The sequence below is a fragment of the Micromonospora globosa genome, assembly GCF_000717585.1.
Lineage (GTDB): Bacteria > Actinomycetota > Actinomycetes > Mycobacteriales > Micromonosporaceae > Micromonospora > Micromonospora aurantiaca.
On sequence record NZ_JNZR01000026.1, the window covers coordinates 1 to 56,438 of the forward strand.

Here is a 56,438-nt window from a genome sequence, read left to right on the forward strand (position 1 = left end):
CCACACAACCGCCCATGATCGACGGTGGCTGCACCCGTTCACACACCACACCAAGCCCCAGCTCAGCCAAGGTCAACATCCCCGGCTGGAGTACTAGCGAGCGCCCGCGCAGTCGAACTCCAGCCGCCGTTGGGCTGTCTGAAGTAGGACTCCTGGCGATCACCACCGGGGAAGTAAGTAGCGTGCTGAGCGAACCAGGAAAGAAAGTCGGCCGCAGTTCCAGTGCGCACTGAAGTGGCATTCGTAACGATGTCAACTGGACCGTACAACAGGTTTCCGGGGCTGTGCAGTTTGTCATTGAGCTGACGAAGTAATGTTGATTTCCCGCTGTTGTTTCCGCCAACAATGGCGGTGACGCCGGGTGCTGGCAAATCATAGGACTTATTGTGAAACAGTTGAATTGACTTTGCCCAAACTTTCACCCTGGCTGGGTCTCCGGGGCTAATCCCCAGCTCGCTTGACCAGTTGGGCACGGGCAGTGGCTCATCAATATGCACAAGGGCAACATACCTCGAAGTGCAGCATCCGTCGATTGCCGGAGGTGCCATAAAAATGCCCCCGAGTGCCCGCGAGAGACTGCCGAATTGGCCTCGTTAGGAACAAGGCGGCCCGCGAACTGGGCCGCGCCCGCTAGCCCGGGCCTGCTGGCGACCTGCGGGCCGGCATCGGCCGGGCCACGCTGAGGGACGACCGGGGGCATGAAGGGTTGAGATAGGACGATCGCCGGGAATCTGCAGGTTAGTGGCGGGCATGCGCGACGGTTGCTCTCCGACCTCGGACAACGCTTACCAGACCCTCTGCCGTAAGTAGGGCGACAGCGCGGTGCGCTGTACCGACAGAGATGCCGTGTGCGGCCGCCAGCTTGGGAACCGCGGGGAGCTGGTCGCCGGGCCGGAGTTGACCAGTGGTGATCTGCTGACGCAGATTAGCGGCGACCGACTGGTACGGGCTGCTGGGCGTAGCCCGTTGCGTCGGTGTGAGCGGCCGTGGTGGCATTCGGGCGGCCAGCTTTCCGGCAGCACGCTGGTCCGACTCGGACAGCCAGGCGGCGTAGACCCTTAGCGTGGTCGTGCCGCCCCCGCCATGCCCCAGCCGTCCGGCGACCGTCCGCACGTCAACGCCCGCGTTGATCAGCTCAGTTGCTGAGTAATGGCGGAGCGCGTGGATGTGGCTGTCGATACCCAGTCTGCCGGCGAGCCGGCCGTACCGCTGGGTGATGGTGTCGGGGCGGTAGCCGCGGCTGTTGTCCGGCTCGGGGGGAGAAGACGTAGTCGGCAGGGTCGGCGTCTGCGTCGAGCTGCGCCAGGCGGTCGACGTACCGGCCGTGCAGCTCGCGTAGCACTTCAATCGTCTCCGGGTCGAGCGCCACCCGCCGCTGCTGGTGCGTCTTGGTGTCCTTCTCCTGTAGCTGGCCATGCTCATCCAGGTAGGCACTGCGCCGCAGCGTCAGTACACCGGCGGCTAGGTCGAGATGGTGCCGGCGCAGCGCGGCCAACTCGCCGCGACGGGCGCCGGTCGTCATGGCGAGCCAGACCAGCGCGCCCCAGTCTGGATCGCGCCACGCCTCGGTGATGATGCGGGCCGCATCGGCGGGATTCGGCGGCTGCGGGTCGGGGTGCGGCGGCGCGGGTGGCTCGGCCTGCCCGGCGGGGTTGACGGCGATCCAACGCCACCGGACTGCCTGGCTGAGAGCACCACTGAGGATCCAGTGGATTTGCCGCACCGACGAAGCGCTGAGCGGCTTGCAGACGTGCGGCCGGCACTTCGCGGTGCAAGTGTGCTCGCCCTCCACACGGTGCTTCACGAACGCCTTCCCGCCGCACCAGTCGCGGCAACGGCGCAGGCTCGCGTAGAACGACTCCAACGTCTCGGCGTCGAGCCGACCGACCGGCAGCTTGCCGAGCACGGGCCGTACGTGCTTGTTGAGCTTGTTGACGTAGCCCATACGGGTGGTGGCCTCGATGTCGGCCACCTCTAGCCACCGGTCTAGAAGTTGGTCGAGCGTGGCGCGGGTTCGCGGGTTGCGCCGCTCGTCCACCTGGGCCAGCAGCCGGGTACGCGCCTTCTCGGCTTCCTTGGCGGCAGTGCGGCCGGCGGGGATGACCTCGGTCAGGTAGTGCCGCTTACCGCTGATCGGGTCAACGCCGGCATAGACCTTCACGCGTAGTGACCCGCTGGGGAGCGTTTCGATCTCGCCGCGTTGGCGCTTGGTGCGTCCGTTCGAGGCTGCCACGGGACCACCGTTAGCGCGCTCGCACCACGAATGGCCCCACGCGAGCGGGTCAGAAGGGGAAATTGCCTGTGCGCCCGGCAGGATTCGAACCTGCGGCCTTGGGATTAGAAGTCCCCTGCTCTATCCGCTGAGCTACGGGCGCGCGCCGACTGTCGTCGCGCCAAGAGGGTACCGCCGGTCCCGGCGTGCCCGGGGGTACGGGTCGGCGCGTCCGTTCCGCCCCTCAGCGTCCCATGCCGGGGCCCGGACCGGCACCACAGTTGCGGCGGGTCCGGCGCGGGCGGGCGGGACGCGATCCGTACCCTCGTCGGATGCTGCTCGACCAGGAAACCGAGAACGAGATCGTCTTCGAGCTGTGCCAGCTCCTCGGGCGGGCCATCCTGCCCCTCACCGGCTCGGATGCGCCGGGCGCTCCGGCGGGCGTGCTCGGCACCGCCTTCTTCTACAGCGAGCTGGTCGGCGCCACCGACGACGGCGAGATCGCGCACGAGTGGCTGCTCACCGCCGACGCGCTGACCGACCGCGCGTACGGCGAGATCGGGTTGCGGCCGAGCGTCACCGACCCGGCCGAGGGCGCGGACGAGCCGATCGACCTGCCCGGTTTCGCCGACCACTGGCTGCACCTGCCGGAACTGGGGCTCGCCGCGATGCCGACCGGCGGACTGCACGGCTGGGCCGACGACCGGGGCTGGCGCTGGCGTACCCAGCATGTCACCGAGGCGGTGGCCGCGCCGGCCGACTCGGTCGCCCGGATCGGCGCGGCGCCCGCGTCGGCGTTCGTGCTGGCCCTGGGCGTCGGCGACGGCGGGTCGCGGCCGTTGGAGGCGGTGGTCGAGCGGGTCGCCCGGGACGGCGGCGAGGTGCGGGTCACGACGGAGCTGCCCGCGGGCTACGTGGGCGCGCCGGTGTTCGCGGTCGAGGCCGGGCCGGACGGCGGGCCCGCGCTGCGTTGTCTCGGCGTGGTGCTGCCGCCGCAGGCCGGTGGCCATCCGATCGCCACGTTCGACCGGATCCGCGCCGCGCTCACGGCGGTCGTCGCCGACTGAACCGGCCGTCCGGCGGCGGGACGGCCGACCGAGCCGGGCGTCCCGCCGGCGGGGGCGGACCGGCCTCAGCCCTCGGCGGTCGCGTCGGCCGGCCGGCGCGGTGACGGCGGCGTCGTGGGCTCCGGCTCGGTCGGCCCGGCGCGGAGGAATCCCTCCGCCCACCGTCCGACCTCCGCGAAGACCTTCTCGCGTACGCCGGGACTGGACAGCGTGAGGTCGTGCAGCCCGCCGTCGAAGCGGGCGAGCGTGACGTGCCGGCCGAGGCGGGGCGCCCAGCGCACCATGTGCTCGACGTCGAGCACGGCGTCGGCGCCGGTCGCGCTGTCGTGCCACTTCGTGCCCCGGAAGCTGCGCGTCGAGCAGGCGAGCAGCACCGGCACCGGGATGTCCAGCCCGGCCCGCAGGCGGCGCTGACCGGCGCGGATCGCGTTGATCCAGCCGGCCCGCACCGGGAACCCGGCGAGCGGCTTCCAGGCCAGGTCGTACCGCCACTCGCCCCGGTGGTCGGCGTGCAGGCTCTCGCCGTACACGGTGCCCAGGCCGAACGGCAGCACACGCTGCGGCGCCCTGCGGCCCAGGCGGGAGACGGCGGCCGCGAGGGGTCGACGGACCATCCAGGGCGCGTTGATGTCGAAGAAGGGGCTGTTGAGCACGATGCCGTCGACCAGGCCGGCGTCGCGGCGGTCGTGCGCCCACAGCGAGATGATCAGGCCGCCGGTCGAGTGGCCCATGGCGAGCAGGGTGTCGTGGCCCTCCTCGGCGCGGATGATCTCCGCGGCGGCGTCCAGCTCGGGGAAGTAGTCGCTCAGGTCGCGGCAGAAGTTCGGGGTCTGGTGCGGGAGCAGGCTGCGGCCGTACTTGCGCAGGTCGAGCGCGTAGAAGTCCCAGCCGCGCTCGGCGAAGAAGTCGGCCACGTGGGTCTGGAAGAAGTAGTCGACGAAGCCGTGCACGTAGAGCACGGCGCGGCCGGTCGGGCGGTCGGCGCGCCGCCGCACCAGGGTCGCGACCACCGGCCCCTCGTCGTCGGTGCCCAGCTCGATCGTCCGCCGCTCGTAGGGGGCGCCCAGCACGTCCGGTTCCACGACCGCGACGGTACGCCGCCTTGCTACCCGGCGGTAGGGGTGCTGGGTTGTAAGGAGGGGGCCCTTGTTAACGCATCCGGTAGAGGAAGGGCCCCTTGTTAACAAACGGCACGGCCCGCCCGCCGGCACCGTGCGGGCGGGCCGTGCCGGACTTCAGGCGGTCTCGGCGTCCTCGCGCTCGGCGTCCTGCAACGGGGTGCCCTCGGGCTGGTCGACGGCGCGCAGGTGCTTGTTGTGGCGCGGCTCCTGCCGGGTCTTCGCGTCGTTGAGCTTGCGGCGCAGGTCGTCCCGGACGTCGTTGAGCGCGGCGTGCAGATCCTCCTCGGTCGAGGTGGTGACGATCTTCTGCCGCCCGGCGACCCAGCACTCCAGGGTCACCTTCTGGCCCCGGGCCTCGCGGTCCTTGACGGACACCTCCAGCTCGGTGGCGTCGGCGTGGAAGCCGGCGAGCCGGGCGTCCAGGGTCGCGAACTGCTCGGCGATCCAGTTGCGGTCGCCCTGGGAGAACCCGGCGCCGACCCGCAGGCACTCGGCCACGGTCGCGGGGTTCGCCACGGCGCTCATCGCGCTGCCTCGCGGACGTCTCGGAGAAGCATGGGAGCTCCCTTTCTCTCGGTTGATCAAGTACTTACCCAACCGGCGGGATTCCGGAACGCCTGCTTGCCGGTTCCTTTCGATCATGCGTCGCCGCAGGTCAGGCACGTAGGGCCGGTCGGCCTAGCAGATCGGGACCTTGATCAGGTGGTTGTCCACAGGGCGGCCCGTCGTCCACAGGTCCGGGCCGGCGGGTGGCCCGGGCCGGGCGACCGGCCGACGCTCACCGGGACAAGTCGATCCCTGGGAGGGGCGATGTTCGATACGTACGTGACGATCGTCGGCAACGTGCTGACCGCGCCGGAGTGGCGCCGGACCACGCAGAGCGGAACGCTGGTGGCCAACTTCAAGGTCGCCTCGACCGCCCGCCGGCTCGACCGCGACAGCGGCCGCTGGGTCGACGGCAACAGCCTTCGGGTGCGCGTCAACTGCTGGCGCCGCCTCGCCGAGGGGGTGGCCGCCTCGGTGGCGGTCGGTGATCCGGTGATCGTCGCCGGGCGCCTCTACACCCGGGACTGGACCGACGAGGCGGGCACCCACCGCACGCTCTACGAGCTGGAGGCGGTCGCCGTCGGGCACGACCTGTCCCGGGGCCGCGCCCGCTTCCTGCGCAACCAGCCCCGCGCGGCCACCAGCACGGTCGAGGACACGGAGGCCGAGCAGCGGGTGCACGGCGAGGCGACCGAGCCGGTGCCTGATGCCCAGGCGCCGACGACGTTCGACGACCGGCCCTTCGACGACGACTTCCCGCCGTCGGAGTACGGGGGCAGCCGGGTCGGGCTGGTCGGCACCGTCGAGCGGGTGGGCGAGCCCGACCCGTTCGACACCCGGCCCGGTGCACGGGCCACCGACTACGACCGCGGGCCGGGCGGTCCGGAGGAGGACGAGCTGGGCGACACGGAGGACGACGGGCCGGTCACGTCCGAGGACGACGAGCTGGGCGAGGTCCCGCCCTCGGAGGTCGACGGATCGGGTGCTTCCGGGCCGGGTGGCTCCGGGCCGGGTGAGGGCGAGCCGGGCGGCGCGAGCCCGGGCGGGACCGATGGCACCGGCGGGACCGCGTCGGGGCGCCGTGGCCGGCGGCGTACCCCGGTGCCCGCCTGACCCTTCGTCCGACGGGGGCGCGGGGTGGTGACGTCGGCGTCACCACCCCGCGGTACGACTAGGCTGGCCGGCCGGAGGTGGTGACGGGTGCGGCAGGCGACCGCCATGGCGAACGCGACCGGGTTGGTGGCGGGCTACGCGCTCGACGCCCTGCTCGGCGACCCCCGCCGGTGGCATCCGGTGGCCGGCTTCGGCACGGCGGCCGGCGCGCTGGAACGGCGGGTCTACCGCCCCGACCGGACGGCCGGCACCGCCTTCACGGCGCTCGCCGTCGGCGCGCCGGTCCTGCTCGGCGCCGCCGCCGCGCTGGCGACCCGCCGCCATCCGGTGGCCCGGGCCGCGCTGGTGGCCGCCGGCACCTGGACGGTGCTGGGCGGGCGCACGCTGCGGCACGAGTCCCGGGTGATGGCACGGGCACTGGGCCGGGCCGACCTGCCCGCCGCCCGGTCCCGCCTGGGCAACCTCTGCGGACGCGACCCGTCGGCCCTCGACGAGCCCGAACTCGCCCGCGCCACGGTCGAGTCGGTCGCCGAGAACACCTCGGACGCCGTGGTCGCCCCGCTGGTCTGGGGCGCGGTCGCGGGCCTGCCCGGCCTGCTCGGCTACCGGGCGGCGAACACGCTCGACGCGATGGTCGGCCACCGCTCGCCCCGGTACGCCCGCTTCGGCACCCCGGCGGCCCGGCTGGACGACGCGCTGAACCTCGTGCCGTCCCGGCTCACCGGGCTGCTCACGGTGGCCGTCGCGCCAGTGGCACACGGGGACCGCGCCGCCGCCTGGCACGTGTGGCGACGGGACCGGGCCGACCACCCGAGCCCGAACGCCGGTCAGTGCGAGGCGGCCATGGCGGGCGCGCTCGGCGTCCGGCTCGGCGGGCGCAACGTCTACTTCGGCCGCGCCGAGACCCGGCCCTTCCTCGGTGACGGGCCCCGCCCCGAGGCGCGGCACCTGAAGCGGGCCGCCCGGATCTCGGGCGCGGTGGGTGTGGCCGCGCTCGGCCTGGCCGCGCTCTACCCGGTGACAGTCGGTCGCCTGGTCGGCGCTGCCGGCCGGGCCGCCCTGGACGCCGTCACCCGAGCGGCCCGTGGCTCAGGCCGGGGGAGCGGGCGGTGAGCGGCGGGCTGCTGGTCGCCGGCACCACCTCCGACGCCGGCAAGAGCGTGCTCACCGCCGGCATCTGCCGCTGGCTGCGCCGCCGGGGCGTCCGGGTCGCCCCGTTCAAGGCGCAGAACATGTCGAACAACTCCGCCGTGGTGGTCGGCCCGGACGGTCGCGGCGGCGAACTGGGCCGGGCCCAGGCGATGCAGGCCGCCGCCTGCGGGCTGGACGCCGACCTGCGCTTCAACCCGGTGCTGCTCAAGCCGGGCAGCGACCACGCCAGCCAGGTGGTGCTGCTCGGCGAAGCCGTCGACACGGTCACCGCCGGCAACTACCACGAGGTACGGTCCCGGCTCGCCACCACGGCGTACGCGGCGCTGGCCGAGCTGCGATCCGAGTACGACGTGGTGATCTGCGAGGGCGCGGGCAGCCCTGCCGAGATCAACCTGCGCGACGGCGACTACGTCAACATGGGGCTGGCGCGGCAGGCCGGGCTGCCCACGATCGTGGTCGGCGACATCGACAGGGGCGGCGTGTTCGCCTCGATGTTCGGCACCGTCGCCCTGCTCGACGCGGCCGACCAGGCGCTGCTGGCCGGGTTCGTGGTGAACAAGTTCCGGGGTGACCGCGGCCTGCTCCAGCCGGGGCTGGACATGCTGCGCCGGGTCACCGGCCGCCCGACGTACGGGGTGGTGCCCTGGGCCCTGGACCTGTGGCTCGACGCGGAGGACTCGCTCGCGTACGGGCGGGTGCTCGGCCGGCCGCCCGCGCCCCGGGGCACCGACTGGCTCGACGTCGCAGTGGTCCGGCTGCCCCGGATCAGCAACGCCACCGACGTGGAGGCGCTGGCGACCGAGCCGGGTGTGCGGGTACGCCTCACCGTCGAGCCGGCCGAACTCGCCGCCGCCGATCTGGTGGTGCTCCCCGGCACCAAGTCGACAGTCGCCGACCTGGCCTGGCTGCGGGAGACCGGCCTGGCCGACGCGGTCCGGGCGCACGCCGCCGCCGGACGGCCGCTGCTCGGCATCTGCGGCGGCTTCCAGATGCTGGGCCGGGCGATCCACGATGCGGTGGAGAGCCGCCGGGGCACCGTACCCGGCCTCGGGCTGCTGCCCGTCGAGATCACCTTCGAGCCCCGCAAGACGGTCCGCCGGGCCGAGGGCACCGCCGCCGGCGACGTGCCGGTCCACGGGTACGAGATCCACCACGGCCGGGTCACGGCCGCCGACCCGGGCCTCGCGCCGCTGCTGCGCTACGCCGACGGCACCGGCGAGGGCGCGCGCCTCGGCACCGTGTACGGCACGCACTGGCACGGCGCCTTCTCCTCGGACGCGTTCCGCCGCCGGTTCCTGACCGAGGTTGCGGAGGCGGCCGGACGGACCGGGTTCAAGGTCGCGCCGGACACGTCCTTCGCGGCGGCCCGGGAACGGACGCTGGACCTGCTGGGCGACCTGGTGGAGGAGCACCTCGACACCGACGCGCTGTGGCGGCTGATCGAGTCCGGCCCACCGCCGGGACTGCCGTTCGTGCCACCCGGTGCGCCACCGGCTCAGTAGCGCACGTCGGCCGGGCGGTCGGACATCGGCAGTCCGGCCTCCCGCCAGCCCTGCACGCCGCCGATCATGTCGGTGGCCTGCCGCAGTCCCAGCGTCTGGAGGCTGGCGGCGGCCAGGCTGGAGCTGTACCCCTCCCGGCACACCACGACGATCTCGCGGTCGTACCCGGTGGCCTCGGGTATGCGCCACGCGCTGGCCGGGTCGAGTCGCCACTCCAGCACCGTGCGGTCGATGACGATCGCGCCGGGCAGCTCACCCTCCTCGCGGCGCTGCGCCTCGGTACGCGTGTCGATCAGCAGCGCGCCGCCACGGACCGCCTCGACGGTCTCGTGCGGGGTGAGCCGGCGGAGACCGGCGCGGGCCTGTTCCAGGAGGGCGTCGACGCCCGGACACATCACGTCATGGAGCACCCCCCGATGATGCCCAGCGCGCCGCGCCGCCGCTCGGCGAAACGGTCCGCCCGGGTCGCAGTTTCCAGCGGACGGGGGAACGTTAGCGTCGGTCGGGTGAACGTTGCCCTGATCGAGGCGTACGCCGGGTTGGCCCGTCGGGTGCTGGCCGGGCCGGCGCGGTTGGGGCGTACCCGGCTGGTCGCCGTCGACGGGCCCAGCGGCGCGGGCAAGAGCCGGTTCGCGACGCGCCTCGCGGACGCCCTGGCGGCGGGGGCGGGCGGCGTCCGCCCGCCGCTCGTGCACACCGACGACCTGCTCGACGGCTGGGACGACCAGCTCACGTTCTGGACCCGGCTGGAGGAGCAGGTCCTCGGCCCGCTGCGGGCCGGCCGGGCGGGCGGTTACCGCCGCTACAGCTGGGTGCGCCGTTGTTTCCTGGACCGGGTGGTGCCGGTGCCGGCCGGTCCGGTGCTGATCGTCGAGGGGGTGAGCGCCGCCCGCGCCGCGGTACGCCCCGAGCTGACGCTGTCGGTGCTGGTCACCGCGCCGGCCGACCTGCGGTTGCGCCGGGCGCTGGCCCGCGACGGCGAGCAGATCCTGCCGGAGCTGCGCCGCTGGCACGCGGGGGAGCGGTCGCACTTCGCCGCCGACGGCACCGAGGCCGCTGTGGACCTGGTCGTCGACGGCGCCCCGGACCTGCCGCACGACGCGGACCGCTACTACGTGCGCGTGGGGCGGCGATCGGGCTCGGGCGACGTGGCGGGGTAAGGCCAGCATACGATTCCGGTCATGACCACTCCGATCCTCTCCGAGTCCGAGGTGCGGGCCGCCGTCGAGCGGGAACTCCCCGGCGTCCGTGCCGACCTCGAGCGACTCGTCCGCATCCCGGGCATCGCCTTCGAGGGCTTCGACCACTCGCACGTGGAGCGTTCCGCCGAGGCGGTGGCGGAGCTGCTGCGCGGCTGCGGCCTCGACACGCGGATCGTCCGGTCCGGCGGCCAGCCCGCGGTGATCGGCACGAAGGCGGCCCCGGCCGGCGCGCCCACAGTGCTCATGTACGCGCACCACGACGTGCAGCCGGTCGGCGACCTGTCGCTGTGGGAGTCGGACCCGTTCGAGCCGGTGGAGCGCGACGGCCGCCTCTACGGCCGGGGCGCCGCCGACGACAAGGCGGGCATCATGGCGCACGTCGCCGCGCTGCGCGCGTTCGGCGACCGGCTGCCGGTCGGCGTGGTGCTGTTCATCGAGGGCGAGGAGGAGTACGGCTCGGACTCGCTGGAGCGGCTGCTCGCCGAGCACCGTGACGACCTGGCCTCGGACGTCATCGTGATCGCCGACTCCACCAACTGGGACGTCGGCGTGCCGGCGCTGACCACCTCGCTGCGCGGCATCGTGAACTGCTTCGTGGAGGTGCGCACGCTCGACCACGCGGTGCACAGCGGCATGTTCGGCGGCGCCGTGCCGGACGCGCTCACCGCGCTGGTGAAGCTGCTCGGCACGCTGCACGACGAGGCGGGTGACGTAGCGGTGGACGGGCTGGCCGCCCGCGAGGGCGCCAGCGTCGACTACCCGGAGGACCGGTTCCGCGCCGAGGCCGGCCTGGTCGACGGCGCGCGGCTGTTCGGCACCGGCCGGATCACCGACCGGCTCTGGACGAAGCCGGCGCTGGCGATTCTGGGCGTGGACGCGCCGTCCACCGGCGAGGCCCCGAACGCGCTGGTGCCGTCCGCGAAGGCGAAGCTGAGCGTACGGCTGGCGCCGGGCGACGACCCGAAGAAGGCGTACGCGGCGCTGACCGCGCACCTGGAGCGGCACGCGCCGTGGGGCGCTCAGGTGTCGGTGACGTTCGAGCACGACGGCGCGCCCTGCGTCATCGACGCCTCCGGGCCGATGTTCGACGCGGCCCGGTCGGCGTTCCGGACGGCCTGGGACGGCACCGACCCGGTCGACATCGGGGTGGGCGGGTCGATCCCGTTCATCGCCACGTTCCAGGAGATGTTCCCGCGGGCCGCGATCCTGGTGACCGGTGTGGAGGACCCGCACGCGCGGGCGCACGGGCCGAACGAGAGCCTGCACCTGGGCGAGTTCGCGCGGGTGTGCCTGGCCGAGGCGCTGCTGCTGGCCCGGGTGGCCGAGGCCGGAAACCGCGCCTGAGGTGTCGAAACCGTAACTTCGGGGCGGATGTCGGAGTTTGTGGTGTGTCGGCGGGCGGGGTGTTATAGCCTTTCGAACATGCGTACGAACGACGAGATGGAGCGGCTCCAGGCCGCCGTCCGTGCTCTGGGGGACGTCGACGTCTCCGCGTGGTCCGAGGACACGCTCAACGAACAGATCGGCGAGCTCTCCGCCGCCCTGGTCACGCTCGACGCGCTGCTCACCCGGGTCGCCGAGGGCGTGCGCGGGCGCGGCCTGCGCATCGAGGAACCGGTCTCGGCCTGACCGTCGGCCCGTCGGCCCGGCGCACCCGTGCGGTGTGCCGGGCCGCCGGATCCACCCCGATGTCACACGCGACTGGCAGGATGTGGGCGTGCGTTTCGCGGAGCTGGCGGCCACCTCGGCCGCGGTCGGGGCCACCAGCGGCCGACGGGCCAAGGTGGAGCTGCTGGCCGCCGCGCTGCGCGGGCTGGAGCCGGGCGAGATCCCGGCTGGTGCCGGCTATCTCGCCGGTGAGCTGCGCCAGCGTCAGACCGGTGTCGGCTGGGCGGGCCTGCGTGACCTGCCCCCGCCGGCCGCCGAGCCGACGCTCACCGTCGCCGCCGTCGACGCGGCGATCGAGGAGATCTCCCGCGTCGCCGGGGCCGGTTCGCAGGCCCGGCGCCGGGAACTGGTCGGCCGTCTCTTCGCCGCCGCCACCGCCGACGAGCAGCGCCTGCTGACCGGCCTGTTCCGGGGCGAGCTGCGCCAGGGCGCGCAGGCCGGGCTGCTGGCTGACGCGGTCGCGCGCGCCGCCGACGTCCCGGTCACGGCCGTCCGGCGGGCCCTGCTGCTCGCCGGTGACCTGCGGGCGGTGGCGGTCGCGGCGCTCACCGGCGGCGCCGCCGCGCTGGCCGGGTTCGGGCTCCAGGTGGGCCGGCCGCTCGCGCCGATGCTGGCGCAGAGCGCGCCCTCGGTCGACGAGGCGCTCACCGCCACCGGCGTGCCGGCGATGGTCGACGTGAAGCTCGACGGCATCCGCATCCAGGTGCACCGCTCCGGCCCGGACATCGCGGTCTTCACCCGCAGCCTGGACGAGATCACCGGCCGGCTGCCCCAGGTGGTGGCCGCCGTCCGCGCGCTGCCCGCCCGCGAGCTGGTGCTCGACGGCGAGGCGATCGGGCTGGACGCCGCCGGCCGGCCGCTGCCGTTCCAGGAGACGTCCAGCCGGGCAGCCCGGCGCACCACGCCCAGCACCACCGGGCAGGCGCCGGTCGCGCCCGCCGTGCTGGCCGCCGCCGAGCGCACCGGCGAACCGGTGCTCACGCCGTACTTCTTCGACCTGCTGCACCTCGACGGCACCGACCTGATCGACGCGCCCGGACGGGAGCGGTGGGCGGCCCTGGCCGGCGCGGTCGACGCCTCGCTGCTCGTCGACCGAATCGAGGTGGACGACGTGGAGCAGGCGGCCACGGCGTTCGCCGCGGCTGTCGACGCCGGCCAGGAGGGCGTGGTGGTCAAGGACCCGGCCGCGCCCTACGACGCCGGCCGGCGCGGCTCGGCCTGGGTCAAGGTCAAGCCGCGGCACACGCTCGACCTGGTGGTCCTCGCGGTCGAGTGGGGCAGCGGCCGGCGGGAGGGCTGGCTGTCCAACCTGCACCTCGGCGCCCGCGATCCGCGCACCGGCGAGTTCGTCATGCTCGGCAAGACGTTCAAGGGGCTCACCGACGAGCTGCTGCGCTGGCAGACCGAACGGTTCCTGTCGCTCGCCGTGGAGAAGGGCGACTGGGTGGTGCGGGTCCGGCCGGAGCAGGTGGTCGAGATCGCGTTCGACGGGGTGCAGACGAGCAGCCGGTACCCGGGCGGCATGGCGTTGCGCTTCGCCCGCGTGCTGCGCTACCGCGACGACAAGACCGCCGCCGAGGCGGACACCATCGACGCGGTCCGCGCCATCCACGCCGGCCGGGTCACCGGCTGACGGCTCAGCCGGCCGACAACGACCGGGCGTAGTTGACCTGGTTGTTGAGCTGCTGCACCTGGAACTGGTCGGTCACCGGGATCCGCGCGACGTACTGGTGCCCGCCGCTGTTCACCGTCACCTGCACGGTGCCGTAGTGCCGCGTTTCCTTGACCAGCAGGAAGAGGAGGCTGAACACGGTCAGGCAGAAGAAGCCGAGGATCGCGGCGACGATGGCCCACTGGGCGATCTTCTCCTCCTTCTGCCAGTAGTCGGTCACGTACCAGGAGGCGCCGGCGAGCGGCAGGACACCGGCCGGGGTGCGGATGACAGGCGGCGTCACCATGATCTCGGCGATCTGCACGGCTACCGCCGACTGCGTGGGCGGCACCGGCCCGGGCGGTGGATACGCCCCGGGTGCGGGCCCGTAGTACGGCGCGACCACCCCGGCCGGCGGTACGGGCGGCGCCGAGAACTGCGCGGGCGGCGCCGAGAACTGCGGCGCGGCCGGGAACTGCGCGGTGGCCGGCGGCGCGGAGAGCGGCGCCGGTGGGGCCGAGAACGGCGGCGCGGAGTAAGGCGGGGCCACCGGCGGGGCGGGGAACTGCGCGGTGGGGGCGGGAGTGACGGGTGCCTCCGGCGCGGCGATCACCGGGAACTGCTCGGTGGGCGGCGCGACCGCAGGCGGCATGGCCGACCACGGGTCGTACGCGGGTGGCTCGGCGGCCGGGGGCGTCGTGGCGTCAGAGGTCACCGCGACCCCCACGATTGACGATCATCCGCGGACCCTACAACGTCCCCGCCCCCAGGTGTGCCCACCGGGAGGGCGACGTACTCAGGCGGAGGTGGGGGCGGCGGGCTCGGCGGCGCGGTCCACCGGCTCACCCGGGGTGTCCAGCCCGGCCCGGCGGCGGGCCTCCCGGCGCGCCACCCAGCCGTAGCCGAACAGGCTCATCACCGCGAAGATCCACCACTGCCACACGTAGCCGAAGTTCTGCCAGTTGTTGGTGTGCCCGATCTGGACCGCCTGGAAGGCCGGGTCGGCGGCCGGCGTCTGGCCGTCGAGCAGCACGTAGCCGCCGGTCACCGGGTAGGGGAGTTGCTCGGCCAGGCGGGGGATGTCGATGCGCCGGGCCTCCAGCTTGCCGTCGCGCCGGCTGACCGCGCCGCCGCCGCTCTCGCTGCCGACCACCCGGCCGGTCACGGTCACCTCGCCGGCCGGCGCCGCCGGCACCTCCGGCTGGACTGTCGCGCCGGCGCCCGGCACGGGCGGGATCCAGCCCCGGTCGACGAGCACCGCGGTGCCGTCGGCCAGCACCAGCGGGGTGAGCACCTCGAAGCCGACGGTCCGGTCGACGGTACGGCCGCGGATCAGGACGGTGTTCGCGCTGTCGTACCGGCCGGTGGCGGTGACCCGGCTCCAGGTGAGCTCCTCGGACGGCGCGGGACCGACGTCGCCGCCGCTGGGCGCGGGGAGCGCGTCGCGCAGCGGCGCGGGCGTCATGGTGGCCCCGGCGTCGATGCGCTCGTTGACGGCCGTGCGCCCCCGGTAGCGGTCCAGCTGCCAGTTGCCCAGGAACACCATCACCGTGGCGGCGACGAGCGTGAGCGCGAGGTAGCCGAGCCAGCGCGGGGTCAGCAGGAACCGGTACACGTTGGCCAAGGCTACCCGTATGAGCGATGCCACTCGCCGCTGCCAGGCAGAAACAGCGGTGTGCGCGGCTCTCGCGCGCCGGGTCGGACGGGTATGGTCACGCGGGCGGAAACCACCCACATCAGGAGTCGATGATGACCGACGTGCCGCGCGTCGTGCTGAGTGCGCCCTCCTCGGGGCACGGCACCGGCGCCGTCTCCCTCGGCCTGCTCGCGGCGTTCACCGACCGGGGGATCCCGGTGGCCGGGTTCAAGGTCGGGCCGGACCAGGTGGACGCGGCGTATCTGGGGCTCGCCGCCGGGCGCGCCGGGCGCACGCTGGACCCGAGACTCGTCGGCCCGGAGCGGATCGCCCCCCTTTTCGCGTACGGCGCGGCCGGCGCCGGGTTCGCGCTGGTGCAGGGCACGATGGGCCTCTACGACTCGGTCGGCGGACGACCGGAGAGCGAGTCCACGGCAGCAGTCGCCACCGCGCTGCGCAGCCCGGTGGTGCTCGTGGTGGACGTGGCCGCGATGGGCCAGTCGGTGGCCGCGCTGGTGCACGGCTTCCGGGCGTACGACGACGAGCTGTGGCTGGGCGGCGTGATCCTCAACCGGGTGGCCTCGCCCCGGCACGAGGCGCTGTTGCGCGAGGCGCTCGACGACGTGGGCGTGCCGGTCTACGGGGCGTTGCGCCGGCACGAGCTGCCCCCGGTGCTGCCCGCCCGCCGGTACGGCACCGGTCCCGTGGTGCGTGCCGACGCGGACGCCGAACGCGGCGTACGCCGGCTCGGTGAGGCGGTGGCCGCCACCGTCGACCTCGACCGGCTGCTGGCGCTGGCCCGCTCCGCCCCCGCGCTCACCGTGGAGCCGTGGTCGCCGGAGCCGGCCGACGCGCCGCAGCCGTCGGGGGAGCGGCCGGTGGTGGCGCTCGCCGGCGGACCGGCCGGCGCCTACAGCCACCCCGAGACCGCCGAGCTGCTGCGCGCCGCGGGCGCCGAGGTGGTCACGCTCGACCCGCTGCGCGACGAGGCGCTGCCCGCCGGGGCGCGCGCGCTCGTCGTCGGCGGCGGGCTGCCCGAGACGTACGCGGAGCAGCTCTCCGCCAACCGCCGCCTCTGCATCGCGGTGGCCGAGCTGGCTCGTTCGGGCCGCCCGGTGATCGCCGAGGGGGCCGGCCTGCTCTGGCTGGCCCGGGAGCTGGACGGCCTGCCCATGTGCGGGGTGCTCGACGCGGTCGGCACGATCAGGGACGGCCTGGTGGTCGGCTACCGCACGGCCACCGCTGTCACCGACAGCGTGGTGGCCGCGGCCGGCACGACGGTGACCGGGCACAAGCAGCACGCCGCAGTGCTCACTCCGCGGGCCGGTGACCGTCCGGCCTGGCGCTGGGAGGGTGGCAACCCGGAGGGCTTCGTCCGGCAGGCGGTGCACGCCTCGCAGCTCGTGCCGCACTGGGCCGCGCATCCGGACATCGCGGCCCGGCTGGTGGCCGCCGCGCTGGCGCCGGTGGGGGCGCCGGCGTGATCGGGCAGGTGGCGGTACGCCGGTTCCCGGCGCTCACCGTCTCGACCCCGCGCATCGAGGTGCGGCACCTCGTCGTCGCCGACGCGGAGGCGGTGGACGAGGTGTTCGCCGACCGGCAGACGCAGCGCTGGCTGCCGCTGGCCGAGGCGTCCGGGCAGATCGACGGGCGGGCGTGGTGCACCGAGCTGGCCCGGCAGCGGCGTGACAGCGGCGACGGCGACCACTGGGCGGTGGTCCGCCGGGAGGACCAGCGGGTGGTCGGCTCGCTCTGGGCCCGCCGTACCGACTGGGGCGCCCGGCTCACCGAGCTGTCGTACGCGATCGCGCCGCACGCCCGGGGTTACGGCCTGGCGGTAGAGGCGGTGGACGCGGTGGCCATCGCGTTGATCCTGGAGCACGGGTTCCAGCGGGTGGAGCTGCGGGTGGCGGCCGGCAACGTGGCGTCTCGGCGGGTCGCCGAGAAGGCCGGCTTCAGCTACGAGGGTCTGCTGCGCAACGCCGGTATCGTCCGCGGCGCCCGGGTCGACCTGGAGCTGTGGTCCTTCGTCGCCGCCGACCTCCGCTGACCGCTCCCGCCCCACAACGTCGATCAAGGAGTTCGCGTCGGCGGATCGGCCGATCCGGAACGCAAACTCCTTGATCAACTACCCGGGCGCACCCCCGGGCGGATCAGGTGGGTCAGCCGACCATCTGGTCGGAGGGTGGGGTGAACTGGCGGGTGGGCTGGCCCTTCAGGGAGTCCCGCAGGGTCTGCGCCACCGCGTTCACCGGGATCTGCGACTGGCCGTCACCCACCGCGTTGAACGGATTGTCCGGGTCGGCGATGAAGCTCGCCGCCGCCAGCTCCGGCGTGTAGCCGACGAACCACGCCGACCGGGTGCTGTCCGTCGTACCCGTCTTGCCGGCGACCGGGCGGCCCACGGTGCCCCGCACGCTGTCGGCTGTCGACCAGCCGCCGCAGCTCCCCTTGGCCGGGGTGTCGCCGGTCGGGCAGCGCGCCGCGTCCGTGGCGGCGCGGGCCGCGTCGGCGTTCACCACCTGCCGGCACCGCGGCTTGGCGACCTCCCGCTGCACCCCGCCCGCCGTCGTGTACGTGGCCGGCGTGCCGTCCCGGTTCATGATCGCGTTGACCGGGATGGCCTCGCAGTAGCGCCCGTCGGCGGCGATGGCGGCGTACGCGTTCGCCATCTCCAGCGGGGTGGCGTCGGAGACGCCGAGCGTGAACGCGCCCCACTTCTTCGCCTTGCCCGGCGACGCCTGTTCCTTGTCCACGTCGGTACGCCAGCGCAGCCCCAGTTGCTCGGCCAGGCGCACCCCGGCGTCCGCGCCGATCTTCTCCTCCAGTTGGACGAAGTACGTGTTCACCGACTTGCCGAACCCGGACCACATGGTCTGCCGGCCGGTCATCGCGCCGCTGGCGTTGGACGGGGCCCACCCGTCGTAGACGGCCGACTTGTACGTGTGCGGCGAGTCGTACGCGGTGGACAGCGGCATCCCGGCGTTCAGCGCGGCGAGCATCGGGAACATCTTGAACGTCGAACCGGCCTGGTAGCCCGGTAGCGTCCCGCCGCCGAGCAGCGGCGCCACGGTGTTCGGGTAGTTCGCCTTGACCTTCGGGCCGGCCTCCGGGTTCGAGCTGTTCGGGTTCTCGGCCAGGTCGAGCGAGTAGTTCCGGTTCACCGCCATCGCCTTGATCCGTCCGGTGCCGGGTTCGGCGACCACGATGCCGTTGGCGAACGGGCTGCCGGTGTTGTCCTTGGCGCCGACGTTCTTCTCCGCCGCCGCCTGGGTCTTCGGGTCGACGGCGAGCACGATCCGGTAGCCGCCGCGGCGCAGCTTGTCCATCCGTTCCAGCCGGTTCTCGCCGAACGCGGGCTGCGAGCTCCACCAGTTCTTCAGGTAGTCGCAGTAGAAGCCCCAGCTGCGGTGGCCGCCGTCGATGGCGGCGCAGTCGTTCGGCGGGGTGGTCAGCTTCAGCTTGATCGGCTGGCCCTTGGCCGCGGCGGCGGCATCGGGCGACAGGTAGCCGAGGCGGGCCATGTTGTCCAGCACGTAGTTGCGTCGCCCGGTGGCGTCCTTCTGGTCCGAGGTGATCGGGTCGTACTCCGACGGCGACTTCACCAGCCCGGCCAGCGTGGCCGCCTCGACCGGGGTGAGCGTGGCCGGGGTCTTGGAGAAGAAGATCTGCGAGGCGGCGTAGATCCCGTACGCGCGGTGACCGAAGTAGGCCGAGTTGAGGTAGCGCTCCAGGATCTGCTCCTTGCTCAGGTGCTTCTCGATGTCCAGCGCCATGCGCATCTCCTTGACCTTGCGCAGGCTGGTCTGCTGGGTCGCCTCCTGGACCTCCTTGGGCGTGGTCGCGCTGTCCCGCAGCGCCATCCGCACGTACTGCATGGTGATCGTCGAGGCGCCCTGGGAGACGCCCCCGGATCGGGCGTTGGACACGAAAGCACGCGCCACGCCCTTCGGGTCGACGCCGTGGTGCTGGTAGAAGCGGTTGTCCTCGGCGGCGACGATCGCCTGCTGGATGTTCGGCGACATGTTCTCGATCTTGGTGTACTGCCGGTACTCCTCGTAGAACATCGTCAGCACGGTCTTGCCGTCCGGCGCGTAGACGTACGAGGTCTCGGCCGGCAGCGCGGTCTTGAGGATGCTCGTCTTCTGTTCGATCGCGTGCGCGGTGGCCTTGGCCCCGATGCCGGTGACGGCGACCAGTGGATACAGGGCGGCGGCGACCACGATGCCGGCGATCAGCCCGGCGCGGAGAAGGGGAACGAGACGGCCAGCGGAAGCAAGGGGACGACTGCTCACGGGGTCAAGCTATGACATTTCCGATTCGAAAATGAGAAGAACTCATAAACCGGCGGACCGTGACGCGACCCACGCCGGGATGCGCTGTCCCGGGCGGCGGCTACCCGGCAGGATCGCGGACATGCCCGCAGCACCGACCGGGAGCGCCGCCGCGCTCGACGAGCCCGACCTGGGCCACCACGGGGACGCCGAGGCCACTCCCGGCCTGGTGGACCTGGCGGTGAACGTGCGCCGCGCCCCGATGCCGGACTGGCTGGCCGACCCGATCACCGCCGCGCTGGGCGACCTGGCCGCGTATCCGGACCCGGCACCGGCCCGCGCCGCCGTCGCTCACCGGCACGGGCGACCCCCGGAGGAGGTACTCCTCACCGCCGGCGCCGCCGAGGGTTTCGTCCTGATCGCCCGCGCGCTGTCCGGCGTCCGCCACCCCGTTGTGGTGCACCCGCAGTTCACCGAGCCGGAGGCCGCGCTGCGGGCCGCCGGGCACCGGGTCGACCGGGTGCTGCTCGACCCGGCCGACGGCTTCCGCCTGGACCCGGCCCGCGTCCCCGGCGACGCCGACCTCGTCATGATCGGCAACCCCACGAACCCGACCTCGGTCCTGCACCCGGCGGACACCATCGCCGCGGTGGCCCGTCCCGGCCGGGTGCTCGTGGTCGACGAGGCCTTCGCCGACACCACAGCCGCGCCCGGCGTCGACGGCGAGCCCGAGTCGCTCGCCGCCCGCCGCGACCTCCCCGGCCTCGTGGTGGTCCGCAGCCTCACCAAGACCTGGGGCCTGGCCGGGCTGCGGATCGGCTACCTGCTCGGCGACGCCGCGCTGCTGGCCCGGTTCGCCGCCGCGCAGCCGCTCTGGGCGGTCTCCACCCCGGCGCTCGCCGCCGCCACCGCCTGCGCCGCGCCGGCCGCCGTCGCCGCCGAACGCGCCATCGCCGCCGAACTCGCCGCCGACCGCGACCACCTGGTGGCCCGCCTGTCCGGCCTGCCGGGGGTACGCGTGGCGGGCCGCCCGGCTGCCGCCTTCGTCCTGATCCACGTGGCCGGCGCCGCCGACGTACGCGAGCGGCTGCGCGCCCACGGCTGGGCGGTACGCCGGGGCGACACGTTCCCCGGGCTCGGCCCGGACTGGCTCCGGATCGCCGTACGCGACCGGCGCACCACCGACGCGTTCATCGAGACGCTGGCACGGATCCTGGAGGCATGATGCTGGAGTCCACAGTCGCGGCGATCCGGCCGCTGGACGAGGCCGCCATGGCGGCGGCCCGCGAGTTGCAGGGGCGGCTGACCAAGCCCGCCGGCTCGCTCGGCGCCCTGGAGCCGCTCTCGGTACGCCTCGCCGGGCTGGCCGGCGCCTGCCCACCGCCACTGCCCGAACCGGCCGCGGTGGCGATCTTCGCCGGTGACCACGGCGTGCACGCCCAGGGCGTGACCCCGTGGCCGCAGGAGGTCACCGCCCAGATGATCGCGAACTTCCTGGCCGGCGGCGCGGTGGTCAACGCGTTCGCCCGCCAGGCCGGCGCCTCGGTCACAGTGGTGGACGTCGGCGTGGCCACCCCGATCCCCGGTGCCGACGAGCCCGGTGACCCGGCCGGGCCGCGCCTGGTGGCCGCGAACGTACGGCCCGGTACCCGCGACATGACGGTCACCGCGGCGCTGACCCGGGACGAGGCCCGCGCGGCCGTCGAGACCGGCATCCAGGTCGCCGGCGAGCTGATCGACGCCGGGGCGGGCATCCTGCTCACCGGCGACATGGGCATCGGCAACACCACCCCGTCCGCCACGCTCATCGCCGCGTTCTCCGGCGTGGACGCCGAGGCGGCCACCGGCCGGGGCACCGGGGTCGACGACGAGACGTACGCCCGCAAGGTGGCTGTGGTGCGGGCCGCGCTGGCCCGGCACGAGCCCGGCCCGGCCGACCCGCTGGGCGTGCTGGCGACCGTCGGCGGGCTGGAGCACGCCGCGCTGACCGGCCTGATCCTCGGCGCCGCCGCGCGCCGGGTGCCGGTGCTGCTCGACGGCGTGATCGCGGTGAGCGCCGCGCTCGCCGCCGCCGCGTTCGCGCCGGACGCCGTGGGCGCCATGGTCGCCGGGCACCGCAGCGCCGAGCCGGGCGCCACGGCGGCGCTGCGGCACCTCGGCCTGGAACCGCTGATCGACCTGGGGCTGCGGCTCGGCGAGGGCACCGGAGCGCTGCTCGCCCTGCCGGTGGTCACCGGCGCGGTCCGGGTGCTGCACGAGGTGGCGACGTTCGACTCCGCCGGGGTGGCGGAGAAGTGACCGGGCCGACGCCGCCGAGCCCGTACCCGCTGGGGTTGCGGCTGGGCGGGCGGCGCGTGGTCGTCGTCGGCGGGGGAGCGGTCGCGACCCGGCGGGTGCCCGCGCTGCTCGACGCCGGCGCGGACGTGCTGCTGGTGTCGCCCGAGCTGACCCCGGCGCTGCGCGCGCACGTCGACGCCGGGCGGCTGCACTGGGAGCCGCGCCGGTTCGTCCCCGGCGACCTGGACGGTGCGTGGCTGGTCCAGGTGGCGGTCGACGACCGGGCCGCCGCCGCTGCGGTCAGTGCCGCCGCGGCCGAGCGGCGGATCTTCTGCGTACGCGCCGACGACCGGACGGCGGCGAGCGCGTGGACCCCGGCGGTGACCCGGCACGGACCGGTCACAGTGGCGGTCCTCGGCGGCGGCGACCCCCGCCGAGCGATGGCGACCCGCGACGCCATCCGCGCCCTGCTCGGAAGGAAGGGCCCCCTTTTAACGCCTGCGGTAGAGGAAGGGCCCCCTCTTAACACCGGAGGGCGCGTCGCACTCGTCGGATCCGGACCGGGCGACCCGGAACTGATCACCGTGAAGGGGTGGCGGCTGCTCACCGAGGCCGAGGTCGTCGTCGCCGACCGGCTCGTGCCCGGCCTGCTCCTGGACGAGTTGCGCCCGGACGTCGAACTGGTCGACGCCTCCAAGATCCCGTACGGGCCGTCCCGTGCCCAGGAGGAGATCAACCGGATCCTGGTGGACCGGGCGCGGGCCGGCAAGGTGGTGGTACGGCTCAAGGGCGGCGACCCGTACGTCTTCGGCCGTGGCGGCGAGGAGTTGCTGGCCTGCGCCGAGGCGGGCGTGCCGGTGACTGTGGTGCCCGGCGTGACGAGCGCGATCGCTGTGCCGGAGGTGGCCGGGGTGCCGGTGACCCACCGGGGCGTGGCGCACGAGTTCACAGTGGTCTCCGGGCACCTCGCGCCCGACGCGCCCGCGTCGCTGGTGCGCTGGGACGCCCTGGCCGGGCTGCGGGGCACGCTCGTGATCCTGATGGGCCTGAAGAACCTCGCCGCGATCGGTGCCACCCTGATCGCGCACGGCAAGCCGGCTGACACTCCCGCCGCGGTGATCCAGGAGGGCACCACAGCCGCCCAGCGGATGCTGCGCTCCACGCTGGGCAGGGTCGCCGCCGACGTCGAGGCCGCCGCGCTGCGCCCACCCGCGATCGTGGTGCTCGGCGACGTGGTCCACGCCCTGACCCCGCCCGCCGCCCCCTGATAGCGCCGATCTTGCACTTGGTGCCCGCCCGGTGCCCGTTATGGCCCCTTCGCCGGGGCAGCAAGTGCAAGATCGCCGGGCTGGGGGCGGGGCTGGGGCTGGGGCTGGGGTGGGACGGGGACGGCGGCGGGGACCTTGGGTCCTCGCCGCCGTCTGGTGCTTTGGTCAGGTCACTGCTTGAGCATGTTGTCCAGCAGCAGGGCGCAGCGGATCAGGCCGAGGTGGCTGTACGCCTGCGGGTGGTTGCCCAGCCCGCGCTCGGCCAGCGGGTCGTACTGCTCCGGCAGCAGCCCGGTCGGCCCGGCCGTGTCGACCATCTGGGTGAACAGCTCCTCGGCATCGCTGCGGCGGCCGGTGCGCAGGTACGCCTCGATCAGCCACGACGTGCAGATGTGGAAGCCGCCCTCCCGGCCGGGCAGGCCGTCGTCCCAGTGGTACCGGTAGACGACCGGACCGCTGCGCAACTCCGCCTCGATCTTGAGCACGGTGGAGAGGAAACGCGGGTCGTCGCCGGCGAGCAGCCCGGAGATGCCGATCCACAGTGACGAGGCGTCCATCTCCTCGTACCCGTAGGCGACGCTGTACGCCTCGGCCTCCGGGTGCCAGCCGTGCTCCAGCACGTTTGAGGCGATCCGGTCGCGCAGCTCGACCCACTCGGGCCGGTCCTCGCCGCCGTGGCGGCGTACGACGTGCAGCGCGCGGTCCACCGTCATCCAGAGCATGACCTTGGAGAAGACGTGGTGCCGCGGGGGGAGGCGGGCCTCCCAGATGCCGTGGTCGGGCTCGTGCCAGCGGCGGCGTACCGCCTCGACCATGTTCTCCAGCACCCGCCACTCGTCGTCGCGGATCGAGCCCCGGGCGTCGGCCACCGCCGCGATCAGGTCCGCGACCGGGCCGAAGACGTCGAGCTGGAGCTGGTGGTTGGCGAGGTTGCCGACGCGTACCGGCCGGGAGCCGGCGTAGCCGGGCAGCGTGTCGATGACCGCCTCGGCGCCCAGTTCGAAGCCGTCCACCGTGTAGAGCGGGTGCAGCCGCTCCGGGTGCCCGCCGGTGCGCTCGACCACGCCGTCGATCCAGCGCAGCAGCCCTTCGGCCTCCTCGGTCGAGCCGAGGTCGACCAGCGCGCGGGCGGTCATCGCGGCGTCCCGCAGCCAGCAGTAGCGGTAGTCCCAGTTGCGGACACCGCCCAGTTCCTCCGGCAGCGACGTGGTGGCCGCGGCGAGGATCGAGCCGGTCGGTTCGTGGCAGAGACCGCGCAGCGTCAGCGCGCTGCGGGCGACCAGGTCCCGGGCAGTCGCGGGCAGCCGCAGCGAGGCCACCCAGTCCTTCCAGGGCTGCTCCGCGGCGGCCTGCCGCTCGTGCAGCGGCAGCCGGTGCGGCTCCAGGCTCTGCGTGCCGAAGCGCAGCTCCAGCACCACCTGGCCACCGGCGGCGGACAGGTCGACCACCGCCTTCGCGGTCTCGTAGCCGGCGTCGTTGGTGACCTCCCACTCGACGCCGGGGGAGTGCAGCGCGACCGGCTCGTTGGAGCCGAGCACCAGCAGGCCGTCGTCGAGCGGCTGGAGCTGCACCGCCACCTGACCGAACTCGGGGCGCGGCGCGAACTCGACCCGGGCCCGCCCGGTGCCGCTGAGCACCCGGACCAGTGTCGAGTCGCCGCTGACCACTGCGGGGTCGTCCGGCGTGGTCTCCCGTACCGGCAGGTCGAGCCAGTCGGTCACGGTCAGGCCGGACCAGCGGGTCTCGACCGTCATCGTGTTGCTGCGGTAGCGCTGGCCCAGCGGGATGCCGCCCCGCTCCGGGCCGACCGTGAAATGCCCGGCCGGGCTGCCGCCGACCAGGTCGGCGAAGATCGCCGCCGAGTCCGGCTTCGGGTGGCACAGCCAGGTGATCTTGGCTTCCGGTGTGACGAGCGCGACGGTACGGCCGTTGGCGAGCATCGAGTGCCGCTCGATCGGCACCGCCCGCTCGCCGAACAGCCAGTGCCGCCGCGTCTCCAGCAGCAGCCCGAGCGCCCGGGCCGCCTCGATCGGCTCGGCCACCCGGTAGTCGGCCCGGGTCTCCCCGGGACCGATCTTGATGCCGACGTCCGGCCCGGTCAGGTTGCCGAAGGCGTTCTCGTCGGTGACGTCGTCGCCGATGAACAGCACCGCGCTCGCGGCGAGCTGGGTGCGGAGCTGGTCGACGGCGGTGCCCTTGTTGGTGACGACCACCGACAGCTCGATGACCTCCTTGCCCTGGGTGACTGTCACGCCCTCCCAGGTCGCGGGGCCGTTGCGGACCGCCTCGACGGCCCGGGCGGCGACGTGCGGGTCGACACCGCGGGTGTGCACTGCGACGCTGGCCGGCTTGCGTTCCAGGCGGATGCCCGGGTGCTCGGCGGCGATCTCGCGCAGCGCCTCGCGGAGCCGGTGCCGGACCGCGATCAGCTCGGGGGTGAGCCGCTCGACGAAGCCGATGTCGAACTCCGAGCCGTGGCTGCCGACGAGGTGCACCTCGCTGGGCAGCCGCGAGAGCGTGGCCAGGTCGCGCAGCGCCCGGCCGGAGACGACGGCGACGCTCGTCTGCGGCAGCGCGGCGAGCGCGCGTACGGCCGCCACCGACTCGGGCAGCGGCACTGCCTTGCTGGGGTCCTCGACGATCGGCGCCAGCGTGCCGTCGTAGTCGCAGGCGACCAGGAGTTGCGGAACCCGGGCGATACGGCCGATGGCGGCACGCAGTTCGGGATCCAGCACGCCGCCGTGGGCGGCGGCGGGGGCGGGCGAGGTCACGCAGCCTCCGTATCGGGGACGCCGAGCTCGCTGAGGAACGACTTGGCCCAGTGGCCCACGTCGTGGCTGCGCAGATGGCGCTGCATGACGCGCATCCGGCGGCGGGCTTCGGGCTTTTCGACATGCACGGCCCGCAGCAACGCGTCCTTCACCGCGTCCGGGTCGTGCGGATTACACAGGAACGCCTGGCGCAGCTCTGTCGCGGCGCCGGCGAACTCACTGAGCACGAGCGCGCCGCCCTGGTCGGCGCGCGATGCGACGTACTCCTTGGCCACCAGATTCATTCCGTCTCGCAGCGGGGTCACCATCATCACGTCGGCCGCGACGTACATCGCGGCCAGTTCGGAGCGACTGTACGACTGATGCAGATAATGCACTGCAGGCACGCCGACCCGGCCGAATTCACCATTGATCCGGCCAACCTCGCGTTCCACCTTCACCCGAAGTGCCTGGTAGTGCTCCACGCGCTCGCGGCTGGGCGTGGCGACCTGCACCATAACCGCGTCCGGAACTGTCAACTTTCCGTCAGCGAGGAGTTCTCGGAAGGCCTTCAGCCGGAGTTCGATGCCCTTGGTGTAGTCGAGCCGGTCGACGCCCAGGATGATCGTCTTCGGGTTGCCCAGCTCCTCGCGGATCTGCTTGGCCCGGGCCTGGATCGCGGGGTCCTCGGCCAGCCGCTCCATCTCCTTGGTGTCGATCGAGATGGGGAACGCGCCGGCCTTCACCTGCCTGCCGTCGACCTGGATCATCTGGCCCTCGTAGCGCAGGCCGAGCAGGTGCCGGGCCAGCCGGACGAAGTTCTGCGCCGCCAGGCGCTGCTGGAAGCCGACCAGGTCCGCGCCGAGCAGTCCACGCAGGATCTCGGTGCGGAACGGCATCTGCATGAACAGCTCGATCGGCGGGAACGGGATGTGCAGGAAGAAGCCGATCCGCAGGTCCGGCCGCAGCTCGCGGAGCATCGCCGGCACGAGCTGGAGCTGGTAGTCCTGGACCCAGACCGTCGCGCCCTCGGCCGCCACGTCCGCCGCGGCCTCCGCGAACCGGGCGTTGACCAGCCGGTACGCCTCGCGCCAGCGCCGCTTGTAGGCGGGCGTCTCCACCGCGTCGTGGTAGAGCGGCCAGATCGTCGCGTTCGACTGGCCCTCGTAGTAGCGCTCCAGCTCCTCGGCGCTCAACGGCACCGGGTGCAGCCGGATGCCCTCCAGGTCGAACGGCTCGGGCGCGGCGCCGGTGCCGCCGGCCCACCCCACCCAGGTGCCCTGGTGCTCGGCCAGCACCGGGTGCAGCGCGGTCACCAGCCCGCCGGGGCTGCGCCGCCACTGCCGCCCCTCGGGTGTGCTCACCTCGTCGACCGGCAGACGGTTGGCCACTACGACAAAGGAGCTACGGACGGTCACGATCGGCCACCTCCGGGTACTGACGGGTCCACCGCGATGAGCGTACTGAGCGTAGCTGCGGCGTCTGATCCCCCGTGCCGGAGTTACCTACCCGTCCCAGAACCGCCGAACCCAACGCGTGATCTTGTCGACACCCGGGCCCGTAGTTCGGCTCTTCCCGGTCGTACCGGAGACGTCCATGAGTGCTACCGGTGTCGGCGACGAGGCTCGCCGCCGTACCCCTGGGGTGGGGTGATGTGGGCGTGGCGGTCCGTACCTGTCAGGATTGACGGCGGCGTGCGTGCGGCCGGCTCCCGGCCGGCGGCGGCAGGCGGAGATCGACGCCCGCGCCCCGCACCCGACAAGCCCGCGATCGCAACCGACGGAGGTAGCCCGCACCGTGGCCCAGTTCATCTACGTCCTGGACAAGGCGCGCAAGGCGCACGGCGACAAGGTCGTGCTCGACAACGTGACGCTGAACTTCCTGCCGGGTGTCAAGATCGGGGTGGTCGGTCCGAACGGCGCCGGTAAGTCCAGCCTCCTCAAGATCATGGCAGGGCTGGACCGGCCGAGCAACGGCGAGGCCCGGCTCATGCCCGGCTACTCCGTCGGCATGCTCGCGCAGGAGCCGCCGCTCAACGAGGAGAAGACGGTCCTCGGCAACGTCGAGGAGGCGGTCGCCGAGACCAAGGCCAAGCTGGAGCGGTTCAACGCCATCGCCGAGCAGATGGCCACCGACTACTCCGACGAGCTGATGGAGGAGATGGGCAAGCTCCAGGAGGAGCTGGACGCCGCCGACGCGTGGGACATCGACTCCAAGCTCGAACTGGCAATGGACGCGCTGCGCTGCCCGCCGCCGGACGCCGACGTCACCCAGCTCTCCGGTGGTGAGCGCCGCCGGGTGGCGCTGTGCAAGCTGCTGCTGGAGGCGCCGGACCTGCTGCTGCTCGACGAGCCCACCAACCACCTGGACGCGGAGAGCGTGCAGTGGCTGGAGCAGCACCTGGCGAAGTACGCCGGCACCGTCCTGGCGATCACCCACGACCGGTACTTCCTGGACAACGTGGCCAACTGGATCCTGGAGCTGGACCGCGGCCGGGCCTACCCGTACGAGGGCAACTACTCCACCTACCTGGAGAAGAAGGCCGCCCGGCTCTCCGTCGAGGGACGCCGCGACGCCAAGATGAAGAAGCGGCTGTCCGAGGAACTGGAGTGGGTCCGCTCGAACGCCAAGGCGCGGCAGACCAAGTCCAAGGCCCGCCTGGACCGCTACGACGAGATGGCCGCCGAGGCGGAGAAGACCCGGAAGCTGGACTTCGAGGAGATCCAGATCCCGCCGGGCCCGCGTCTGGGCAACACGGTCATCGAGGCGCAGAACCTCACCAAGGCGTTCGGTGACCGGGTGCTGATCGACGACCTGTCGTTCTCGCTGCCCCGCAACGGCATCGTCGGCATCATCGGCCCGAACGGCGTCGGCAAGACCACGCTGTTCAAGACCATCGTCGGGCTGGAGCAGCCGACCGGCGGCTCGGTCCGGGTCGGCGAGACCGTCTCGCTGTCGTACGTCGACCAGAACCGGCAGGGCCTGGACGGCGACAAGACCGTCTGGGAGGTCGTCTCCGACGGGCTGGACCACCTCATGGTGGGCAAGGTCGAGATGCCGTCCCGGGCGTACATCGCCGCGTTCGGCTTCAAGGGGCCGGACCAGCAGAAGCCGACCAAGGTGCTCTCCGGCGGCGAGCGCAACCGGCTCAACCTGGCGCTGACGCTCAAGATCGGCGGCAACGTGATCCTGCTCGACGAGCCGACGAACGACCTGGACGTGGAGACGCTGTCCAGCCTGGAGAACGCGCTGCTGGAGTTCCCCGGCTGCGCCGTGGTCATCTCCCACGACCGGATGTTCCTGGACCGGGTCGCCACGCACATCCTGGCCTGGGAGGGCGACGACCAGAACCCGGCCAAGTGGTTCTGGTTCGAGGGCAACTTCGAGGCGTACGAGAAGAACAAGGTCGACCGGCTCGGCGCCGAGGCGGCCCGTCCGCACCGGGTGACCTACCGCAAGCTCACCCGCGACTGACCGGGGCCGACCCTTGTCTGACCGATTCGTCTACCACTGCGCGCTGCGCTGGTCCGACCTGGACGCGTACGGCCACGTCAACAACGCCCGCTTCCTCACGCTCTACGAGGAGGCCCGGGTGGCGATGATGTTCGCCGGCGGCCGGGCGTGGGGAGTGGGCTCGTTCGCCGACGGTGTGGTCATCCGCCGGCACGAGGTCGACTACCTGCGCCCGGTCGACTACGCGCTCGGCCGGGCCAGCGCGGAGGCCGCCCCGACGGTACGGATCGAGCTGTGGGTGGACCAGATCAGGGCCGCCTCCTTCTCGGTCGCGTACGAGCTGTACGACGGCGACACGCTGGCCGGCACCGCCCGGTCGCTGCTGGTGCCGTTCGACCTGACGGCGCAGCGCCCGCGCCGGATCTCGCCGGAGGAGCGGGCGTTCCTGCTCCGCTACGCGCCGGGGCTGAGCGGATGACCGGGCACGGGTTGACCGGGACGGCCGACGCCGGGGCCTTCCTGGCCCGGCTGGTCCGGTTCGACCCGGCCACGCTGGTCCGGCTGCGGCCGGTGCCCGGGGCGGGCCGTACCGCCCTCTGGGCGCGTCTGCCGTGGGGGGTGCTCGTGGTCCGAACCGTGCCCGGCACCGCTCCCGGGGACGTCACGGTCGCCGCGGGGGAGCTGCTGGCCGAACTCTCCGCCGGGGGCGCCGCGCTTCCGGTACGCCGGGACGACGGCTGGCGGTGGCAGCTCCCACCGGCCGCGAGCCGGGCGGTGGAGGCGCTGCCCGGCGCCGAACTGCTCCGGATCGCGGAGGCGGCGGCCGGGACGCTGCGCGAGGCGGCCACGCACGGCGTGGCGGGCCGCGCGGTCGGGCAGCGGGTGCTGCGGGACGCGCTGCTGGACCACGTCGCCGTGGTGGTGACCCCGGACGAGGCACCTCGCACACCCGTCGAGGTGTCGCAGCGGCTGGTGCAGGCCCTGGTCCGGATGGGTTTCCTCGGCGCGGGCGCGGACGACGTTCAGGTGCGTACGGCTGGTCGATGGGTCGGACTCGTCGGACCGTTCGGGGCGGCCTGGTCGCGTACCGTCGCCGATCTTGCACTCAGGCCGACGGTAGGTCATCCGAACGGATGACCCCGCTTCGTCCTTCCGGTTTGGGGCGGTCGTTGGGGGGATGCCTCACGCCGTCTGTCCGGGTACCGTCCATCCTCGGATCCAACGCACCGTAGGCGTCCGGATCCGCTGGGGAGTGAGGTGCGCGAGCGATGCCGTGGTGGTCATGGCGCCCTGGTCCCGCCGCTGGCGGGGAGCCGGAGACTCGAAGCGGGACCACAGTGGATGACACCATCCGGGTCGGCCCACCGACCCCTCGCCAGCCGGGGGACGACGTGGCGCCACCTGAGCGGCCGGTCCTCGCGGACATGCCGGCCACCGTCGCGCCGGTCACCCTGAGCCGGGTCTGCGACGCGCTCGACCTGCTCGACGTCCGCTATCTGGCCGACGGCGACGGCAACCTGCTGGCCATGTGGGAGCGGCACGCCGTGCTCGTCGCGCTGGAGGGCCCGGACGACGAGATCCTGGTGATGCGGGCCCGCCCGCACGCGACGGTCCCGCCGGACTGGGCCGACCGGGCCTACCGCGTCGTGAACGAGTGGAACCACACCCGGCGCTTCTGCAAGGCGTACATCGGCGACCCGACCGAGCGCGGTCAGCTTCCGATCTACGCCGAGTTGCAGGTCCCGCTCGGCGCCGGCGCCCACGACGCGCTGCTCGTCGAGATGCTCGACTGCGGCGCCGCGGTCGCCGTGACGTTCGTCGACTGGCTGCACGACGAGGGCGCCCTGCTCTGAGCCGGGCTCAGCCCGCGGCCGGGTCCTCCATCACGTTCACCATGAAGTAGGCGGCCCGCTCCAGGTAGTCCCAGAGCGCGGCGGCGAGCTGCGGCGGCAGGTCGAGCGTGTCCACCGCCCGGCGCATGTGGTGCAGCCAGGCGTCCCGCTCGGCCGCGCCGATCCGGAACGGGGCGTGCCGCATCCGCAGCCGCGGGTGGCCGCGCTGCTCGGAGTAGGTGTGCGGTCCGCCCCAGTACTGGATGAGGAACAGGGTCAGCCGGTCCGCCGCCGGGCCCAGGTCCTCCTCCGGGTACATCGGCCGCAGCAGCGGGTCGTCGGCCACACCGGCGTAGAACTCGTCCACCAGCTTGCGGAAGGCCGGTTCACCGCCGATCGCCTCGAAGAGGGTCATCGACTCGCCTGGGGAAGTCACGCTTCCATCCTGCCAGGTGCGGCCCGGCACCCGCGCCCGCCCGCCGGGCGGCGCGGATCACGTCACCGCGTGCCGGTGTCGCCCGTGCTCGCGGTTCCGGTCACCGGACGCGGGGCCGGGCGCGTGCGCGTGCGCCGGCCCGCCACCGGCCGCCGACTCGGCGCGGGCGGCCGCGACGGCCTCGTGGATCACCTGTGGCCGGGGCCAGGCGAGCGCCGCCACCGTCATGATCAGCACACCGGCGGCGCTCCAGACGCCGACCACCGACGGGACCGAGAACCGCTCCGCGAGCGCGCCCGTGACCAGCACCGCGGCACCCTGGATGATCTGCGTGCCGCTGGCCATGACGCCGAACGCCCGGGCCCGGAAGCCGTCCGGCAGCGCCTGCACGAACAGGCCGTTGGCGACCGGGACGAGCCCGGCGACGGCGAAACCGCACCCCCCGGCCAGCAGCGCCACCACCGTCGGCGGCGGGTTGAACAACGCGGGTACGAGTGTCGCCGGCGCGATGATCATCAACGGTCGCATCAGCGTCAGCCGCCGCTCCGGGCCGACGAGCCGGCTGATGGTCAGCCCGCCGAGGATGTAGCCGACCGGGACGGCGGCCATGATCAGCCCCTGCGCGGTGCCGGCGTCCATCCGGCCGTCGGTCCGGTCGGCGGCCCAGCCCGCTGCCAGTCCCTCGGGGACGATCGAGAAGAGCATCGCGCTGAACACCAGCACCGCGATGGCGCGCAGCACCGGCCGCTCGAAGACGATCCGGAAGCCCTGGACGGTCTCCCGCAGCAGGTGGCTGCGGTGCACCTCGGCCATCGCCGGTGGCCGCTCGCGGACGCCGAAGCGGACCAGCGCGGCCGAGACGGCGAAGGTCACGGCGTTGACGAGCAGCGCGGTGTTCGGGTTGAGCGCCGCCACCGTGGCGCCGATCAGGTAACCGACGACCTGGGCTGCCTGGCCGGCGCTGGTGAACGCGGCCAGGCCCACGACCAGCCGGTCGCCGGTCAGGAGGTGCGGCATCAGCGCCGACCGCGCCGCCTGGCTCGGCGGGTTCGCGAGCGTGGCCAGGAAGATCAGCGCGAAGATCGACCAGGTCGGCATCCAGGGCATCGCGACCAGCGCCATCAGCGCCATCCGGAGGAGGTCGCAGACGACCATGACCCGGCGGTAGTTGTGCCGCTCGGCGAGCGCGGAGAGCAGCGGGCCGCCGACCAGCCAGGGAAGGTAGCTGGCGGCGAACGCGGCGGCGGAGAGCGCGACCGAATCGGTCTCGCGCAGCACGAGCACTGTGACCGCGGCGCGGGCCAGGTAGTCGCCCACCCAGGAGAGGGTGTTGGCGGCGAAGATGGCGCGGAACTCCGACTGACCGAAGACGTCCCGGAAGGTGGCCGGGGCCTCCCGGGCGGGTCGCGCGTCGGACACCGTCGCCTCCATCGTTCCTGGTCGACCACTTGTGATGGCCCGACCGGGAACCGTCGTCAGATCAACCGATCAGCGAGGACACGAGCACGCCCCCCGGTGGAGCGTGTGCACCGGATTCTGCCCGATCGTCTGACAACTGGCTAGGGCGAACGGATTGATCGTCGCATCTCCGACTGAACGAACGGACGATACCCGAGGGGCCGCGCGGTGCGGAACCCCGGAAATCGTCCGGCTCGTCCGGCGACTCAGGTGGGTCCGCCGGTGCCCGTACCCTCGGCGGCGGGCGGCGCCGGTGGCTGGACCGGCAGGCCCGGGAACAGTCGTGCGGCCGCGATCTGCGCGACGATGCCGGAGTTCTCCAGCGCCTCCGCGAGGCGGCGGCGCAGCTCGCGGCCGACCGCGAACTGCCCGTCCGCGGTGGTCTTGACGACGGTACGGATCACCGCGCCGTCGACTGTCATCTGCTCGACGCCGAGGACCTCCGGCTCCTCCACGATGCTCGGCGCCAGCTCCGGGTCCAGCGCCACCGACGCCGCCGCGGTGCGCAGCACGGCGGTGGCCTCCTCGGTGCCGGCGAACCCGATCGGCAGGTCGACCACGACGAGCGCCCAGCCCTGGCTCTTGTTGCCGACGCGGACGATCTCGCCGTTGCGGATGTACCAGAGCACGCCGCGGCCGTCCCGGACCGTGGTGACCCGCAGCCCCACCGCCTCGACCACGCCTGTGGCCTCGCCCAGGTCGACCGTGTCGCCGACGCCGTACTGGTCCTCGATCAGCATGAACAGGCCGGCGATCAGGTCCTTGACCAGGCTCTGCGCGCCGAAGCCGAGCGCCACGCCGGCGATGCCCGCGCTCGCCAGCAGCGGGGCCAGGTCGAAGCTGAACTCCTTGAGCACCATCAGCAGCGCGATGCCGAAGACGAACGCGGTGACCATGCTGCGCAGCACCGACCCGATCGCCTCGGCCCGCTGCCGCCGCCGCTCCGGCACGAACTGGTCCGGGTCGAGCGAGGCGCTGGGGATCCGCTCGCGCAGCGGGCGGAGCATGGTCGGCACCGCGCCGTCGGTGGTGGTCCGCACCAGCCGGTTGATGGTCCGGTGCAGCGCCCACCGGGCGGCCACCGCGAGCAGCAGGATCAGCGCCACCCGCAGCGGCTTGAACAGGATCCAGTAGCTGCTCTCGGCGAACCAGGCGGAGTTCGTCACTCGGTACACCCACTCGCATGAGCTGCTGCCCTGGCAGTCCGGCTTCCGGTCGGAGACGGCGGCCAGCACGGCGGAGATCAGGTCGGAGACGTTCACTCTGCTTTCGTACCGCACGCCTGGCGGGCGGCGGACACCGCCACCTCGGCGAAGTGTCGCTACCCGGGGGGTAGCCCCGGATTAGTACGTGCAATCCGGGGCGCGATCAGGGACTATTGGCGCAACGGACGTCGGTGATCCGGCCGGCGTCGGAGCCGTCCCGCGCTGTCCGCGGGGCGGTTCCGACGCAGACGAGGCGGGAGCGACTGGACCGGGAGGGTGAGCGCGATGCCTGACATACGACCCACGGCGGGCTCCGGTGCACTCGTTCTCAACGCCACCTACGAGCCCCTGTGCGTCGTGTCGGTGCGTCGTGCCGCGATCCTCGTCCTCTCCGCCAAGGCGGTCTGCGTCGCCGACGGCGAGGGCATCCTGCACAGCGCGCGCAACGCGTTACCGGTGCCCTCGGTGGTGCGCCTGACCCGCTACGTCCGGGTGCCGTACCGCACCCACGTCGGGTTGTCCCGGCGGGCCGTGTTCGCCCGCGACGGATGGCGGTGCGCCTACTGCCGGGGGCCGGCCGAGACCATCGACCACGTCTTCCCGCGAAGCCGGGGCGGCCGGCACGCCTGGGAGAACGTGGTCGCCGCGTGCGCGCGGTGCAACCACACCAAAGGCGACAAGACGCCCGCCGAGCTGGGCTGGCGGCTGCACCACCTGCCGGCCGCGCCCAAAGGAGCCGCCTGGCGGGTGCTCGGGCACCGCGCCCCCGACCCGCGCTGGGCGGACTGGCTCGACCTGCGCGAACCCGAGCCCGAGGCGGCCTGACCGGCCCGCTCAGCGCGCCTTGACCAGCGCGGCGTAGACGACCAGGTTGTCCGCGTACCCGGTCTCGCCGCCCACCCAGCGCCCGCCGCACGTGATCAGCCGCAGGTTGGGCCGGCTGAAGTCGCCGTAGACGTCCTCCACCGGCAGCTTCTCCTTGCCGTACCGCTCGATCGAGGTCACCTCGAACACCGCCACCGACCGGTCCTCGCGGGTCACCTCGATCCGGTCGCCGTCGTCCAGCTCCTTCAGTCCGTGGAAGACGGCCGGACCGGTGGTGGTGTCGACGTGCCCGACGAGCACGGCCGGTCCGTACTGGCCGGGGGTGGGGCCCTGGTCGTACCAGCCGACCTCGCCTGCGCGCTCCACGTCCGGCACCGCGATGCTGCCGTCCGGCGCGATGCCGACCCGGTGCACCGGCGCGCGCAGGTTCAGCTTGCCGATGCTCAGGTCCGTCGGCGGGCTGGCCGGCAGCACCGGGAACTTCTTCGGCGGCGGGCGCAGGCCGGCGACGATCCGGTCCGGCAGCACGCTGACCCCGGTCACCCGTTCCACGCCGAGCATGGCCACGATCAGCGCCATCACGCTCGCCACCACGAGCACCGGGACGCCGGGGCTGCGGCTCGGGGCGTACCGGCGGGTGGTGGTCCGTCCGGCGCGGGCCTCGACCGGCCGGGACTGCGGGTCGGCGGTGGCGACGCTGGCCGAGAACGCGTGCCCGGCGACGTGGGCGAACCGGCGCGCGGCCCGGGACGTCAGCCGCAGCGCGGCCCGGAGCCGGCCGGCGCGCTCCGGCGACCGGCGACCGGGACGGGCGGCGGCGCGGCGGGTGCGGTCCGCCGCCGGGGCGGTACGGTCCCGGCGGCGCGATGAGCGGGCCATTGCGGCACCTCTCGTCAGCCGCGGCCGCCGGGCTTGCGGCGGGCGCTCACACCGGCCACCACTGCCACCGCGACCAGGCCGCCGACCAGCAGCAGCGAGCCCGTGCCCCGGCTACCCGCGGTGCCACCGCCGCCGGTCGCCGGCCCCTTGCTCGGCTGCGCCATGTTGAGCACTGTGAGCATCGTCGAGGCGGTGTTGCCGTTGGAGCAGTCCAGGTTCACCGGGTAGTCGCCGGGCGCCTTGTTGCCGGGCACGGTGACCGAGCCGGTGAGGAAGCCGTTGTCGGACCGCAGCGTCACCCGCCCGAAGGCGTCCGAGGTGACCTGCGCCTGGCGGTTGTTGCTGTTGTCGCAGCCGGCCCGCAGGTTGACCCGGGAACCGGCCTGGACGCTGTTCGGCGTCACCTCGATGAACACGCTCTCCCCGGCCCGGGCCGGCGGCGCGGTGGTCAGGACGAACGCCGCGACCAGGCCGAGCAGGCCCAACAGGGACGACAACGCACGATGTGACACGAGCCCTCGCATGGTTCCCCCCTCCCGGCGCGACGATGCGCCGGACCACTGACGGGCAGCGGCGCCTGCTTTCCCGGAGGGCGGGGGTAGCTAACGGGGCGCCTTGACCACGGGGTGCCAGGCCAGCGGGGTGGACAGCACCATCGTGCTGGACGGCTGCCCGTACGGCGCGAGACGGTCGATGACCTCCTCGAACTCGCCCATGTTCGTGGCGGCGACCTTGAGCATGCTGCACGCGTCCCCGGTGATCCGGTGGATCTCCATGATCTCCGGCCAGCCCGCGACGTCGGGGTCGTTGAGGATGCAGCGTGCGCCGTAGCAGGACATCCGGATCAGCGCGAGCACTGTGCGTCCGGCCCGGGTGAGGTCGACGTGGGCGTGGTAGCCGGTGATCACACCGGCTTCCTCCAGCCGCCGTACCCGCTCGGCCACAGCGGGCGGCGACAGGTGGACCCGGCGGGACAACTCGCTGTACGAGAGCCGGGCGTCGGCCTGGAGCTCGCGCAGCAGCGCCCAGTCCATGTCGTCCACGCGCGGACCTTCCTTCCGTAAAGACAGCGACGCGAGATGGTTTCGGTTCGCGAAGTGAGACCACCATACCGCCGTTGAACAGGCATTCCATTCGGCCGTCCACCAGCGGGATCATGACTTCTACCCCGCGCACGGACGGAGAATGACTGTGGAACAGACGACGGCGGTGCGCCCGGTAACCCCCCAGGAACGGGCGGCTCGGGCGGCGCGCAACGGCGGCGAGCCGACGCTGGAGTTCGCCGACCGCGTGCCGTACGACGCGTACGTACGGGCCAGCACACTGCACCGGCTCCAGGAGCCGCTCAGCGACGACCCGGGCGAGATGTCCTTCCTGATGGTCAGCCAGATCATGGAGCTGTACTTCGGCCTGACCTGCCACGAGCTGCGGCACGCCAAGCGCGAGCTGCGCGAGGACCGGATCTGGGAGGCCCTGCCCCCGCTGCGCCGCGCCGCCCTGCACCTGGAGGGCCTCAACGCCGCCTGGCACGGCCTGCGCTGGATGAGCCCGGCCGACTTCAACCGCTTCCGCGACCGGCTCGGCGAGGGCTCCGGCTTCCAGTCCGCCATGTACCGGCAGCTGGAGTTCCTGCTCGGCCTGCGCGACCGGGCGCTGATCCGCCCGTTCCGCCGACAGACCGAGGTGTACGACGAGCTGACCGCCGCGCTCGCCACGCCGAGCCTCTGGGACGAGGTGGTGGCGCTGCTGGCCCGCAAGGGCTTCGACGTGCCGGCCGAGCTGCTGTCGCGGGACGTGAACGCCGAGCACGAGGCGCACCCGGCGATCGAGGCGGCCTGGGTCCGGATCTACGGCGACAACGGCCCGGACAACCACCTGCGCCTGCTCGGCGACGCGCTGACCGAGATCGCCGAGGAGTTCGGCGACTGGCGCTGGAACCACGTCAAGGCCGTCCAGCGCACGATGGGCGCCAAGGTCGGCAGCGGTGGTTCCGCCGGACTGGCATGGTTGCAGCGCAGCATGGCCCGGGTGGTCTTCCCGGAGCTGTGGTCGGCCCGCACCGCGATGTGACGAGAGAGAACAGCATGCACACCCCCGAGAACGAAGCCCTCCGCCGCGACGCCGCCGACCCCGGCCACCGGCACCTGTTCCACATCCCACCCGCCGACGGCGGGCGCTACCCCGACACGGCGTACCTGGCGGGCAACTCGCTCGGCCTCCAGCCCCGGGCCACCCGGGACGAACTCCTCGCCGACCTGGACGCCTGGGGTCGCCTCGGCGTCGAGGGGCACCTGGAGTCGGAGCGCCCCTGGCTGCCGTACCACGAGCTGCTGACCGCACCGGCCGCCCGCCTGGTCGGCGCGCTGCCCGCGGAGACCGTGGTGATGAACTCCCTCACGGTGAACCTGCACCTGCTGATGGTCAGCTTCTACCGGCCGGCCGGCGAGCGCACCCGCATCGTCATCGAGGACAGCGCGTTCCCCTCGGACAGCTACGCCGTGCGCAGCCAGGCCCGTTTCCACGGCCTGGACCCGGACACCACTGTGGTACGCCTCAAGCCGCGCCCCGGCTCGGACACGCTCGGCACCGAGGACGTGCTGGACTTCCTGGCCCGCGAGGGCCACACGGTGGCGCTGCTGATGCTCGGCGGCGTGAACTACCTGACCGGCGAGCTGATGGACATCCCGGCCATCACCGCTGCCGGCCGGGCCGCGGGCGCGGTGGTCGGCTGGGACCTGGCGCACGCCGCCGGCAACGTGCCGCTGGCGCTGCACGACTGGGACGTGGACTTCGCCGCCTGGTGCTCGTACAAGTACCTCAACTCCGGCCCTGGCGCGCTGGGCGGCGTCTTCGTCCACGAGCGGCACCTCGGCGACCCGTCGATCCCGCGGTTCGAGGGCTGGTGGAGCACCGAGGCGGCCACCCGGTTCGAGATGACCCCGGTGTCCCGGCCGCCCGCCACAGTGGAGGCGTGGCAGATCTCCAACCCGCCGATCTTCGCGATGGGCCCGGTGCGTACCTCGCTGGAGCTGTTCGACTCCGTCGGCATGCCCGCGCTGCGCGAGCGCAGCCTGCGGCTCACCGCCTGGCTGGAGCAGCTGCTCGACGAGGTGACGCCGGGCCGCCCGCTGACAGTGGTCACCCCGCGCGACCCGGCCCGCCGTGGTTGTCAGCTCTCGGTGCGGATCGGGGTGGGCAGCGCGAACGAGCTGACCAAGCGGCTGCGGCACGAGCACGGCGTGGTCGCCGACGCCCGGGAGCCGGACATCGTCCGGTTCGCGCCGGTGCCGCTGTACTCCTCGTACCACGACTGCTGGCGGGTCGCCGAGGCGCTGGCGGCAACGTTCGAGAAGGAGGGCTCGTGAGCGAGCGCGACGAGATCGCCGTGGTCGGCGCCGGGCTGGCCGGCTGTCTGCTGGCCTGCCACCTGGCCCGGCGCGGCTACCCGGTGGCCCTCTACGAGCGGCGGCCCGACCCGCGTACCGGCACCGCCGAGCGGGGCCGGTCGATCAACCTGGCGCTGTCCGAGCGTGGCCTGGACGCGCTGCGCCGCATCGGCCTGGAGGACGAGGTCATGGCGGACGCGCTGCCGATGCGCGGCCGCATGATCCACCCGGTCGAGGGCGAGCCGGAGTTCCAGTCCTACAGCGGCTCCGGGGACCGGGCGATCAACTCGATCAGCCGGGGCGCGCTGAACAACGCGCTGCTCGACGCCGCCGCCGCGCTGCCGAACGTGCGCGTCGCGTTCGACCACCGGCTGGTCGGGCTCGACCCGCTCGGCGGCGAGATGACGTTCGAGACCCCGCAGGGCAAGGTCACCGCCACCGCCTCGGTCGTCCTCGGCGCCGACGGCGCCGGCTCCGCGGTGCGTGGGCAACTGCTCGCGTACGGCGGCCTGACCGAGAGCCTGGACTTCCTCGACTACGGCTACAAGGAGCTGACCATCCCGCCGCTGGGCGGGGAGTTCGCGCTCGACCCGGGCGCGCTGCACATCTGGCCGCGCGGCACCTCGATGATGATCGCGCTGCCGAACCCGGACCGCTCCTTCACCTGCACGCTGTTCTGGCCCACCCACGGCACCCGCAGCTTCGCCTCGCTGAGCAGCCCGGCGGCGATCGAGCAGTTCTTCGCCACCCACTACCCGGACCTGGTCCCGCTCGCGCCGAACCTGGTCGACGACTACCAGCACAACCCGGTCGGTGTGCTCGGCACCGTGCGCTGCACGCCGTGGCAGGTGGCAGGCAGGGTCGGCCTGATCGGCGACGCCGCGCACGCCATCGTGCCGTTCTACGGCCAGGGCGCGAACTGCGCGTTCGAGGACGTGGTCGAGCTGGACCGCTGCCTCGACGAGTGCGACGACGAGTGGGCCGCCGCGCTGCCGCTGTTCCAGCACCGCCGCCAGGACAACGCCGAGGCGATCGCCCGGATGGCGCTGGCGAACTTCGTGGAGATGCGGGACAAGGTCGCCTCGCCGGTGTTCCGGACCCGCAAGCAGGTCGAGCACGCGCTGGAGCGCGCGCTGCCCGGCCGCTACGTCTCCCAGTACGAGCTGGTCTCGTTCTCCACCACCCCGTACGCGCAGGTGCGCCGCCGGGTGCGCGCGCAGTACGCGGTGGTCGGCGCGGTAGCGGCCGGCGCGGTCGCGCTGCTGGCCGGCGGTGTCCGCGCGGCGCTGGGGAGGCGGCGATGACGCTCTGGGATCCCCGCCTGATGACCGGCCACGCGCCGGACGGTCCCGGCCTGCTGCGCAACTTCGTCGGCGGCGAGTTCGTCGACGTCGGCAGCCGGTTCACCAAGCGCAGCCCGGTCACCGGCGAGCCGGTGTTCGAGGTGGTCGAGGCGTCCCAGTCGACAGTGGACGACGCGGTCGCCGCGGCCCGGTCGGCGCTGCGCGGCCCGTGGGGCCGGATGGGGGAGCGGGAACGCGCCGAGGTGCTGCGCCGGGTCGCCGACGAGCTGGAGCGGCGCTTCGACGACCTGGTCGCCGCCGAGGTCGCCGACACCGGCAAGGCCATCTCGCAGGCCCGTACGCTCGACATCCCGCGCGGCGCTGCGAACTTCCGGGCGTTCGCCGAGATCGTGGCCACCGCGCCCACCGAGTCGTTCACCACTGTGACCCCGACCGGGGGCCGGGCGCTGAACTACGCGGTCCGCAAGCCGGTCGGCGTGGTCGCGGTGATCGTGCCGTGGAACCTGCCGCTGCTGCTGCTCACCTGGAAGGTCGCCCCGGCCCTGGCCTGCGGCAACGCCGTGGTGGTCAAGCCCAGCGAGGAGACCCCCGCGTCGGCCACGCTGCTGGCCGAGGTGATGGCCGCGGCGGGCGTGCCCGACGGCGTGTTCAACCTGGTGCACGGCTTCGGCCCCGGCTCGGCCGGCGAGCACCTGACCCGGCACCCGGGCGTGGACGCGATCACGTTCACCGGCGAGTCGGCGACCGGCAGCGCGATCATGCGCGCCGCCGCCGACGGGGTGAAGGCGGTCAGCTTCGAGCTGGGCGGCAAGAACGCCGGCCTGGTGTTCGCCGACGCCGACCTGGACGCGGCGGTCGCCGGTTCGGTGCGGTCCAGCTTCACCAACGGCGGCCAGGTGTGCCTGTGCACCGAGCGCATCTACGTGCAACGGCCGGTGTTCGAGGAGTTCACCGCGCGGCTGGCCAAGCGCGCCGACGAACTGGCGTACGGCTGGCCGGACGACGAGGCCACGGCGAACATGCCGCTCATCTCGCACGGTCACCGGGACAAGGTGCTCGGCCACTACGCGCTGGCCCGCACCGAGGGCGCCGAGGTGCGCGCCGGTGGGGGCACGCCGCGCTTCGGCGACGGCCGCGACGGCGGGGCGTACGTGCAGCCGACTGTGCTCACCGGCCTGGGGGCGGACGCCCGCACCAACCAGGAGGAGATCTTCGGACCGGTGGTGCACGTCGCGCCGTTCGACGACGAGGACGAGGCGTACGCGCTGGCCAACGGCACCGCCTACGGCCTGGCGGCGACGGTGTGGACGCGGGACGTGGGCCGGGCGCACCGGGCCGGCGCCCGGCTCGACGCCGGCATCGTCTGGGTGAACACCTGGTTCCTGCGCGACCTGCGCACCCCGTTCGGCGGCGTGAAGGCGTCCGGCGTGGGCCGCGAGGGCGGCGTGCACTCGCTCGACTTCTACTCCGAGCTCACCAACGTCTGCGTGGACCTGTCATGAGCGCGCGCGGTGGGCAGAATGGCCGGAATCCCCAGCGACGTAAGCGAGGAGCCGCCATGACCGTGGACATCGAGGCCGCCAACCGGGAACTCGCAGTGGCCCGGCAGGAGGGGAAGCCCTGCCCGCCGCTGCGCGGCCGGCTGCTGCCCGAGGGCGACATCGAGGCCGCGTACCAGGTGCAGCAGGTCTACACCCGGCAACGGCTGGGCAAGGGACACCGCCGCGTCGGCGCGAAGATCGGGCTGACGTCGCGGACCGTGCAGGAGAGCTTCGGCGTCTTCCAGCCCGACTTCGGGGTGCTGTTCGACGACATGGCCGTCGGTGACGGCGTCGAGGTGCCGATCGGCCGGCTGCTCCAGCCGCGGGTGGAGGCGGAGATCGCCTTCGTTCTCGGCGCGGACCTGCCGGACGAGCGGGTCACCACAGTCGACCTGATCCGGGCGGTGGACCACGTGCTGCCGGCCATCGAGATCGTCGACTCGCGGATCGCCGACTGGGACATCTCCATCGTGGACACGGTCGCTGACAACGCCTCCAGTGGGCTGTTCGTGCTCGGCACCGCGCCCCGGCGGCTCGCCGACGTGGACCTGCGGCTGTGCGGCATGGTGCTGGAGCACGCCGGTGAGCCGGTCTCGGTCGGCGCGGGCGCGGCCTGCCTCGGCAATCCGCTGCACGCGTTGCAGTGGCTGGCCGCGACCATGGCCCGGGCGGGCGACCCGCTCAAGGCCGGTGACGTGGTGCTCTCCGGCGCGCTCGGCCCGATGGTGCCGGTCACGCCCGGCGCCGCGTACGAGGCGCGCATCTCCGGGCTCGGCTCGGTGCGTACCTGTTTCTCCTCGGAGGGAACGTCATGACTGTCGGAGTGGCGGTGCTCGGGTCGGGCAACATCGGCACCGACCTGATGATCAAGGTGTTGCGGCTCAGTGAGAGCCTGCGCATGGTGGCGATGGCCGGCATCGACCCGGCCTCGGACGGTCTGGCCCGGGCCCGCCGGCTCGGCGTGACCACCACCGCCGAGGGCGTCGACGGCCTCGTGGCGCTGCCCGAGTTCGCCGACGTCCAGCTCGTCTTCGACGCCACCTCGGCCGGCGCGCACAAGCGTCACGACGAGGTGCTGCGGGCGCACGGCCGTACCGTCGTCGACCTGACGCCCGCGGCGATCGGCCCGTACGTGGTGCCGCCGGTGAACCTCGACGAGCACCTGGGCGAGCCGAACGTCAACATGGTGACCTGCGGCGGCCAGGCCACAGTGCCGATCGTGCACGCGGTCGGCCGGGTCACCCCCGTCGCGTACGGCGAGATCGTCGCCTCGATCGCCTCGAAGTCGGCCGGGCCCGGCACCCGGGCCAACATCGACGAGTTCACCGAGACCACCGCCCGCGCCATCGAGGTGGTCGGCGGCGCCGAGCGCGGCAAGGCCATCATCGTGCTGAACCCGGCCGACCCGCCGCTGCTCATGCGTGACACGGTCTACTGCCTGTGCCCGGACGCCGACGCCGACCGGGGCGCGATCGCCGCCTCGGTGGCCGACATGGTGAAGGCCGTGCAGGAGTACGTGCCCGGCTACCGGCTCAAGCAGGACGTGCAGTTCGACGCCGTGGACACGTACGCGCCGGTGCTGGGCCGGCACATCACCGGCCTCCAGGTGTCGGTGTTCCTGGAGGTCTCCGGCGCCGGGCACTACCTGCCCGCGTACGCCGGGAACCTGGACATCATGACGTCGGCCGCGCTGCGTACCGCGGAGCGGCTGGTGGCGCTGCGTTCCCCGGAGGTGAGTGCGCGATGACCGACCTCTACATCCAGGACGTGACGCTGCGCGACGGCATGCACGCCGTCGCCCACCGCTACACGGTCGACCAGGTGCGTACCATCGCGGCCGCGCTGGACGCGGCCGGCGTGGCGGCGGTCGAGGTGGCGCACGGCGACGGCCTGGCCGGTTCCAGCGTCAACTACGGGCACGGCGCCGCAGCCGACGCGGACTGGATCGCCGCCGCCGCCGAGGTGCTGACCACCGCGCGGCTCACCACGCTGCTGCTGCCGGGCATCGGCACCATCGCCGACCTGAAGGCGGCGAAGGCGCTCGGCGTGACCAGCGTCCGGATCGCCACCCACTGCACCGAGGCGGACATCTCCGCCCAGCACATCGCCTGGGCCCGGGAGAACGACATGGACGTCTCCGGGTTCCTGATGATGTCGCACCTCAACGACCCGGCCGGGCTGGCCGCGCAGGCCAAGCTCATGGAGTCGTACGGCGCGCACTGCGTCTACGTCACCGACTCCGGCGGGCGGCTGCTGATGTCGGACGTGGCGCAGCGCGTCGACGCGTACCGGCAGGTGCTGGAACCCGAGACGCAGATCGGCATCCACGCGCACCACAACCTGTCGCTGGGTGTGGCGAACAGCGTGCTGGCGGTCGAGCACGGCCGGATCCTCGGCGACGGCCCGCTCGGCTCGCCGTCCGGACGGACCGTCCGGGTGGACGCGTCGCTGGCCGGTATGGGCGCCGGCGCGGGCAACGCGCCGCTGGAGGTGTTCGTGGCGGTCGCCGAGCTGCACGGCTGGAAGCACGGCTGCGACGTGTTCGCGCTGATGGACGCCGCCGACGACCTGGTCCGCCCGTTGCAGGACCGGCCGGTCCAGGTCGACCGGGAGACGCTCTCCCTGGGGTACGCGGGTGTCTACTCCAGCTTCCTGCGCCACGCCGAGCGGGCCTCGGCCAAGTACGGCGTGGACGTCCGCTCGATCCTGGTCGAGCTGGGCCGCCGCCGGATGGTCGGCGGCCAGGAGGACATGATCGTGGACGTGGCACTGGACCTGGCGGGTAGGGAGAACTCATGATCGGGCCGGACATCGCCGGCATCGCGGAGAAGCTGGGGGCGGCGGCCGACGACGCCACCGCGATCCCGCAGCTGGCCGCCGAGACCGGCCTCGACGTGGACGCCGCGTACGCGGTGCAGACCGCGCTGGTCAAGCGCCGCCTCGACCGGGGTGAGCGGCTGGTCGGCCTCAAGATGGGGCTCACCAGCAAGGCCAAGATGGCGCAGGTCGGCGTGGACGAGGTGATCTGGGGCCGGCTGACCGACGTGATGCGGGTGCCCGACGGCGGCGGCGTCGACGTCGGCGACTTCATCCACCCCCGGGTCGAGCCGGAGGTGGCGTTCCTGCTGGACCGGCTGCCCGACCCGGGCGAACCGGTCGGCTCGTTCACCCGTGCCGTCCGCGCGGTCGCCCCGGCGATCGAGCTGATCGACTCCCGGTACGCGAACTTCACCTTCTCGCTGCCGGACGTGATCGCCGACAACACCTCGGCCGCCGCGTTCGTGGTGGGGCCGTGGTCGCCGGTGCCGGACGGGCTGGACAACCTCGGCGTGCTGCTGGAGATCGACGGGCGGGTGGCGCAGGTCGGCTCGACCGCTGCCATCCTCGGCGACCCGCGCCGCGCGCTGGACGAGGGGCTGCGGCTGGCCGGCCGGCACGGCGTACGACTGCGCAAGGGCTGGGTGTTCCTGGCCGGCGCGGCCACCGCCGCGGTGCCGCTGCGCCCCGGTGCGCACGTCCGCGCCACTGTGGAGAAGCTGGGTTCCGCCTCGATGAAGGCTCTCTCGTGAGCGCGAGGAGTGAGCCGGGTCTGCGAGCCCCGCAGTCGCGAACGGAAAGCGGTTCTGCCGTGACCGCCCGGGTGGTGGCCGGGAAGGCCGTGCCGCGGGGCGCGTTCCCGCACGTCAAGGTGGCCGGCGGGTTCGTCTACGTCTCCGGTACGTCGTCGCGCCGGCCGGACAACACGTTCGCCGGGGTGTCGGTGGACGAGTTCGGCACCACCGACCTGGACATCCGGGAGCAGACCCGGGCCGTGGTCGAGAACATCCGCGACCTGCTCCGCTCGGTCGGCGCCGACCTGAACGACCTGGTGCAGGTCACCAGCTACCTGGTCAACATGAACGACTTCGGCGGCTACAACGAGGTGTGGGCGGAGTTCTTCGACGTCACCGGGCCGACCCGGACCACAGTCGCCGTGCACCAGCTTCCGCATCCGCATCTGCTGATCGAGATGCAGGCCGTCGCCCTACTTCCGTCGGGAGGTTCCCATGAGTGAGATCGCCGAGCCGTTCAGCTTCTCCGGCTGGATCGGCGAGAACCAGCACCTGCTCAAGCCCCCGGTGGGCAACAAGGAGATGCTGCCCGGCAGCGACGACTTCATCGTCATGGTGGTGGGCGGCCCGAACCAGCGCACGGACTTCCACGTCGACCCGTACGAGGAGTTCTTCTACCAGGTCAAGGGCAACATGCACATCAACCTGATGCTGCCCGAGGGCCCGCGTACGGTGCACGTGCGCGAGGGGCAGATGTGGATGCTGCCGCGCAACACGCCGCACTCGCCGCAGCGTCCCGAGGCCGGCTCGATCGGCATGGTGATCGAGCGGGTCCGCGAGGAGGGCACGCTGGAGAAGTTCCAGTGGTACTGCGGCGAGTGCCACCACAAGGTGCACGAGGTGGAGTTGCAGGTCCGCGACATCGCCGCCGACCTGCCCCCGGTCTTCGCCGCCTTCTACGCCGACGAGAAGGCCCGTACCTGCGACAACTGCGGCGCGCTGCACCCGGGCAAGGGCTGACGCGTGCCGGTCGTGGACGTGCACACGCACGTCGTACCGAAGGGGTGGCCGGACCTCGCCGCGGCGTGCGGCGGGTCCGGCTGGCCCTGGCTGCGGGTGGACTCCGAGCGCGCCGCCATGATCATGGTGGGGGAGACGGAGTTCCGCCCGATCGGCGCGCAGTGCTGGGACGCGCCGACCCGGCTGGCCGACATGGAGGCCGACGGCGTGGACGTGCAGGTCGTCTCGCCCACCCCGGTGTTCTTCAGCTACGACCGACCGGCTGACCAGGCGGTCAAGGTGGCCCGGATCTTCAACGACCTCACGCTGGAGGTCACAGCGGCCGGCAACGGCCGGCTGGTGCCGTTCTGCCAGGTGCCGTTGCAGGACCCGGACGCGGCCTGCGCCGAGCTGGACCGCTGCCTGTCGGCGGGGCACGCCGGCGTGGAGATCGGCAACCACGTCGGCGACCGGGACCTGGACGACGAGGGCATCGTGCAGTTCCTGACCCACTGCGCCGAGGTCGGCGCGCCGGTGTTCGTGCACCCGTGGGACATGCCCGGCGGCCCCCGGCTGGACCGCTGGATGGCCCGCTGGCTGACCGGGATGCCGGCCGAGACGCACCTGTCGGTGCTCGCGCTGATCCTCGGCGGCGTGTTCGACCGGGTGCCGGACACGCTGCGGATCTGCTTCGCGCACGGCGGCGGCAGCTTCCCGTTCTGGCTGGGCCGCGCCGACAACGCCTGGCACCGCCGCGGAGACCTGGTGCGCGGCGCGTCCAGCGCGCCGCCCAGCTCGTACGTCGACAGGTTCCACGTCGACTCGGTGGTCTTCGAGCCGGCCGCGCTGCGGCTGCTCGTGGACACCATGGGCGCCGAGCGGGTGCTGCTCGGCAGCGACTACCCGTACCCGCTGGGGGAGCGGCCGGTCGGCCAGGTGGTGCACCGGGCGGACTTCCTCACCGACGCGCAGCGGGACGCGTTGCTCGGTGGCAACGCGCTGCGGTTCCTCGGCCGCTGACGAACTCCGGGTGCGTCTGCCGAGGGCAGACGCACCCGGAACGGCTCAGGAGTGCGGGCAGGTGTCCCGGTACTCCTCGATCGCGGTGCCGCGAGGCGCCGGGCAGAGGAACTGCTCGTAGCGGGTGTCGTCGTCGACGAACCGCTTGAGCCACGAGATGCTGTATTTCGCGACTGTCACGTTCGGCGAGGTCGGCGCCGAGTGGCTGGCCGCGTTCAACTCCAGGTACGCCTTGTCCAGCGTGGCCGGCAGGCTGGTGTAGAACGGCTCCGAGTGCGACGACACCGGTGCCACCGAGTCGTTCTCGGCGCCGATGACGAGCGTCGGCACGCGTACCGACGACCAGTTCTTCGTCGTGTGCCAGCCGGTCAGCGGGATCGCCGCCTGGAGCGCGGGCCGGGCGTTCGCCGCCGACAGGCTGCCGCCGCCGCCCATCGAGTGCCCCATCACGGCGAGCCGGTTGCGGTCGATGCGGGTACGTACCGCGCTGGTGTTGGTCAGGTAGTCCAGGGCGGCCAGGAGCTGGGTGCCGCGGCTGGCCGGCTGGTCGTAGACGGAGAGGGTGTCGATGGTGATGACCACGAAGCCCTGCGAGGCCAGCCGCGGCCCGAGCCAGGAGACTGCCGACTGGCCGGCGGTGAAGCCGGGGGAGATCGCGACCGCGCCGAACGTGCCCTCGGCGGTGCTGGTCGGGTAGTAGATCGTGCCACCGCGGAAGCCGCTGACGCTCGATGCGGAGACGGTGGTCTGGGCGGTCGCGAACGGGCCCCGGGTGGCCTCGATGGAGGCGGTGGTGGGCGCGGGGCCGCGCTCGTAGGGGTTCGCGGCCAGCGCTGCCGCCGGCCCGCCGTCACCGGCGCCGGCCGGGGTCACCGGCAGGGCGGCGAGGCCGGCGGCGGTCAGGGCGAGGGCGAGCAGGGGGCGCAGGGCGCGCGGAAGCCGGGACGGGCGGTCCGGTGTGCCGGGTGCGTGGTGCACGGCGTGCTCCTCGGGGTGGTGGGGGCGGCCTTCGATCGACTCGCGTCGATCTACACATCCTGCGCGTCACGCCCGCCCGGCGGACCATCCCGAACCGGTCATGTCACCCGCATATGGACCGGCCGCCGCCGGCCGGATCACCCGCATATGGACCTGCCGCCGGACGTGTCGCCCGGCCTCCCGGCCGCCGGACCGGCAGGATGGACGGCATGGCCGAGCCGCACGACCTGACCGCGCTGGAGCAGGCCGCCGCGATCCGCCGGGGCGAGCTGTCCAGCCTGGAACTGGTCGAGCACCACCTGCGCCGGGTCGAAGGGCTCGGCGACACCGTCGGCGCGTTCGTCACAGTCACCGCCGAGCAGGCCCGGAGCGCCGCCCGGGCCGCCGACGCGCTCGCAGCCGAGGGGCGCGGCCCGCTGCACGGGGTGCCGACCGCGATCAAGGACCTCACGCTCACCGCCGGGGTCCGCACCACCTTCGGCTCCGCGGCCTTCGCCGACTTCGTCCCACCCGTCGACGCCGACGTGGTCCGCCTCCTGGCCGACGCCGGCCTGGTCAGCCTCGGCAAGACCACCACCTCCGAACTCGGCTGCTCGCTCTACTCGGAAGGGTTGGTGGCGCCGCCGGCCCGAAACCCGTGGGACCTCGCGTACACCGCGGGCGGGTCCAGCGGCGGCGCGGCAGCCGCGGTCGCCGCCGGGCTGGTGCCGGTGGCGCAGGGCTCCGACGGCGGCGGCTCGCTGCGCATCCCGGCCGCGCTCTGCGGCCTGGTCGGCTACAAACCCAGCCGGGGCATGGTCTCCGGCGGGCCGCTCGGCTTCGGCGGCTTCGGGCTGCCGGTGAACGGGCCGATCGGCCGCACCGTCGCCGACGTGGCCGCGCTGCTCGACGTGCTCGCCCGCCCGGTGCCCGGCGAGCCGTACCTGCCGCCGGCCGCGCCCGCCGGCGGCTACCTCGGCGTCACCCGCGCCGCCCGCGTCACCGGCCCCGGCCGGCTGCGCGTCGGCCGCTTCACCACGCCGATGCTCGCCGACGAACCGGTCCACCCGGACTGCGTGGCCGCCGTCGACCGGGCCGCCGCGCTGCTCACCGACGCCGGCCACGAGGTGGTCGACGTCCCCGCGCCGCTCGGCCCCGAGGCGTGGCCGCTGTTCGAGACCGTCTGGTACGCGCTGGCTGTCACCCCCGTCCCGGCCGGGCGGGAGGGCGACCTGCTGCCACTGACCCGATACCTGCGCGAGCGCGGCGAGGCGCTCGGCGCGGCCCGGCTGATGGCCGCGCTCGGCGAACTCCAGGCGCAGGTACGCCGTGGCGTCCGCCGTACCGCCGGGTGTGACCTGCTGCTCTGCCCGACGCTCGCGGCCCCGCAGGCGCCGGTGGGCGCGTTCGCCGCCCTCGAACCGGCAGAGGACTTCGACCGGCAGCGGCGCTTCTCGCCGTACTGCGCGGTCTTCAACGTCACGGGCGATCCGTCCGTTTCGTTACCTCTCGGACGGACCACCGACGGGCTTCCGGTCGGGGTGCTCCTCACCGGCCGGTACGGCGACGACGCGACACTGCTCGCCACTGCCGCGCAACTGGAGTACCGGAGTGACGGATGGGATCAGCACCCCGCAATCTGGCGGGCCGCCGACTCCGCTAACGTGAACATCACAAGTGACGTGGGGCGCGACCGGTCCTGACCGGCCGACCCGCACCATTCCTGGTCTCTCTTTCCGCCTGGGGGCGTTGGGATTGTCTGTTACCGAGACGTTGGTGGTCTTCGTCGGCATCCCGGCCGCCGCGGTGCTGCTGATCGCCGCCCTGGCGGCCGTCGGCAGCCGCGGCAACGGTGGCGGCGCCAAGCGCTACCGGCCGGGCCGGCCCTTCGACTTCACTCCGGTCTGGTTCCTGGGCCGTCCGGAGCAGCTGGCCGACTCGGCCGGCACGGCGCTGGCCGCCGGGGCGCAGGCGCCGGCGTTGACCAGCCGCAAGCAGGAGCAGGCCGGCCGGGAGGCGCCGGCCGGTGGAACCGGAGGCGCAAGTGACCGTTGGTGAAGCGCGGCCCACGACGGGGACGGGCACCCCGCCCGAGGTGCTGGACGGACCGTTCTCGACCCGTCAGCTGCTCCGCATCGACGAGGCCCTGCGCCTCGCCGACCAGGGCACCGGTCTGGTCTTCTCGGTCTACGTCGGCGGCCTCGACGAGCCGATCCGGGAGCACGCCGAGCGGCTGCACCGCCAGCTCGCCGACCCGGACCGCTCGGTGCTGATCGCGGTGTCGCCCAACCAGCGGCAGCTGGAGATCGTCACCGGCAAGTACGCGCGCAAGCGCATCCCGGACACGTACGCCAAGCTGGCCGCGCTCTCCATGGTGGCCTCCTTCGGCGGCGGCGACCTGGCCGGCGGCATCATCCAGGGCCTCGACCAGCTCGCCAGCCACGCTGGCAAGGGCTGATCCCCGCCCGCACACACGACGAAGCCCGGCCCCGCGTACGCGTGGGCCGGGCTTTCTCGTGTCAGCGGGGCTGGCCCACGACAACGGCCGGGGCCGGCGCGGACTGCCACCCGCGCCGGCCCCGGCCGACGTGCCTCACTCAGGCGCTGCGCGCGTCCCGCTCCCGGGCCTTCAGCGCGCGGACCACGCCGTCGCGGCCCTCGGCGACCAGCCGCCGCAGCGACGCCGGCCGGCCGTCCTGGGCCAGCCACGCGTCGGTGGCCGCGACGGTGTCCTCCTCGACCAGGTGCGCCGGGTAGGCGAGCTGCACGAACTCCTGCGCCGGCTCGCTGTCGCGCTGCGCCCACACCTGGTCCACCGTGGCGAAGTACCGCTCCCGGTAGGGCGCGGTCAGCTCGACCTGCGCCGCGTGGGTGAAGCCCTGCAACAGCGCCCGGTTGCGCCAGTTGGGCAGCGCGTCCGGGCCGGTGAGCAGCGCCCACACCGCGGCCTTGTTCTCGACAGTCGGCACCAGCGCGTGCGCGTACGCGGCCTCCCGCTCGCCGCTGGCGGTACGGTCGCCGGCCAGCTCCGCGTCCACGTCGGCGGCACCGGCCGCGCCGTTGGCGACCAGCGACTGGAGCACCGTCCAGCGCAGCTCCGTGTCGACGGTCAGCCCCTCCGGCACCCCGTTGCCGTCCAGCCAGCCGCGCAGCGTGGCCAGGTCCTCACCGGAGCGGGCCGACGAGGCGTACGACCGGGCCCAGGCGAGCTGGAAGCCGCTCCCCGGCTCGGCCGCCGCGAGCGCGGTCCGCGCGGTACGGGCCAGGTCGGCCCAGCCGGTCGGCGCCCACGCCGGGTCGGCGTAGAAGGTGAGCGCCGTGGTCGCCTGCCGCAGCGTGGCCGTCACCAGGTTGATGTCGGTCTCGGCGGTCAGCCCGGCCAGCACCAGCGCCACGTAGTCGCGGGCCGACAGCTCGGCGTCGCGGGTCATGTCCCAGGCGGCGGTCCAGCACAGCGCCCGGGCCAGCGACGAGTCGAAGCCGGCGATGTGCTGCACCACAGTGGCCATCGACCGCTCGTCCAGCCGCAGCTTGGCGTACGTGAGGTCCTCGTCGTTGAGCAGCAGCACGTCGGCGGCCGGCTTGCCGTGCAGCTCGGACAGCTCGGTCAGCTCGCCGGTCACGTCCGTCTCGATCAGCTCGCGGCGCACCAGCCGGCCGTCGGTCAGGTCGTACAGGCCGACGCCGATGCGGTGGGTACGCAGCGTCGGGTAGGCCGACGGCGCCTCCTGCCGGACCACCACCCGCTCGTACGTGCCGTCGGCGCCGATGGTCACCTCCGGGCGCAACGTGTTGACCTGCGCGGTCTCCAGCCACTGGGCGGCGAACTTGCGCAGCTCCCGGCCGGAGGCCGCCTCCAGTTCGGACAGCAGGTCGTCGAAGGTGGCGTTGCCCCAGGCGTACTTGCCGAAGTAGGCGCGCAGGCCGGCCAGGAACGGCTCCTCGCCCACGTACGCGACGAGCTGCTTGAGCACGCTCGCGCCCTTGGCGTACGTGATGCCGTCGAAGTTGACCTCGACGGCTTCCAGGTCCGGCATCTCGCAGTAGACCGGGTGGGTGGAGGAGAGCTGGTCCTGCCGGTAACCCCAGTTCTTGCGGATCGACAGGAACGTGGTCCAGGCGTCGGTGAAGCGGGTGGCGTGCGTGTTGCACCAGTGGCTGGCCCACTCGGCGAACGACTCGTTGAGCCACAGGTCGTTCCACCAGCGCATGGTGACCAGGTCACCGAACCACATGTGCGCCAGCTCGTGCAGGATCGTGTTGGCGCGCTGCTCGTACTCGAAGTCGGTGACCTGCGAGCGGAAGATGTAGTGCGACTCGGCGTGCGTGACGCAGCCGAAGTTCTCCATCGCGCCGGCGTTGAAGTCCGGCACCCAGAGCTGGTCGTACTTGGGCAGCGGGTAGCGCACCCCGAACTTCTCCTGGAAGAAGTCGAAGCCCTGCGTGGTGATCAGGTGCAGGTCATCGGCGTCCATGTGCGGGGCCATGCTGGCCCGGCAGAAGTAGCCCATGTCGATGCCGTCGTGGGTGCGCCGCACCTCGTGGTACGGCCCGGCGCAGAGCGCGGTGATGTAGGTGCTCATCCGCTCCGACACGGTGAAGTGCACCGTCTTCAGGCCCTCACCGGCGGCCTCCTCGCGGGCCACCGGCATGTTCGACACGACCCGCCAGTGGTCCGGGACGGTGGCGTGCCAGGTGTAGACGCTCTTCAGGTCGGGCTGGTCGAAGCAGGCGTAGACCTTCTGCGCGTCGGCGGTCTCGAACTGGCTGTAGAGGTAGGTCTCGCCGTCCACCGGGTCGACGGTCCGGTGCAGACCCTGCCCGCTGTTGGAGTAGCCGAAGTCGGCGTCGACCACCAGCACGTTCTCGGCGGCCAGGCCGCTGAGCGTGAGTCCCTTCTCGGCGGACCAGCCGGACAGGTCCACCGGCTCGCCGTTGAGTGTGGCCGACCGCACCGATTCGGCGGCTGTCTCGATGAACGTGGTCGCCCCCGGTTCGGCGCAGCGGAACCGGACCTCGGTCACCGAGCGGAACGTGCGACCGGTGGGCTGCACCGCGGTCGACAGGTCAAGGCTGATGTCGTACCCGGTCACCTCGAGCAGGCGGGCCCGCTCCGTCGCCTCGACCTGGGTCAGGTTGCGCACTCCCGGCACTGTTCGTCTCCATCCCACTCGTCTCGCCGCGCCCCGCGGCGCCGGTTCTGCCCGGCCGCTCGTGACGGCCCGTCGAGAACCGAGTCTTCCATGCACGGACCGCTCCCGGTGGTCGAGGTCACGCTCTCATTCCGGTACCGGTCGACGGGGTACGGGGTGAGGATCGGAGGTGACCGCGCCGGGTCCCCGGCGCGACGATGCCGTGAAGGGAAAACACCGTGACCGAACGTGTCACCGCGGACATGTGGTTCGACCCGCTGTGCCCGTGGGCGTGGATCACCTCCCGTTGGCTGCTGGAGGTCGAGCAGGTCCGGGATGTGGACATCCGGTTCCACGTGATGAGCCTGTCCGTGCTCAACGACGGCCGGGAGCTGCCGGAGGAGTACCGGGACCTGATGCGCGACGGCTGGGGCCCGGTGCGGGTGTGCATCGCCGTCGAGCAGGCGCACGGCGCCGAGGCGCTGGCGAAGCTCTACACCGCGATGGGCAACCGGATCCACCTCGGCAAGGAGGGCCTGGGCCGGGACATGCTGGTGGGCGCGCTCACCGAGGTGGGCCTGGACCCGGCGCTCGCCGACGCGGCCGAGTCCACCCAGTACGACGAGGCGCTGCGGGCCAGCCACGAGGCGGGCATGCGGCCGGTCGGCACCGACGTGGGCACCCCGGTGATCCACGCCCCGGGTCCGGACGGCGGGCAGGTCGCCTTCTTCGGCCCGGTGATCACCCCGGCGCCGAAGGGCGAGGCGGCCGGCCGCCTCTGGGACGGCGTGCTGCTCGTCGCCGGCACCCCCGGCTTCTACGAGCTGAAGCGCACCCGGGAGCAGGGCCCCATCTTCGACTGAGGGGTAAGGAAGGGCCCCTTCTTAACGCCTCCGGTAGAGGAAGGGCCCCTTCTTAACACCGGCAGCACGCCCCGAGCCCCGCACCCGCCCGTCACCGGGCCGGTGCGGGGCTCGTTTCACCGGGTGTCCCAGCCGACGGCCCGCGGGGCCGCAACACGGCAGCTCCTGGAGGCGTTCCCATGGCCAAGCACCGCCACATGTCCGACGACGCGCCGCGGCAGGCGACCGAGGACTCCGGTGCGACGTACTGGTCGGTGACCGAGAGCCACTGGCCGGCCGGCCCGGCCGAGGTGGCCGACCTGCTGGCCCCGCCGATCGTGGTCGGCGTGGCCCGGGTGGTGGCCACCTCGCGGATGACACCGCCGGGCGAGACCGGCCGCCCCGGCCGCGCGCCGTCGCGGCCCGGCGCCGCCGCCCACCCGGCCGCCGCGGGGGCGACGACGGTACGCCTCAACGCCGGCTCCCGCCCCGCCCCGGCGACCCGCCGCCCGACGCCGGGCCGGCACCGCAACTCCACCGCCTGAGCTGCCCTTCCCGGCGTTAAGAAGGGGCCCTTCCTCTACCGGAGGCGTTAAGAGGGGGCCCTTCCTTTCACCTGGTGGTAAGCGGGTGAGTCCGGCGGCGGCGCCGATCGGGGCCCGGGTAGCGTCAGCGGACATGACGGTCGTGCATCCGATCACCCGGGCCTGGATCACCACTGGCGGCACCGGCGCGCAGAACTACGACGAGTTCGCCGACGACGCGGAGATCACCTCCATCGTCGAGGCGAATCCGCACAGCGCCCTGGGCATCGAGATGCCCCACCGGGCGCCCGGCAGCCTCGGGAAGTCCTTCCTCGACGCGCTGCCGGACGCGGTGGCGCGCCTGGCCGAGGCGAAGGCGGACGGCAGCTACACGCCCGCCGAGCAGGTGGTGGTGCTCTACCGGATCAGCGCGCCGGGCGAGGAGAGCGCGTACGGGCTGTGGGCCATGGTCGACACCGACCAGATCTCCACCCGCGCCGACGAGCCGGGCCTGGTGATCCGCAACGAGGACGTGTTCATCGCCAAGGTGCGCGAGCGCGTCGCCCTGGCCGAGGCGCTCGGTCACCTGCTCTCGCCCGTACTCCTGCTCCAGACCGGTAAGGGCGACGAGCTGCACGCCGCGCTCGCGGCGGCGACCGACGCGGCCGGCGCGCCCGCCGCGACGGACGTCGACCAGTCCGGCCGGACGCACGCGATCTGGCTGCTCGGCCCGGGTCCGGCGCAGGACGAGCTGACCGCGCTGGCCGGCGGCGGGGAGCTGGTGGTCGCGGACGGCAACCACCGCAGCCTGGCCGCGCAGACCGGCGGTTTCCCGCGCTTCCTGTCGGTGGTCACCACGCCCGCGTCGGTCGCCATCCAGCCCTACAACCGGCTGGTCAGCGAGCTGACCACCACGCCGGACGAGCTGCTCGACCGGCTGCGCGCGGCGGGCGCGGAGGTCACCCCGGTGGACGGGCCGGTCGACGTGCCGGCCACCGGCGGCGTCGTGCACCTCTACCTCGGCGGCCGGGGGTACGCGGTGACGCTGCCGCACGTCGGGGCCGCCCGGCTGGAGAACCTCGACCACGCGCTCGTCGAGCGCCTGCTGCTGCGCGACGCGCTGGGCCTCGACCCGGGCGACAAGCGGATCACGTACGTGGGTGGCGACTACCCGGCGAGCTGGCTCGTCGGTGAGGTGGACGCCGGCCGGGCCGAGCTGGCGGTGCTCGTCGCGCCGGTGACTGTCGACGACTTCGTCGCGGTGAACCTGGCCCGGGAGAAGATGCCGCGCAAGAGCACCTGGTTCACCCCGAAGGCGCGGGCCGGCCTGGTCGTGGCCGAGCTGCCGCACTGACCGTGTGACGAATCCGCCTCCGGGTCGCCGCCCGCGCGCCGGCCCGGAGGCGGGCCTGTCAGACTGCGCGGTATGCGCGTCTACCTGGGATCCGACCACGCCGGTTTCGAGTTGAAGGTGCACCTCGCCAACCACCTGGCCAAGCAGGGCTACGAGGTGGTCGACGTGGGACCGCACGTCTTCGACCCGGACGACGACTACCCGGCGTTCTGCCTGCACACCGGTGACCGGGTGGTCGGCGACCCGGGCAGCCTCGGCGTGGTGATCGGTGGCTCCGGCAACGGCGAGCAGATCGCCTCGA

55 protein-coding genes and 1 tRNA gene (1 of these 56 running past the window's edge) are annotated in these 56,438 nt (G+C 73.2%); 36 read left to right on the forward strand and 20 right to left on the reverse strand.

The genetic code is table 11. From position 1 onward, the window contains the following. Positions 1-62 precede the first annotated feature (62 nt). The 4 genes from IF06_RS33655 to IF06_RS0122035 form a co-directional block, all read right to left on the reverse strand. Positions 63-422: an ATP-binding cassette domain-containing protein gene (locus IF06_RS33655; RefSeq protein ID WP_157551515.1), complete on the reverse strand. Its 360-nt coding sequence runs from the start codon at positions 420-422 to the stop codon at positions 63-65. A gap of 316 nt (positions 423-738) precedes the next feature. Next, positions 739-1,218, reverse strand: a complete 480-nt coding sequence (locus IF06_RS34440) for a winged helix-turn-helix domain-containing protein (protein WP_232236749.1) — start codon at positions 1,216-1,218, stop codon at positions 739-741. After that, positions 1,136-2,233 carry a tyrosine-type recombinase/integrase gene (locus IF06_RS32280; RefSeq protein WP_232236747.1) on the reverse strand — a complete coding sequence of 366 codons (1,098 nt, stop codon included), beginning with the start codon at positions 2,231-2,233 and terminating at the stop codon, positions 1,136-1,138. Before IF06_RS32280 ends, IF06_RS34440 begins: the two co-directional genes overlap by 83 nt. Positions 2,234-2,302: 69 nt before the next feature. Continuing rightward, positions 2,303-2,375: transfer RNA gene (locus IF06_RS0122035), tRNA-Arg, on the reverse strand. Positions 2,376-2,544: 169 nt separating this feature from the next. Here IF06_RS0122035 and IF06_RS0122040 point away from each other — a divergent pair. Next, complete coding sequence (locus IF06_RS0122040; RefSeq protein ID WP_030273263.1) at positions 2,545-3,279, forward strand: hypothetical protein; 735 nt, start codon at positions 2,545-2,547, stop codon at positions 3,277-3,279. Positions 3,280-3,344: 65 nt separating this feature from the next. On the opposite strand, the gene IF06_RS0122045 is transcribed toward IF06_RS0122040, so the two are convergent. Both IF06_RS0122045 and IF06_RS0122050 read right to left on the reverse strand, forming a co-directional pair. Further along, positions 3,345-4,361: an alpha/beta hydrolase gene (locus IF06_RS0122045; RefSeq protein WP_030273265.1), complete on the reverse strand. Its 1,017-nt coding sequence runs from the start codon at positions 4,359-4,361 to the stop codon at positions 3,345-3,347. Positions 4,362-4,514: 153 nt separating this feature from the next. Then, entirely contained in the window at positions 4,515-4,925 is a 411-nt protein-coding gene (locus IF06_RS0122050; protein ID WP_013475451.1) for an HPF/RaiA family ribosome-associated protein, read from the reverse strand. 285 nt (positions 4,926-5,210) lie between these two features. Here IF06_RS0122050 and ssb point away from each other — a divergent pair, with 285 nt between their 5' ends. The 3 genes from ssb (at position 5,211) to IF06_RS0122065 (ending at position 8,713) form a co-directional block, all read left to right on the forward strand. Then, on the forward strand, positions 5,211-6,059 hold the full coding sequence (gene ssb, locus IF06_RS0122055; protein WP_030273267.1) for a single-stranded DNA-binding protein: 849 nt from the start codon (positions 5,211-5,213) through the stop codon (positions 6,057-6,059). Between the two features lie 87 nt (positions 6,060-6,146). Continuing rightward, positions 6,147-7,172 carry a cobalamin biosynthesis protein gene (locus IF06_RS0122060; protein ID WP_030273269.1) on the forward strand — a complete coding sequence of 342 codons (1,026 nt, stop codon included), beginning with the start codon at positions 6,147-6,149 and terminating at the stop codon, positions 7,170-7,172. Beyond that, complete coding sequence (locus tag IF06_RS0122065; RefSeq protein ID WP_030273271.1) at positions 7,169-8,713, forward strand: cobyric acid synthase; 1,545 nt, start codon at positions 7,169-7,171, stop codon at positions 8,711-8,713. The genes IF06_RS0122060 and IF06_RS0122065 overlap by 4 nt, the downstream gene beginning before the upstream one ends. Here the strand turns inward: IF06_RS0122065 and IF06_RS0122070 are convergent. Then, positions 8,707-9,108, reverse strand: coding sequence for a rhodanese-like domain-containing protein (locus tag IF06_RS0122070; RefSeq protein WP_013288093.1), 402 nt, complete (start codon positions 9,106-9,108; stop codon positions 8,707-8,709). The two genes, IF06_RS0122065 and IF06_RS0122070, sit on opposite strands and share 7 nt — an antisense overlap. Positions 9,109-9,219: 111 nt before the next feature. Between IF06_RS0122070 and IF06_RS0122075 the strand changes: the two genes are divergently transcribed. The 4 genes from IF06_RS0122075 to IF06_RS0122090 all read left to right on the forward strand — a co-directional run bounded on the left by IF06_RS0122075 (position 9,220) and on the right by IF06_RS0122090 (position 13,216). After that, the gene (locus tag IF06_RS0122075) at positions 9,220-9,873 is read left to right on the forward strand and encodes a hypothetical protein (RefSeq protein WP_198039677.1); all 654 of its coding nucleotides are present in this window, start codon (positions 9,220-9,222) and stop codon (positions 9,871-9,873) included. Positions 9,874-9,894: 21 nt separating this feature from the next. Then, on the forward strand, positions 9,895-11,259 hold the full coding sequence (locus IF06_RS0122080; RefSeq protein ID WP_013288091.1) for a dipeptidase: 1,365 nt from the start codon (positions 9,895-9,897) through the stop codon (positions 11,257-11,259). Positions 11,260-11,337: 78 nt separating this feature from the next. Further along, complete coding sequence (locus IF06_RS0122085) at positions 11,338-11,544, forward strand: hypothetical protein (protein WP_030273275.1); 207 nt, start codon at positions 11,338-11,340, stop codon at positions 11,542-11,544. 88 nt (positions 11,545-11,632) lie between these two features. Next, positions 11,633-13,216, forward strand: coding sequence for an ATP-dependent DNA ligase (locus IF06_RS0122090; protein WP_013288089.1), 1,584 nt, complete (start codon positions 11,633-11,635; stop codon positions 13,214-13,216). Positions 13,217-13,220: 4 nt separating this feature from the next. Here the strand turns inward: IF06_RS0122090 and IF06_RS0122095 are convergent, their stop codons facing one another. Together IF06_RS0122095 and IF06_RS0122100 are read right to left on the reverse strand one after the other, a co-directional pair. Beyond that, entirely contained in the window at positions 13,221-13,949 is a 729-nt protein-coding gene (locus tag IF06_RS0122095) for a hypothetical protein (protein WP_030273277.1), read from the reverse strand. Between the two features lie 81 nt (positions 13,950-14,030). Beyond that, positions 14,031-14,849, reverse strand: coding sequence for an SURF1 family protein (locus IF06_RS0122100; RefSeq protein ID WP_013288087.1), 819 nt, complete (start codon positions 14,847-14,849; stop codon positions 14,031-14,033). A 134-nt stretch (positions 14,850-14,983) separates the two neighbouring features. Between IF06_RS0122100 and IF06_RS0122105 the strand changes: the two genes are divergently transcribed. Continuing rightward, positions 14,984-16,354, forward strand: coding sequence for a cobyrinate a,c-diamide synthase (locus IF06_RS0122105; protein WP_013288086.1), 1,371 nt, complete (start codon positions 14,984-14,986; stop codon positions 16,352-16,354). Continuing rightward, entirely contained in the window at positions 16,351-16,920 is a 570-nt protein-coding gene (locus tag IF06_RS0122110; protein ID WP_013475458.1) for a GNAT family N-acetyltransferase, read from the forward strand. Before IF06_RS0122105 ends, IF06_RS0122110 begins: the two co-directional genes overlap by 4 nt. Before the next feature lie 112 nt (positions 16,921-17,032). Here IF06_RS0122110 and IF06_RS0122115 read toward each other — a convergent pair whose 3' ends face one another. After that, positions 17,033-19,165 (reverse strand): transglycosylase domain-containing protein, encoded by a 2,133-nt coding sequence (locus IF06_RS0122115; RefSeq protein WP_013288084.1) that lies wholly within the window; start codon positions 19,163-19,165, stop codon positions 17,033-17,035. 121 nt (positions 19,166-19,286) lie between these two features. Between IF06_RS0122115 and cobC the strand changes: the two genes are divergently transcribed. From cobC to cobA, 3 genes are read left to right on the forward strand one after another with little or no spacing between them, the layout of a single operon-like run. Beyond that, complete coding sequence (cobC, locus tag IF06_RS0122120; RefSeq protein ID WP_030273280.1) at positions 19,287-20,369, forward strand: Rv2231c family pyridoxal phosphate-dependent protein CobC; 1,083 nt, start codon at positions 19,287-19,289, stop codon at positions 20,367-20,369. Next, positions 20,369-21,442 (forward strand): nicotinate-nucleotide--dimethylbenzimidazole phosphoribosyltransferase, encoded by a 1,074-nt coding sequence (gene cobT / locus IF06_RS0122125; protein ID WP_030273283.1) that lies wholly within the window; start codon positions 20,369-20,371, stop codon positions 21,440-21,442. Before cobC ends, cobT begins: the two co-directional genes overlap by 1 nt. Then, positions 21,439-22,689, forward strand: coding sequence for a uroporphyrinogen-III C-methyltransferase (gene cobA / locus IF06_RS0122130; protein ID WP_013475462.1), 1,251 nt, complete (start codon positions 21,439-21,441; stop codon positions 22,687-22,689). Before cobT ends, cobA begins: the two co-directional genes overlap by 4 nt. 170 nt (positions 22,690-22,859) lie before the next feature. Here cobA and otsB read toward each other — a convergent pair whose 3' ends face one another. Then, entirely contained in the window at positions 22,860-25,460 is a 2,601-nt protein-coding gene (gene otsB / locus IF06_RS0122135; RefSeq protein WP_013288080.1) for a trehalose-phosphatase, read from the reverse strand. After that, positions 25,457-26,857 carry an alpha,alpha-trehalose-phosphate synthase (UDP-forming) gene (locus tag IF06_RS0122140; RefSeq protein ID WP_013288079.1) on the reverse strand — a complete coding sequence of 467 codons (1,401 nt, stop codon included), beginning with the start codon at positions 26,855-26,857 and terminating at the stop codon, positions 25,457-25,459. Before IF06_RS0122140 ends, otsB begins: the two co-directional genes overlap by 4 nt. Positions 26,858-27,236: 379 nt before the next feature. On the opposite strand from IF06_RS0122140, the gene ettA reads away from it, so the two are divergent. From ettA to IF06_RS0122160, 4 genes are all read left to right on the forward strand, one after another. Continuing rightward, positions 27,237-28,913, forward strand: coding sequence for an energy-dependent translational throttle protein EttA (gene ettA, locus IF06_RS0122145; RefSeq protein WP_013288078.1), 1,677 nt, complete (start codon positions 27,237-27,239; stop codon positions 28,911-28,913). Between the two features lie 13 nt (positions 28,914-28,926). Beyond that, positions 28,927-29,370: an acyl-CoA thioesterase gene (locus tag IF06_RS0122150; protein WP_013288077.1), complete on the forward strand. Its 444-nt coding sequence runs from the start codon at positions 28,927-28,929 to the stop codon at positions 29,368-29,370. Continuing rightward, positions 29,367-30,029: a hypothetical protein gene (locus IF06_RS0122155; protein WP_030273286.1), complete on the forward strand. Its 663-nt coding sequence runs from the start codon at positions 29,367-29,369 to the stop codon at positions 30,027-30,029. The genes IF06_RS0122150 and IF06_RS0122155 overlap by 4 nt, the downstream gene beginning before the upstream one ends. 131 nt (positions 30,030-30,160) lie before the next feature. Next, a complete protein-coding gene (locus tag IF06_RS0122160; RefSeq protein ID WP_013288075.1) occupies positions 30,161-30,745 on the forward strand; it encodes a YbjN domain-containing protein in 585 nt (194 codons plus the stop codon). Between the two features lie 7 nt (positions 30,746-30,752). Here IF06_RS0122160 and IF06_RS0122165 read toward each other — a convergent pair whose 3' ends face one another. From IF06_RS0122165 to IF06_RS0122175, 3 genes are all read right to left on the reverse strand, one after another. Beyond that, complete coding sequence (locus IF06_RS0122165; protein ID WP_174361815.1) at positions 30,753-31,139, reverse strand: globin; 387 nt, start codon at positions 31,137-31,139, stop codon at positions 30,753-30,755. Positions 31,140-31,217: 78 nt separating this feature from the next. Next, a complete protein-coding gene (locus tag IF06_RS0122170) occupies positions 31,218-32,591 on the reverse strand; it encodes an MFS transporter (RefSeq protein ID WP_030273289.1) in 1,374 nt (457 codons plus the stop codon). Between the two features lie 233 nt (positions 32,592-32,824). Next, a complete protein-coding gene (locus IF06_RS0122175) occupies positions 32,825-33,880 on the reverse strand; it encodes a mechanosensitive ion channel family protein (protein WP_030273292.1) in 1,056 nt (351 codons plus the stop codon). Between the two features lie 228 nt (positions 33,881-34,108). Between IF06_RS0122175 and IF06_RS0122180 the strand changes: the two genes are divergently transcribed. Continuing rightward, positions 34,109-34,648: an HNH endonuclease gene (locus IF06_RS0122180; protein WP_013288071.1), complete on the forward strand. Its 540-nt coding sequence runs from the start codon at positions 34,109-34,111 to the stop codon at positions 34,646-34,648. 9 nt (positions 34,649-34,657) lie between these two features. On the opposite strand, the gene IF06_RS0122185 is transcribed toward IF06_RS0122180, so the two are convergent. From IF06_RS0122185 to IF06_RS0122195, 3 genes are all read right to left on the reverse strand, one after another. Then, complete coding sequence (locus tag IF06_RS0122185) at positions 34,658-35,527, reverse strand: class F sortase (protein ID WP_030273294.1); 870 nt, start codon at positions 35,525-35,527, stop codon at positions 34,658-34,660. Positions 35,528-35,541: 14 nt separating this feature from the next. Beyond that, the gene (locus IF06_RS0122190) at positions 35,542-36,051 is read right to left on the reverse strand and encodes a hypothetical protein (RefSeq protein ID WP_013288069.1); all 510 of its coding nucleotides are present in this window, start codon (positions 36,049-36,051) and stop codon (positions 35,542-35,544) included. Positions 36,052-36,129: 78 nt separating this feature from the next. Beyond that, positions 36,130-36,570: an Lrp/AsnC family transcriptional regulator gene (locus IF06_RS0122195; protein WP_013288068.1), complete on the reverse strand. Its 441-nt coding sequence runs from the start codon at positions 36,568-36,570 to the stop codon at positions 36,130-36,132. A gap of 142 nt (positions 36,571-36,712) precedes the next feature. On the opposite strand from IF06_RS0122195, the gene IF06_RS0122200 reads away from it, so the two are divergent. The 11 genes from IF06_RS0122200 to IF06_RS0122250 are packed head-to-tail and all read left to right on the forward strand — an operon-like array spanning position 36,713 to position 47,328. After that, positions 36,713-37,597, forward strand: coding sequence for a tryptophan 2,3-dioxygenase (locus IF06_RS0122200; RefSeq protein ID WP_030273297.1), 885 nt, complete (start codon positions 36,713-36,715; stop codon positions 37,595-37,597). 14 nt (positions 37,598-37,611) lie between these two features. Further along, complete coding sequence (kynU, locus tag IF06_RS0122205) at positions 37,612-38,892, forward strand: kynureninase (RefSeq protein ID WP_030273299.1); 1,281 nt, start codon at positions 37,612-37,614, stop codon at positions 38,890-38,892. Continuing rightward, positions 38,889-40,217 (forward strand): FAD-dependent oxidoreductase, encoded by a 1,329-nt coding sequence (locus IF06_RS0122210; RefSeq protein WP_030273302.1) that lies wholly within the window; start codon positions 38,889-38,891, stop codon positions 40,215-40,217. The genes kynU and IF06_RS0122210 overlap by 4 nt, the downstream gene beginning before the upstream one ends. A 20-nt stretch (positions 40,218-40,237) precedes the next feature. After that, positions 40,238-41,719 (forward strand): 2-hydroxymuconic semialdehyde dehydrogenase, encoded by a 1,482-nt coding sequence (locus tag IF06_RS0122215; protein WP_030273305.1) that lies wholly within the window; start codon positions 40,238-40,240, stop codon positions 41,717-41,719. A 56-nt stretch (positions 41,720-41,775) separates the two neighbouring features. Continuing rightward, positions 41,776-42,573 carry a 2-keto-4-pentenoate hydratase gene (locus IF06_RS0122220; protein ID WP_013288063.1) on the forward strand — a complete coding sequence of 266 codons (798 nt, stop codon included), beginning with the start codon at positions 41,776-41,778 and terminating at the stop codon, positions 42,571-42,573. Continuing rightward, complete coding sequence (locus IF06_RS0122225; protein ID WP_030273307.1) at positions 42,570-43,505, forward strand: acetaldehyde dehydrogenase (acetylating); 936 nt, start codon at positions 42,570-42,572, stop codon at positions 43,503-43,505. Before IF06_RS0122220 ends, IF06_RS0122225 begins: the two co-directional genes overlap by 4 nt. Continuing rightward, positions 43,502-44,557: a 4-hydroxy-2-oxovalerate aldolase gene (gene dmpG / locus IF06_RS0122230; RefSeq protein WP_013288061.1), complete on the forward strand. Its 1,056-nt coding sequence runs from the start codon at positions 43,502-43,504 to the stop codon at positions 44,555-44,557. The genes IF06_RS0122225 and dmpG overlap by 4 nt, the downstream gene beginning before the upstream one ends. Next, positions 44,554-45,327, forward strand: coding sequence for a 2-keto-4-pentenoate hydratase (locus tag IF06_RS0122235; protein ID WP_030273308.1), 774 nt, complete (start codon positions 44,554-44,556; stop codon positions 45,325-45,327). Before dmpG ends, IF06_RS0122235 begins: the two co-directional genes overlap by 4 nt. A gap of 59 nt (positions 45,328-45,386) precedes the next feature. Next, on the forward strand, positions 45,387-45,812 hold the full coding sequence (locus IF06_RS0122240) for a RidA family protein (RefSeq protein WP_013288059.1): 426 nt from the start codon (positions 45,387-45,389) through the stop codon (positions 45,810-45,812). After that, positions 45,805-46,329, forward strand: coding sequence for a 3-hydroxyanthranilate 3,4-dioxygenase (locus tag IF06_RS0122245; RefSeq protein WP_013288058.1), 525 nt, complete (start codon positions 45,805-45,807; stop codon positions 46,327-46,329). Before IF06_RS0122240 ends, IF06_RS0122245 begins: the two co-directional genes overlap by 8 nt. Before the next feature lie 3 nt (positions 46,330-46,332). Beyond that, on the forward strand, positions 46,333-47,328 hold the full coding sequence (locus IF06_RS0122250; RefSeq protein ID WP_013288057.1) for an amidohydrolase family protein: 996 nt from the start codon (positions 46,333-46,335) through the stop codon (positions 47,326-47,328). A 45-nt stretch (positions 47,329-47,373) separates the two neighbouring features. Here IF06_RS0122250 and IF06_RS0122255 read toward each other — a convergent pair whose 3' ends face one another. Next, positions 47,374-48,306: a dienelactone hydrolase family protein gene (locus IF06_RS0122255; RefSeq protein WP_013288056.1), complete on the reverse strand. Its 933-nt coding sequence runs from the start codon at positions 48,304-48,306 to the stop codon at positions 47,374-47,376. A gap of 209 nt (positions 48,307-48,515) precedes the next feature. Here IF06_RS0122255 and IF06_RS0122260 point away from each other — a divergent pair, with 209 nt between their 5' ends. From IF06_RS0122260 to IF06_RS0122270, 3 genes are all read left to right on the forward strand, one after another. Continuing rightward, positions 48,516-49,988 (forward strand): amidase, encoded by a 1,473-nt coding sequence (locus tag IF06_RS0122260; RefSeq protein WP_030273311.1) that lies wholly within the window; start codon positions 48,516-48,518, stop codon positions 49,986-49,988. Between the two features lie 70 nt (positions 49,989-50,058). Continuing rightward, positions 50,059-50,343 carry a hypothetical protein gene (locus IF06_RS0122265; protein WP_026268244.1) on the forward strand — a complete coding sequence of 95 codons (285 nt, stop codon included), beginning with the start codon at positions 50,059-50,061 and terminating at the stop codon, positions 50,341-50,343. Further along, on the forward strand, positions 50,330-50,743 hold the full coding sequence (locus IF06_RS0122270; RefSeq protein WP_013475476.1) for a DUF5130 family protein: 414 nt from the start codon (positions 50,330-50,332) through the stop codon (positions 50,741-50,743). Before IF06_RS0122265 ends, IF06_RS0122270 begins: the two co-directional genes overlap by 14 nt. A 139-nt stretch (positions 50,744-50,882) precedes the next feature. Here the strand turns inward: IF06_RS0122270 and pepN are convergent, their stop codons facing one another. Further along, positions 50,883-53,429, reverse strand: coding sequence for an aminopeptidase N (gene pepN / locus IF06_RS0122275; protein ID WP_030273313.1), 2,547 nt, complete (start codon positions 53,427-53,429; stop codon positions 50,883-50,885). Positions 53,430-53,656: 227 nt separating this feature from the next. On the opposite strand from pepN, the gene IF06_RS0122280 reads away from it, so the two are divergent. The 4 genes from IF06_RS0122280 to IF06_RS0122295 form a co-directional block, all read left to right on the forward strand. Then, complete coding sequence (locus tag IF06_RS0122280) at positions 53,657-54,280, forward strand: DSBA oxidoreductase (RefSeq protein WP_013288051.1); 624 nt, start codon at positions 53,657-53,659, stop codon at positions 54,278-54,280. 179 nt (positions 54,281-54,459) lie between these two features. Continuing rightward, a complete protein-coding gene (locus IF06_RS0122285) occupies positions 54,460-54,804 on the forward strand; it encodes a hypothetical protein (protein ID WP_013288050.1) in 345 nt (114 codons plus the stop codon). Positions 54,805-54,937: 133 nt separating this feature from the next. Beyond that, positions 54,938-56,137, forward strand: coding sequence for a DUF1015 family protein (locus tag IF06_RS0122290; protein ID WP_030273315.1), 1,200 nt, complete (start codon positions 54,938-54,940; stop codon positions 56,135-56,137). Positions 56,138-56,209: 72 nt separating this feature from the next. After that, a protein-coding gene (locus tag IF06_RS0122295) for a ribose-5-phosphate isomerase (RefSeq protein WP_013288048.1) crosses the window boundary here: on the forward strand, positions 56,210-56,438 show its start. 242 nt of this gene lie beyond the right edge of the window; the window shows 229 of its 471 coding nt (coding positions 1-229); the start codon lies at positions 56,210-56,212; its stop codon lies beyond the right edge, outside the window.

Bases quoted from the DNA above. Each gene is read 5' to 3' on its own strand.
- IF06_RS0122185 (WP_030273294.1), bottom strand. From the start codon at position 35,527: ATGGCCCGCTCATCGCGCCGCCGGGACCGTACCGCCCCGGCGGCGGAC.
- IF06_RS0122215 (WP_030273305.1), top strand. From the start codon at position 40,238: ATGACCGGCCACGCGCCGGACGGTCCCGGCCTGCTGCGCAACTTCGTC.
- IF06_RS0122040 (WP_030273263.1), top strand. From the start codon at position 2,545: ATGCTGCTCGACCAGGAAACCGAGAACGAGATCGTCTTCGAGCTGTGC.
- IF06_RS0122170 (WP_030273289.1), bottom strand. From the start codon at position 32,591: ATGGAGGCGACGGTGTCCGACGCGCGACCCGCCCGGGAGGCCCCGGCC.
- IF06_RS0122190 (WP_013288069.1), bottom strand. From the start codon at position 36,051: ATGCGAGGGCTCGTGTCACATCGTGCGTTGTCGTCCCTGTTGGGCCTG.
- IF06_RS0122160 (WP_013288075.1), top strand. From the start codon at position 30,161: ATGCCGTGGTGGTCATGGCGCCCTGGTCCCGCCGCTGGCGGGGAGCCG.
- IF06_RS0122235 (WP_030273308.1), top strand. From the start codon at position 44,554: ATGATCGGGCCGGACATCGCCGGCATCGCGGAGAAGCTGGGGGCGGCG.
- cobC (WP_030273280.1), top strand. From the start codon at position 19,287: ATGCCCGCAGCACCGACCGGGAGCGCCGCCGCGCTCGACGAGCCCGAC.
- IF06_RS0122285 (WP_013288050.1), top strand. From the start codon at position 54,460: ATGGCCAAGCACCGCCACATGTCCGACGACGCGCCGCGGCAGGCGACC.
- cobT (WP_030273283.1), top strand. From the start codon at position 20,369: ATGCTGGAGTCCACAGTCGCGGCGATCCGGCCGCTGGACGAGGCCGCC.
- IF06_RS0122050 (WP_013475451.1), bottom strand. From the start codon at position 4,925: ATGAGCGCCGTGGCGAACCCCGCGACCGTGGCCGAGTGCCTGCGGGTC.
- IF06_RS0122105 (WP_013288086.1), top strand. From the start codon at position 14,984: ATGACCGACGTGCCGCGCGTCGTGCTGAGTGCGCCCTCCTCGGGGCAC.
- IF06_RS0122290 (WP_030273315.1), top strand. From the start codon at position 54,938: ATGACGGTCGTGCATCCGATCACCCGGGCCTGGATCACCACTGGCGGC.
- IF06_RS0122085 (WP_030273275.1), top strand. From the start codon at position 11,338: ATGCGTACGAACGACGAGATGGAGCGGCTCCAGGCCGCCGTCCGTGCT.
- IF06_RS0122155 (WP_030273286.1), top strand. From the start codon at position 29,367: ATGACCGGGCACGGGTTGACCGGGACGGCCGACGCCGGGGCCTTCCTG.
- IF06_RS0122260 (WP_030273311.1), top strand. From the start codon at position 48,516: ATGGCCGAGCCGCACGACCTGACCGCGCTGGAGCAGGCCGCCGCGATC.
- IF06_RS0122080 (WP_013288091.1), top strand. From the start codon at position 9,895: ATGACCACTCCGATCCTCTCCGAGTCCGAGGTGCGGGCCGCCGTCGAG.
- ssb (WP_030273267.1), top strand. From the start codon at position 5,211: ATGTTCGATACGTACGTGACGATCGTCGGCAACGTGCTGACCGCGCCG.
- IF06_RS0122200 (WP_030273297.1), top strand. From the start codon at position 36,713: ATGACTGTGGAACAGACGACGGCGGTGCGCCCGGTAACCCCCCAGGAA.
- dmpG (WP_013288061.1), top strand. From the start codon at position 43,502: ATGACCGACCTCTACATCCAGGACGTGACGCTGCGCGACGGCATGCAC.
- IF06_RS0122180 (WP_013288071.1), top strand. From the start codon at position 34,109: ATGCCTGACATACGACCCACGGCGGGCTCCGGTGCACTCGTTCTCAAC.
- IF06_RS0122220 (WP_013288063.1), top strand. From the start codon at position 41,776: ATGACCGTGGACATCGAGGCCGCCAACCGGGAACTCGCAGTGGCCCGG.
- IF06_RS0122165 (WP_174361815.1), bottom strand. From the start codon at position 31,139: ATGACCCTCTTCGAGGCGATCGGCGGTGAACCGGCCTTCCGCAAGCTG.
- IF06_RS0122225 (WP_030273307.1), top strand. From the start codon at position 42,570: ATGACTGTCGGAGTGGCGGTGCTCGGGTCGGGCAACATCGGCACCGAC.
- kynU (WP_030273299.1), top strand. From the start codon at position 37,612: ATGCACACCCCCGAGAACGAAGCCCTCCGCCGCGACGCCGCCGACCCC.
- IF06_RS0122245 (WP_013288058.1), top strand. From the start codon at position 45,805: ATGAGTGAGATCGCCGAGCCGTTCAGCTTCTCCGGCTGGATCGGCGAG.
- IF06_RS0122070 (WP_013288093.1), bottom strand. From the start codon at position 9,108: ATGTGTCCGGGCGTCGACGCCCTCCTGGAACAGGCCCGCGCCGGTCTC.